We start from the raw sequence: 57,671 nt of genomic DNA, 5'->3' as shown, positions 1-57,671 counted from the left end.
TGCGGCCAGTAGCCCCAGGCCAGCGAGGCATAGCCGATAGCCTGCAGCGGAGCGCTCAGTTCACGCGGCGCCTGCAGTAAAAACGCGCACCAGCGATAGTCCCAGGCCAGATACCATTGGGCGACAATAGCCGGCACATTCACCGCCATCCCGGCTAGCACCAGCAGCGCGCCGGTGCGCCGATAGTGACGCTGGCTGAACTGCCCTTTCAGCCAGCCGCTGCGCATCAGCGCCGCGCCTATCAGCATCATCCCCGCCAGCTGCCAGCCATACTGCGCGCCGAGCGCCAACAGATTGTCCGACAGCATATCCGCCCGGTTGCTGACCGCCTCCATGCCGCCGTGCAGCTTCCAGTACTGCTCATACTGCAGATTGGCCGCGTCCGGTACCCAGGAGCGATTCGCGGCCGTCCCCGAGATAATCCCCAGCAGGACCAGCACCGCAATACCGGTGAGGTAGAGCACCACCCCGGTGTTAAACAGCGATTTAACATGCTGCGCCTCGCGCACCATGCGCCAGCTCACCAGCCCCACCAGGGCGTAGGCCAGCAGAATATCGCCATCCCAGAAGAAGAGACCGTGAATGAAACCAAGCAACGCCAGCAGGGTCAACCGCGACTGGATCCAGCGTTTGCCGCGGGGGAGCAGGAGCTGCAGACCGGCGCCAAACAGCAGCGCGAACAGGGTAAGAAACTTCACCTGCGCCAGCAGGTCAAGGATCGCCCAGGTCCAGGCGTCGCTGAGGGTCGCGCTTCCTGACCAGGCCGGATTGAGGTAAGCGGCCTTCGGCAAGCCGAAGGCGCTGATATTGAGAAGCAGGATACCGAGGATGGCGACGCCGCGGACAAAGTCCAGCGTGACATTTCTCTCCATGTACCCTGCTCCGTTTTAGTTGTGGTGACGTACTGCGCGCAGGAATTCCTGGCGGGTATTCTGGCTGGATTTGAACAGGCCACCGAGGGAGGTGGTGGTAGTGGCGCTGGTCGCGTCGCGGATGCCGCGCGCTTTCACGCAGTAATGCACCGCGTCAATGGATACCGCCACGTTGCTGGTGCCGAGCAGCGTCTGCAGCGCGATCAGGATCTGCTGCGTGAGACGCTCCTGGACCTGCGGGCGCTGGGCGAAGAACTGCACGATGCGGTTGATTTTCGACAGGCCGATCACCGAATCTTTCGGGATATAGGCTACCGTCGCTTTACCATCGATGGTGACAAAGTGGTGTTCGCAGGTGCTGGTCAGGGTGATATCGCGCACGGTGACCATTTCATCGACCTTCATTTTGTTTTCAATGACGGTGATTTTCGGGAAACGGGAGTAATCCAGTCCGGAGAAGATCTCATCGACATACATTTTGGCGATGCGATGCGGGGTCTCCATCAGACTGTCATCACTCAGATCCAGATTCAGCAGTTGCATAATCTCGGTCATATGACCGGTAATCAAACGCTTGCGTGTTTCGTTATCAATTTCTTGTACTGGCGCACGCATCGGCGTCTCCAGCCCACGAGCGACCAGCGCTTCATGAACGAGGACGGCTTCTTTACTCAGTGATGACATTTGGGTTTCTCCTGCAGGTGTGGCGCTCTTTGCTTTTTCTGGGGGCAAAGTTTGTATTCATTGTGCGTGAGGTGGCGCACAGAATCCAGTAGCCGTAACGATAATTATTGAAATTGGCGCTGCCTTTTATTAAGGCGCGAAGCCACGCCTCAGGCGCGACGCCAAATCCCTATCGCCGAATCCGGAATGATCCAACCGCTGTACGCATCCATAAGCGCCATCGCTACACCGGCATGTTGGCTATAAGTTGCATTAATGATGCAGTAAGTTCTCAAAAGGAGAAAGTGAAAGTTGCTCACCGGCTAATGAAATATCTGTATTATGAACGTTTACGCGCACATCCCTTCCGAGGAGCCTTGCATGGAACTGCTTGAAGAGCATCGCTGTTTTGACGGCCGGCAACAACGCTGGCGTCATCACTCCCCTGTCCTGAACTGCGCCATGACGTTCAGCATTTTTTTACCGCCTGAGCGCGAAACGCCGCCGCCGGTGCTGTACTGGCTGTCCGGGCTGACCTGTAACGATGAAAACTTTACCACCAAGGCGGGCGCTCAGCGCATTGCCGCCGCGCTGGGCATCGCGCTGGTGATGCCGGATACCAGCCCGCGCGGTGACGAGGTGGCCAACGATGACGGTTACGATCTGGGGCAAGGCGCTGGCTTCTACCTGAACGCCACCGAGGCGCCGTGGTCGGCGCACTACCGGATGTACGATTACCTGCGCGACGAACTGCCCGCGCTTATCCGCAGCGAGTTTACCGTCGGCGAACGCTGCGCCATCAGCGGCCACTCGATGGGCGGTCACGGCGCGCTTATCATGGCGCTCACCAATCCCGGCCGCTACGCCAGCGTCTCCGCCTTCGCGCCAATCGTCAATCCCTCCCAGGTGCCGTGGGGCAAGAAAGCGTTTACCGCCTATCTCGGCGCCGATGAATCGACATGGCGCGCCTGGGACAGCTGCGCCCTGATGCAGGCCAGCCAGCCGGCGGACGCGGTGCCGACGCTTATCGATCAGGGCGATAACGATCCGTTCCTCGCCGGACAGCTGCAGCCCGCGGTGCTGGCGGAGGTCGCGCGGCAGAAGGCCTGGCCGTTAACGCTGCGCATCCAGCCCGGTTACGATCATAGCTACTACTTTATTGCCTCGTTTATCGAAGACCATCTGCGTTTCCACGCGCAGCATCTCTTTAACTAAACGCAACCTGCGCCGCGACTCCACGTCGCGGCGCAGGCCATCGTTAAGCGCCAACGATCAGAAGCGATAATCCACGGCCATAAAGTAGCGACGGCCCTCTTCGGTATAGCTGTAGTCGTCCCGGTTGAGATCTTTATCGCCCACGTTCTGCACCCCGGAGCGCAGTTTCACGTTTTTGGTGACCTGCCACGCCGCGCCGACGTCAAACAGGGTATAGCCGCCCGGCGTTTTGCCGGTGGCGCTCACCGCGCGCTGCTGGCCGGTATAGTTGGCCGTCACGTAGAAGGACCAGTCGTCCAGCGGTTTCCAGTCAAGCGTGCCGTTGGCGGTATGGAACGGCAGCGTCTGCAGCGGTTTGTCGCCGCCGTTGCTCAGATCGCGACCATCGTTGTAGGTGTAGTTCACCGTCAGCTTCCACTCATCGCCGAACGGGATCTTCACCTCGGTCTCCACCCCTTTGATGCGCGCTTTGTTGACGTTGAAATAGCGGAAGATCGGCACGCGCTTACCGTTGACGGTTTTCCAGCCGACAAAGTTCGGGTAGCCCGGCGCTTCGCTGGCGCTGGAGGTGCGCAGAACATCAATCATATCGTCGACATTGTTCTGGAAGGTGGTGATGCTGCCTTCAACATCCTGCAGCCAGCCCTCTTCCCCACGATAGTAGAGACCAAGCTCGAAGCTTTCGCTGGTTTCCGGCTTCAGATCCGGGTTACCGATGATGCTGCACGAGCCGCGGCAGGAGTTGGTGGTCCAGTCGGGGTTAAGCTGCAGCAGCGACGGGGCTTTAAACGCCGTCGCCCAGCCGCCTTTGACGGTGACGGTATCGGTGGCGTTATACACCAGATAGGCGCGCGGGCTCCAGTGATCGCCATAGGTCTGATGGTCGTCCATACGAATGCCGGTGGTCAGCGCCAGCGGCTCGATGATGCGCCATTCGTCTTCAATAAACAGGGCGTACTGGCTGGCGGAGGTCGACTGGCCGCCGCTGCTCAGGTTGACCGGATCTTTCAGCTTGTCGTGGCGCCATTCGCCGCCGAAGGTCACCAGCTGGTTAATCATGTCCAGCGGCAGGACATACTTGCCGTCGATGGCATTGCTTTCCGAGGTGATGGTGCCGTTCTGCCCCGGATTTTTGTTATCCACCTTTTCGCCGTAAAACTTGAGCTCGCTGTTGCCCATCTCCCAACGGCCGTTATGGCTCAGGGAGTAGTTCTCACGCTCAAGGCGGTTGCGGTCAAGGGAATCGGAGTCGCGATCCTGGCGGTCAAAGCCATAGCCCGCGGTGAAATCGTGGTTGTCGTTCGGCGTCCAGGCGAATTCAACATTGCCATCGCGGCTGGTGAAGCCCTCGATGCGCGGCGTTTCGCCGGTGGCATTGCTGGAAGACTGCGGATCGTCCTTGGCGCGCTTCGCCAGGCTGCCGTAGGCCTTCATCCCGAGCACGCCGTCGATCAGCGGGCCGCTGGTGAAGAACTGGCCGTTCCAGGTATCGCCGCGGTCACGGTGTTCCTGAATGGTGGTATCGGCGCTCAGCGTCCCGGTCCATTTCTGGCCGATTTTTTTGGTAATAATGTTGACCACGCCGCCGAGCGCATCGGAGCCGTACAGGGAGGACATCGGGCCGCGCACCACCTCGATACGTTCGATGGCATCCACCGGGATCCAGTTCAGGTCGAAGTCATTGTGGCGGAAGACGGCGTTCCGGGAGTTGACGCGTTTCCCGTCGACAAGGATCAGGGTATAGCTGCTGCTCAGACCGCGAATGCTGACGCCCTTGCGGTTATCCCCTTCGTTGGTGAGCTGGACCCCGGGCACATCGCGCAGTACGTCTTTCAGGTTCTGCACCGGCTTGCGCTGCAAATCCTGCTGGGTGATGACGCTGATGCTCGCCGGCGCGTCTTTGACGCTCTGTTCAGTGGCCGAGGCGGTCACCACCAGCGTTTCTTCATTCACATCGGCCAGGGCCGGAAACGCCAACGATACGACGGACGCAGACAATCCCGCCCGGATAAAAGGGTTTAACCTGAACATTCCAAATCTCCATGAGGTGTACAACCAAACAAACAAAAAGGTGCTGCTCACACGCGCTGGCGGCCTGCCGCTCTGTCGGCGGTAGACTCGCGCTGTTTTCTCGTCGATGTGGCTGGTCGCCCGATGTCAGTCTGTACACATGGCAGAGACGGGGGGAGTGGCTTCATCCGTAATGGTCGGAAATGATAAAGATAATGATTTCTATTATCAATCTAATTATGAGGAATTGTGTCAGGCTGTAACCGTGTGGACATAAAAAAAGCCCTCTTTTCAGAGGGCTTTTATCGCACAATAGCGAAGATTAACGCTTAAAGCGGTCCGGGAAGGTCATTTCGCTATAGCGAACAAAGCGGGTGCCTTTCGCCAGTTTGTACCCAAACCAGATGACGAGGAACAGCGGAATACCGATGTAGGTCGCCGCCACGCCGCCCCAGTCAATGGTGTCCTTGAGGAACGCTTCGTAGTTCTGTCCGAGGGTGATGATCAGGCACAGCACGAAGGCGAAGATCGGCCCCAGCGGGAAGAACCCGGAACGATACGGCAGATTATTAATATCGTTACCCTGCAGGACGAAGCCACGACGGAAACGATAGTGGCTGATGGCAATCCCCAGCCAGGCGATAAAGCCCGTCATCCCCGAGGTGTTCAGCAGCCAGAGGTATACCGTCTGGTTACCGAACATCGAAGTCAGGAAGCACAGCGCCGCGATAACGGTGGTCGCGTACAGGGCGTTGCGCGGTACGCCGCCACGCGACAGCTTCGAGAAAATGCGCGGCGCTTTGCCGTCGCAGGCCAGGGTATACAGCATACGCGTAGAAGCGTACATCCCCGAGTTACCCGCCGACAGAACGGCCGTCAGGATAACGGCGTTCATGATCGCCGCCGCCGACAGCAGACCGGCGTGCTGGAAGACCAGCGTGAACGGGCTGACGGAGATATCTTTAACGTCGTTGCGCAGCAGGCTCGGATCGGTATACGGAATGATCAGGCTGATAATCAGGATCGCGAAGACGTAGAACAGCAGGATACGCCAGAAGACCTGGCGCACCGCGCGCGGAATGTTCTTTTCCGGGTTCTCAGACTCACCGGCGGCAATACCGATAAGCTCGGTGCCCTGGAAGGAGAAGCCGACAATCATCGCCACGCCGATCATCGCCGAGAAGCCGCCGGCAAACGGCGCATCCGCGATCCCCCAGTTGCTCCAGCCGGCAGGCTGCGCCCCTTTGAAGATGCCGACAATCATCATCACGCCGACGATGATAAAGATAATGACGGTGGCCACTTTGATCAGCGAGAACCAGTATTCCGCCTCGCCAAAGCCGCGCACCGAGATCCAGTTCAGCAGGAACATAATGCCGAGGAACAAGGCGCTCCAGATCCAGCCTGGGGTGTCAGGGAACCAGTAGCTCATCACCAGCTGCGAGGCCACGAGGTCAACGGCGATCGTTACCGCCCAGTTGTACCAGTAGTTCCAGCCCAGCGCGAAGCCGAAGCCCTCTTCAACATAATTCTGCCCGTAGGTGGCGAAGGAACCGGACACCGGCATAAACGCCGCCAGTTCGCCCAGGCTGGTCATCAGGAAATAGACCATCAGACCGATCAGAATATAAGACAGCAGCGCCCCGCCGGGACCTGCTTGCGAAATCGTTGCGCCAGAGGCAACAAAAAGACCCGTACCGATGGAACCGCCGATGGCGATCATGGTCAAGTGGCGCGCCTTTAGTTCACGACGTAGCGTGGGCGCTTCTGTGGTTTTAGTTTCCGAAACCATGTGATAATGCTATCCATCCAAAAAATGAGGCGCGATTGTAGCAGACGATCGGGGTTCCATCCGGTACAAATGCAAAGTTATAAGAGAGCTTCATGATCGACCGCAAATTATTAGTAAAGCACTAACCTGCGGAATTGCCAGCAAATTCCCCCCCTCTATCAGGCGATAAAGCCGGATCGCTACACCTGGCAATACTGCAGAAAACGTTGTAATGCTTTGGAAATATGCTTCTGCCGGTGGTGGATCCGCCACAGCGTGCGCGTCAGCCGGGGCAGCGGCACTTTCAGCTCCGCCAGCGTGCCGGAGGCCAGCTGTTCGGCAATCACCCGCCGCGATAAGCAGCTGATCCCCAGCCCATGGCGCACCGCGTGTTTGATCGCCTCCGAGTTGCCCAGCTCCATCCCCAGGTGAAACGCCGGCAGATGCGACAGCAGAACGTAATCGACAATCTCCCGGGTGCCAGACCCATGCTCGCGCAGGATCCACGGCGCCTCGGCCAGTTGCTGCAGGGTCACCTCCCCCGCCAGCAGCGGCGAGTCAGGCGCGGCAAACACCACCAGCTCATCTTCCAGCCACGGCTCGGCGATAATATCGGCGGCATGGCACGGCCCCTCGATCAGACCGAAATCCACCCGCAGGTCGGCAACGGCGTTGATCACGTCCAGGCTGTTGCCCACGCTCAGCTCAACCGGCAGATCCGGGAAGTCATGGCGATAGCGGGCAATGATCTCCGGCATAATATAGTTGCCGATGGTGCTGCTGGCGTAGACCCGAATCGCCCCGTTGTCGCCGCGAAACAGCTGCTCGATCTCCAGGGCCCGCTCCAGCAACGCCAGGGCGCGCGGATAGAGCAGCCGTCCATGCTCATTGACCACCAGCCGCTTGCCGACGCGGTCGAACAGCTGTACGCCAAGCTGCCCTTCCAGATCGGTCAGCGCGGCGCTGACCGCCGATTGCGAAAGCGCCAGCATCTGTGACGCCTGAGTGGTCGACCCACTCTTATGGACTTCGGCGAACACTTCCAGCTGCCGCAGCGTAATATGCATAACCCACCCGTTTAGTAATCCAGTCTGAATAACCTTCCTTACTATGGTGACACAAATCGAGGCGGCTGACGGAAGGAAAATCCCCTTACGTCACAAAATCATCGTCTTGCTGACAAGAGCAGCTCGCTTGCGCGCCTCACTCCCCTGCCCCGTTGTCCCCGGCGAAGCGGCCATTAACCACTTATTACGATTGATTATAAACATATAATCAATTTTATATTTAATCCCGCGCGGCGTAACCTTTAGGCAGACAAAGGAGAAGGTTATGACAGCACTCACTTTACCCACCAAACATCGTTCCCTGTGGCATTTTGTCCCAGGCCTGGCGCTGACCGCCGCCCTGACCGGCGCCGCCCTGTGGGCCGGTAGCTTCCCGGCCATCGCCGGGGCGGGCTTCAGCGCTCTGACCCTCGCTATTCTGTTCGGGATGGTCGTCGGTAACACGGTCTATCCGAAAATCTGGCAGCCCTGCGACGGCGGGGTGATCTTCGCCAAACAGTATCTGCTGCGCCTGGGGATCATCCTCTACGGCTTCCGCCTGACGTTCGCCCAGATTGCCGACGTCGGCGTGAGCGGTATTTTGATTGACGTTCTGACGCTCTCCAGCACCTTTTTCATCGCCTGCTTCCTGGGCCAGAAAGTGTTTGGGCTCGATAAGCACACCAGCTGGCTGATCGGCGCCGGCAGCAGCATCTGCGGCGCGGCGGCAGTGCTCGCCAGCGAACCGGTGGTCAAAGCCGAAGCCAGTAAAGTGACCGTCGCCGTCGCCACGGTGGTGATCTTCGGTACCATCGCCATCTTCCTCTACCCGGCGATGTACCCGCTGCTGGCGCACTGGTTTACCCCGGAGACCTACGGGATCTATATGGGTTCCACCATGCATGAAGTGGCGCAGGTCGTCGCCGCCGGTCATGCGGTCAGCCCGGATGCGGAGAACGCCGCGGTTATCGCTAAAATGCTACGCGTGATGATGCTGGCCCCGTTCCTGCTGTTCCTGGCGGCGCGTGTTAAACAGCTGACCCCGGCGGGTAACGGCGAGAAAAGCAAAATCACCATTCCGTGGTTTGCCATTATGTTCATCCTGGTGGCGGTGTTTAACTCCTTCCATCTGCTGCCGAAAGCGGTCGTGGAGATGCTGGTGACGCTGGATACCGTCCTGCTGGCGATGGCGATGGCCGCTCTTGGGGTGACCACTCACGTCAGCGCGCTGAAAAAAGCCGGGGCGAAACCGCTGCTGATGGCGCTGATGCTGTTCGTCTGGTTGATTGTCGGCGGCGGGGCCATTAACGTCGCCATCCACAGCCTGATGGCATAAAGCACTACATCTTTCTCCAGTTAAGCCGCTATCATTACCCACCCCCCCAGCGGCTTTAACTGGAGTTTTTTTATGAAATACGTAGGAGCGCACGTGAGCGCCTCAGGTGGACTGGCCAATGCCGCCATTCGCGCCGCCGAAATCGAAGCAACCGCCTTCGCCCTCTTCACCAAAAATCAGCGCCAGTGGCGCGCCGCGCCGCTCAGCGACCAGACCATCGCCGAATTCAAAGCCGCCTGTGAAAAGTATCACTTTGGCCCCGGACAGATCCTGCCGCACGACAGCTACCTGATTAACCTCGGCCACCCGGTGGAAGAGGCGCTGGAAAAATCCCGTGACGCCTTCATCGATGAGATGACCCGCTGTCAGCAGCTGGGGCTGACGCTGCTCAACTTCCACCCCGGCAGCCATCTGCAGCAGATCCCGGAGGAAGAGTGTCTGGCGCGCATCGCCGAATCGATCAATATCGCGCTGGCGAAGACCGAAGGCGTCACCGCGGTGATCGAAAATACCGCCGGCCAGGGCAGCAACCTCGGCTTTAAGTTCGAGCACCTCGCGGCCATCATCGACGGCGTGGAAGATAAAACCCGCGTCGGCGTCTGCATCGATACCTGCCACGCGTTCGCCGCCGGCTATGACCTGCGCAGCGCCGAAGCCTGCGAGAAGACCTTTGCCGACTTCGACCGTATCGTCGGCTTTCAGTATCTGCGCGGCATGCATCTCAACGATGCCAAGAGCGCCTTCGGCAGCCGGGTCGACCGTCACCATAGTCTGGGGGAAGGCAACATCGGCCACGATTGCTTCAGCTGGATCATGCAGGACAACCGCTTCGACGGCATTCCGCTGATTCTGGAAACCATCAACCCGGATATCTGGGCGGAAGAGATTGCCTGGCTGCGGGCGCAGCAGATCGCCGAAGTGGCGTAAATAGAGACATAAAAAAAGGGCCGAACAGTCGGCCCTTTTTTATTGCGGAGAGATTATGCCGCTTTTTCGACTTCCGCTACCTGCGCTTCCGGGCGTTTCAGCACCGCGTAGGAGAGGCCCGCCACCAGCGTCCCGGCAACAATCGCCAGCAGGTAGCCCAGCACTGGCGTAATCGCCCCCGGGATCAGCAGAACAAACAGCCCGCCGTGCGGCGCCATCAGTTTCGCGCCAATCGCCATCGAGATAGCGCCGGTTACCGCGCCGCCGACGATACAGCAAGGCAGCACGCGCATCGGGTCACGGGCGGCAAAAGGAATCGCCCCTTCAGAGATAAAGCACAGGCCGAGAACCAGCGCGGCTTTACCCCCTTCCCGCTGCCCGTTGTCGAACTTATTGCGGGCAACCAGCGTTGCGATACCCATCGCCAGCGGAGGCACCATACCGGCCGCCATGATCGCCGCCATCGGCGCGTAGGTCTGGGTACTCAGCAGGCCAACGCCGAAGGCATAGGCCGCTTTGTTCACCGGGCCGCCCATGTCGGTACACATCATCGCGCCGAGGATCGCGCCCAGCAGAACCGCGTTGGCGGTGCCCATGGTTTGCAGCCAGTGGGTCAGCCAGGCGAGGATACCGGCGACCGGTTTACCAATCAGGTAGATCATCGCCAGGCCTACGATCAGGCTGGAGACCAGCGGAATGATCAGAATCGGCTTCAGCGCTTCCATACTCTGCGGCAGTTTCAGCTTAGTGCTGATGGCTTTCGCCACGTAACCGGCAAGGAAACCGGCAATGATCCCGCCGATAAAGCCGGAGCCGCCGCTGACCGCCAGCATACCGCCGATAAGACCCGGGGTCAGACCCGGACGGTCGGCAATGGAGAAGGCGATAAAGCCCGCCAGCACCGGCACCATCAGCGCGAAGGCCGAGCCGCCGCCGATTTGCATCAGCGCCGCCGCGAGGGTGTCTTTCACTTCAAACGCTTTGATCCCGAAGGCAAAGGAGAGCGCGATACACAGGCCGCCCGCCACCACCATCGGCAGCATGTAGGAGACGCCGGTCAGCAGGTGGCGGTAGGCGCCCGCCGACTCTTTTTTACCTTCGCCAGCAGCCTGAGGTTTACCGGAAGGCTGGTACGGTTTGGCTTCAGCCACCGCTTTGTCCAGCTCCTGGGCGGTTTTCTTCAGCGCCAGACCGGTGGTGGTGCGATACATCGGCTTGCCAGCGAATTTCGCCAGGTCGACTTCGATATCGGCGGCGACGATCACCAGATCCGCCTCGGCCACCTCTTCCGGGGTGATAGCATTGCCCGCGCCCACGGAGCCGCGGGTTTCCACTTTCACCCACCAGCCGCGTTTTTTCGCTTCGGTTTCAATGGCTTCTGCCGCCATAAAGGTATGAGCAACGCCGGTCGGACAGGCGGTGACCGCGACAATACGTTTCGGTCCGCCGGTGGCCGCCGGGACTGCCGCGGCGGCAGGCGCCGCGTACGGCGTCGCGTGGCCTTTGGCTTCGCTGAGGAACAGCTCCGGGTGCGCCACGGCGCGATTAATATCGCCGAGGAAAACCTGTTTGCCGTTCAGCGCGCTGTCAGTGGGCAGCGCCGACCCGAGAACAATCACCAGTTCGGCGTCGTTCGGATTATCAATCAGTTCAAGGTGCGCTTTTGGCGCTGCGGCACCCAGCAGGGTTTTCGCCATATAGGCGCGCGCCTGTCCGAGTCCGGCATCAATAATCAGCAGCGTTTTCATTATGCCTCTCCTGCTGTCAATTAAAGGGTTGTAAGTCGACGCGCGCCATCATCGCGGCCAACTGGGTACGGTCGGTGATCCCGACGTTGCTCTGGCTGACGGCCAGGGCAGCGACGGCGGTCGCCAGGCGCAGGGTATGCTCGCTGGATTCACGCATCAGCAGGCCGTAAATCAGGCCGCCGACCATCGAATCGCCGGCGCCAACGGTGCTGACCACTTCGACTGAAGGCGGTTTGGCAATCCACTCGCCGGAGGCGTTCACCCACAGCGCGCCCTCTTCGCCCAGGGAAATCACCACGTGGGCGATCCCCTGCTCGCGCAGCGCATGGGCGGCGTCGATAACGTCTTTCATCTCCGGCAGCTTACGGCCAGCCCAGATCTCCAGCTCGCGACGGTTCGGTTTCACCAGCCACGGCGCCGCTTTCAGTCCGGCAACCAGCGCTTCGCGGCTGCTGTCGAAAATGATGCACGGGCACTGGCTGCGCAGACGGGTCATCCAGTCGGTAAAGGCTTCCGGGCTGACGCCGGACGGCAGGCTGCCGCTGACGCAGACCATATCGAACTGCCCCAGCCAGCTCAGGGAGTCGTTGACGAAGCGTTCCCAGTCGCCTGGGGTCACTTCAAAGCCGGAGAAGTTGAAATCGGTCACTTCGCCATCTTTTTCCGTCAGCTTAACGTTGATGCGGGTCCGGCCCTGCACCACCTGGAAACGGTTGGCGATCCCCAGCTCGCTGAACAGCTGCTGAAAGCCATCCTGGTTGTCTTTCCCCAGGAAGCCGCCGACGGTGACGTCAATGCCAAGATCTTTCAGCACTTTCGCCACGTTGATGCCTTTGCCGGCGGCGTGCAGGCCGGTGGTACGCACCAGGTTCACTTCACCGCGCTCGATCTCCGGGGTGAAGCCCACCAGATCGTACGCCGGGTTTAAAGTAATGGTTGCTACACGTCTGCTCATTTATGCGCCCTCCCCAAGGCCTGCGGCGATCGCTTCGCCAATCGCATCCAGCGCTTGTTGCGCATCCTCACCCTGCGCGGTAAAGCGCAGACGGTGACCTTTTTTCACACCCAGCGCCACGACCTTCATCAGGCTGCGGCCGTTGGCCGGCTTGCCGGAACCGTCGAGGTTAGTGACGGTGACGTCGCTGGAAAATTGTTTAATGGTGTTGACCAGCATGGTGCCCGGACGGGCGTGCAGGCCGTGCTCATTGCGCACCACGAATTCGGCGCTCAGCACATCTTCGGCAATCGCGTCGTCGCTGGTCAGCAGCGCCAGCACGGTGGCGGCGTCGGCTTTCAGCAGATGGTCAGCTTTCTTGTCCAGCAGCAGCTTGCTCAGGCGGTTCAGCACCGCGGTTGGCTGATCGTCGGTCATCGCCACCGTGACCAGCAGGGAAACCGGCTGGTCGTCGCGGGTGAAGGCGGTGGCGGCGCGGCTGACCGCCACGGCGCTGCGCAGATTGCCTTCGGCGCTGTCGTTCAGCCAGATGCCCTGACCGAGGTTCAGCGGCGTATCGTTAATGACGTGGCTAACGAAAGCGGAATCCACAGCGCCTGCTTCTTTCAGACGCGCGGCGTTCAGCGCCTGCAGGGTCAGCAGATCGCTGGCCGCGACGTCGAGACTCAGGGTCTCGTTGTCCAGCTTCAGCGCTTCGCTCTGCTTCTCCCCCATCAGCAGCGCACGCAGCTCTTCCGCGGTGGTGGCGGACTGCAGCTGGGCGGCGACCGCGTCATCGCTCAGCACATGGGTCAGCTGACGCAGCAGGCCGAGGTGTTCATCTGAGCTGGCAGCAATCCCGATCGCCACATAGGCGGTCTGCCCTTCGCCCCAGGTGACGCCCTGCGGGAACTGAAACACCTGAACGCCGGTCTTCAGCACCTGGTCACGCGTATCCGTCGTGCCGTGCGGGATCGCGATCCCGTTGCCGAGGAAGGTGGAGGTCTGCTGCTCGCGCGCCAGCATGCCGTTCACGTAGCCATCGGCCACGTTGCCGGCGCTGACCAGCGCGGCGGCGACCTGCCGGATGGCCTCTTCTTTATTACCGGCCTGCTGGCCGGGATGAATATCCTGCACAGATAACTGGAACATGGTTCTCCTCTCCTGCTGAATTGAATCGTTTCAGCTAACTTGAGAAAAAAGGCGCCATCTGACGGTGAACGATATGCCGAATGACGCTGAAACGTTTCAAGAATTCTGTACCTTTCTTGCTCAACGCGCAAGGTACGTCAGCGACTTGATTGCAGAACTTAGAGGTACTGCACACTTTTGCTGAAGCCCTGGCGCCTGGCCGCGGTAAACGTCAGCTTTTTGCTGAACCCTCTATTTTGAAACGCCTTTTTAATAATTCGTGCCATACTACTGTTTATTTTCAGCCAGCAGGCGTAAACTCCGCGCCGTCTCCTGAAACTACAGAAAACCAAACACATGGAAAACCGAAGCGCCGCCCTTCCCCGACGCGGGTTCGATGTCACCTCTTCCGCCTTCCTGATCGTCGCCTTTCTGACGGGCATTGCCGGGGCGTTGCAAACGCCGACCCTGAGCCTGTTTCTGACCAATGAAGTGCATGTCCGCCCGGCGATGGTGGGTTTCTTTTTTACCGGCAGCGCCGTCATCGGCATTCTGGTCAGCCAGTTCCTCGCCGGACGTTCTGACCGTCAGGGCGATCGCAAGCAGCTGATTGTCGTCTGCTGCCTGCTGGGGGTGCTGGCCTGCGTGCTGTTTGCCTGGAACCGGAACTATTTCATTTTGCTGTTCATCGGCGTATTCCTTAGCAGCTTTGGTTCGACCGCCAACCCGCAGATGTTCGCCCTCGCGCGCGAGCATGCCGACAAAACCGGCCGCGAAGCGGTGATGTTCAGCTCCATTTTGCGCGCCCAGGTCTCCCTGGCCTGGGTGATTGGTCCCCCGCTGGCCTATGCCCTGGCGATGGGGTTTGGCTTTACCGCGATGTACCTCAGCGCCGCGGCGGCGTTTATCGTCTGCGGGATCATGGTCTGGCTGTTCTTGCCCAGCATGCGCAAAGCCAAGGCAGTGGCGACTGGCCGGCTGGAAGCCCCGCGCACGCACCGCCGCGATGCGCTGCTGCTGTTCAGCATCTGCACGCTGATGTGGGGCACCAACAGCCTGTACATCATTAATATGCCGCTGTTTATCATTAACGAGCTGCATCTGCCGGAGAAGCTGGCCGGCCTGATGATGGGGACCGCCGCCGGGCTGGAAATTCCCACCATGCTGATTGCCGGTTACTACGCCCGGCGCTTCGGTAAACGCTTTCTGATGCGCCTTTCCGCGGTGGCTGGGGTGCTGTTTTATGTGGGCATGCTGACGGTGCATACGCCGGCGCTGCTGCTGGCGATGCAGGTGCTGAACGCCATCTATATCGGGATCCTCGCCGGGATTGGCATGCTTTATTTCCAGGATTTGATGCCCGGGCAGGCGGGCGCGGCCACCACCCTCTACACCAATACTACCCGCGTCGGCTGGATCATCGCCGGCTCACTGGCGGGCGTGGTGGCAGAGATCTGGAGCTATCATGCGGTGTTCTGGATAGCGCTGGTTATGGGGATCGCCACGCAGGCCTGCCTGTGGCGGATCAGAGACGTATAGATAAGGTTGCCCGGCCGGAGCCGGGCAGTGGAGATTAGTGATCCAGATAGAGATAATGCAGCCAGCTGGTCATGCGCAGCAGAACCTTGCGCATAATCGACACATGGGCAAAATAATCGGTATATACCGCCGCCTGGGCGCTGACCCCGTCCGGTAAATGTTCCACTTCCGGATGGGGATCGAGGTCGATCAGCACGTAAATGCCCTCTTTCCCCGCCCCGGCGTTCAGCCCCTGCAGAGCGCCGCTGGCCTGATAGCTGCCGTCCGGGACGGTCGGCAACACGCGCGATACCTTACCGCTGTAGACGCTGCCCGGCAGACCGTTAAACACCACCTCCGCGCTGTCCCCGGCCGTCAGACGCAGGACCGAGTTCTGACGGAATACCGCCACCACCTGGCGCTTTTGCTGGGGAATAAACACCAGCACCGGCTTGAAGGGCAGACGCACCGCGGTCATCCCCGGCCGCGCCAGAAGCTGGGTGACGTAGCCGTCGCTCGGCGCGCGAATCACGGTTTGCGCCAGATTATACTCCGCCTCAAGGATCTGCGATTTCAGGCTGGCAATATTGGCATCCAGCCCGTGGTAGCGGCCGGATACCTGCTCTCTGGCGTTTTGTAATTGCGCTTTCGCCGCCTGCAGGACCGCCGCCTGGATCTGCACCTGCTGCCTCGCGTGAGTCACATCCTGTTCCGAAAAAGGATTCACCGGCATGGCCGCCCCCTGAGCATAGCGCTGGTCGTCGCGGGTGACCCGGTCGTACTCCGCCTGCGCCTGCTGTACTCTGGCACGGGCATCGTCAATGGTCGCCTGCTTCGCCCGCAGCGTGGCCTCTTCGGCCGCCAGATCGGCTTTCAGCTTGTTCAGCCGCGCGCGGTAGCGGGTATCGTCGATGCGGAACAGCAGTTCGCCCTTCTTCATTAACACATTGGTTTTACTGGTAACCTCCACCACCTCGCCTGATACCTGGGGCACCATCGGAATGGAGACGACAATTTTTTGCGCTCGCATCGTATAGGGGTGGTTATAGTTCATCGTTAATATTAACGCGCCAACGACCACTATTCCGCCTAATATCGCTGTCGGGATTGTCCATTTATTTACTGGAATGCGAAATATCTTAAACACGCCCCAGGCAATGGCGACATAGCAAAGGATAATTAACAGATCCATATTATTTCTCGCTATTCTCCGCCGACGCCTGCTGGCTGTTTTTTAACGCCGCTTCAAGTAACGCAATGCGTTTTTCCAGCTCCGCTCGCTGCTGATGTCCCTCGGACTGCGAAGCCATCCCCCAGCCACGATCGGGCCGGTACAGCGTGGCCCAGATCCACAGGAAAGGCCAGATAGCATGCAGGGTAAACAGGCTTATCCAGCCCGCCACATGAATCGCGTCCTGATGGGGGTGCTGGCGTTTTTGCGCGATGTGATAGGGAATATCGTGGATAATAATTACTCCATAAAACAGTATGAGAAAAACCAGTATTAATACAAACAAAGCAAAATAATTAAGCAGCATGGTGCATATACACTCAGTAAGCCAGCGGGAAGATCGTTATTTTTAATGACATCGAGAACCACAAAAGAAGCAATAAAACGCACAGGTTTCCTTAAATAACCGACTGTTCACGGCAAAGGCCATCATACGTTCAGCAGATCAATAAATCACATGGCAATTCCGCTAAACTGGTATATCATTTTTGATATACCATCAATATCAGGCAGCGATAAGATGTTGAAAGACTTTAAAATGGATGAGCTGAGGATCCTCTGCGCCATCGCCGAAACCGCCAGCGTAAGCCGGGCAGCACAGCGCCTGAATATGCCCCAGTCTAACGTCTCACGGACGCTGACCAGCGTGGAGCGGAAAGTCGGCCTGGCCATTTTTCTGCGCACCGCCAGGGAACTGGTGCGTACCGAGTTCGGCGAGCAGTTTATCCACGCCAGCAGCGCCGTTCTTGAGCAGCATGAGCAGCTTATCAACCTCGCCGACCGTTATAAAAACACGCTGCAGGGCGTCGTCACCCTTGGGGCGCCCATCGGCATCCACCAGTTTCTCGGGCGCTATATTCTGCCGGCGCTAAGAAAAACGCTGCCGGAGCTGCAGATCAATCTGGTCACCCGCAACGCCAGCGAGCGGGAACAAAAATACGGCGCCATTTTCAATAGCGACTGCGATCTGCTGATAAGCCCCTTTAAGCCACAGAATGAAAACCTTATCGCCCGCCCCTTCACCCGCTTTCGCACCGGCGTCTTCGCCTCCCCGGATTATCTGGCGCAACACCCTATCGCCGAGCCGGAGGCGCTGGTGGATCATGAGTGCATCACCCTGCGCATGCTGGGCGGCAGCGACAATATCTGGACCTTCAAAAGCAAAAACGGCAAACCGCTCAATCTCACGGTAAAGGGGGGATTCGTGTGCGATAACACGCTGCCGGCGGTGGAGCTGGCGAAGCTGGGAATGGGGATCGTTTATGCGCCCTACTATTCACTCGCCACCGAGCTGGCGGCAGGACAGCTGGTTCCCTGTCTGAAGAAGGAGCGCTGCATCGATCTGCAGGCCTGGCTTATCTACCAGCGACGGGACATTCTTCCGCTACGCGTCCAGGCGCTGCTGGACGGCCTCAGCGTCCATATCAAAAACCTGTCTCATTTGCTGCTTTAAGCTCAGGGCGCGGTGGCCAGCTCAAGCTCCAGCAGCCAGGTGATGGCGTCATCACGATGAGTGAAGCACATCTCCGGCGAGGGCTGCAGGCTGGCGCACACCTTCGGACGCAGTGGGGAGCCGAAAATCAGGCACAGATTGTGCTCGGAGAGCTGAATACAGCGGGTATTGGCCGGCTTGCCCTGCGGCATGCCGGGGATCGGCGAGGATATAGAGGGGGCGATGCAACATGCGCCACAATCAGTACGACATTCCACAACCCAACTCCCAAACGCTCATTTTGCGCCACAGCCTAAACGTTTTGCCAGAAGATAGCAAAACTCGCGAATTCCACTTGCCTGAACGCCCGGGCGCGAGTAGTTTTACGCGATATTTTTGACTCGTTAAGTGACAGGATTACTGCAATGCCAAGAGCGAATGAAATTAAAAAAGGTATGGTGCTGAATTACAACGGCAAGCTGCTGATTGTGAAAAATATCGATATTCAGTCACCCAGCGCCCGCGGTGCTGCGACACTGTATAAAATGCGCTTCTCCGATGTGCGTACCGGCCTGAAAGTAGAAGAGCGCTTCAAAGGCGACGATATCGTCGATACCGTGACCCTGACCCGCCGTTTCGTTGACTTCTCCTATGTCGATGGCAACGAATACGTGTTCATGGATAAAGAAGACTACACCCCTTACACCTTCACGAAAGAGCAGATCGAAGAAGAGCTGCAGTTTATTCCGGAAGGCGGCATGCCGGATATGCAGGTGTTGACCTGGGACGGCCAGCTTCTGGCGCTTGAGCTGCCGCAGACCGTGGACCTGGAAATTATCGAAACCGCGCCGGGTATTAAAGGGGCATCCGCCAGCTCCCGCACCAAGCCCGCCACCATGAGCACCGGCCTGGTGATTCAGGTGCCGGAATACCTGACCACAGGTGAGAAAATCCGCATTCATATCGAAGAGTGCCGCTATATGGGCCGCGCGGATTAATTTTCCGTGACGAGTTGACCAGAAAAAAGGACAGCCGCTGGCTGTCCTTTTTGTTATCCCCGTTGCCGCGATTACAGCAGCTCAGGGTATTTGGTCATCTTCAGCGCCAGCTCCACGCCGCGCACTTCCGCCATCCCCTTGAGACGGCCAATCGCCGAATAGCCTGGGTTGGTTTTCTTGCGCAGATCGTCCAGCATCTGATGACCATGATCCGGACGGAACGGGATCGGGCGCAAATCGCCGGCCTGTTTACGCCGCTGCTCTTCACGCAGAATCGCATCCACCACCGCCACCATATTGACGTCGCCGCTAAGGTGCGCCGCCTCGTGGAAGGTTTTCGGGTTCGCCTCGCGGCAGGTGGCGCGCAGATGGGTAAAGTGGATGCGATCGCCAAAGGTTTCCACCATCTTCACCAGATCGTTATCGGCGCGGACGCCATAGGATCCGGTGCACATGGTAAAGCCGTTATTGATGCTGTCCACTGTCTCTTTCAGCCACTGCATATCTTCGATGGTCGACACGATACGCGGCAGGCCCAGGATCGGCCGCGGCGGATCGTCCGGATGCACTGCCAGTCGGATCCCCACCTCTTCGCACACCGGTACGATGGCCCGCAGGAAATAGGCCATATTTTCGCGCAGCTGCGCTTTATCGATGTGGTCATATTCCGCCAGGCGCGCGCGGAACTGGTCGAGGGTGTAGCCCTCTTCCGCCCCCGGCAGGCCGGCGATGATATTGCGGGTCAGTTTCTCAATGTCCGCTTCGCTCATCGCCTTGTAATACGCCTCGGCCTGGCGCTGCTCTTCTTCGCTGTAATCCGCTTCCGCCCCCGGGCGTTTGAGGATATGCAGTTCAAAGGCGGCGAAGGCGATCTGATCGAAACGCAGCGCCCGGGAGCCGTCCGGCAGCTCATATTCCAGATCGGTGCGCGTCCAGTCGAGGATCGGCATAAAGTTGTAGCATACGGTATCGATGCCGCAGGCCGCGAGGTTGCGGATGCTCTGCTGATAGTTGGCAATCCAGGTCGCATACTGTCCGCTGTGGGTTTTAATATCCTCGTGCACCGGAATGCTTTCGACCACCGACCAGGTCAGCCCTTTCGCCGCTAACAGCGCCTGACGCTCTTTAATCTCGTCGACCGGCCAGACCTGACCGTTTGCAATATGGTGCAGCGCAGTGACGACCCCGGTCGCCCCCGCCTGTCGTACATCATCAAGCGATACCGGATCGTTCGGCCCATACCACCGCCAGGTTTGCTCCATCGCTATGCCCTCACAAAAGTTGTTATACCAATAATGGCGACAATCATGACGACTACCATACATGTTTCTCGTCAGGCTGCAAACAGTGCTGGCACATTGATTGATCCAGCTCACAGTCAGCGGATAATTTCGGCTTACCAATTTAATTTCCTGTCATATAACTTTAGACTGGCAATGTTAATAAGCAGTTAAACAGGTGTGTAAAGAATGACAACAATTGCAACCGCTACGCTACCGGAAAACGTGCAACGTCCTCAGTACGATCGCAGCCAGCTCCGCTCGCGTATTGTCCATTTCGGCTTTGGCGCGTTTCATCGCGCGCACCAGGCGCTGCTGACCGATCGCGTGCTGAATAACATCGGCGGCGACTGGGGGATCTGCGAAATCAGTCTGTTCAGCGGCGATACGCTGATGAGCCAGCTTCGCGAACAGGACCACCTGTTTACCGTACTGGAAAAAGGCGCCGACGGTAATCAGCCCATTGTTATCGGCGCGGTGCACGAATGCCTGAACGCCAGGCTCGATTCGCTGGCGGCGATTATCGAGAAATTTTGCGAGCCGCAGGTAGCGATTGTCTCGCTGACCATCACGGAAAAAGGCTATTGCATCGATCCGGCGACCGGCAAGCTGGATCCGACGCATCCGCGTATCGTTCACGATCTGGAAAATCCGACGCTGCCGCAGTCGGCTCCCGGTATTTTAGTTGAAGCGCTGGCCCGCCGCCGGGAACGGGGCCTGTCGCCCTTTACCGTGCTCTCCTGCGATAACATTCCCGACAACGGCCACGTGGTGAAAAATGCCGTCCTCGGCATGGCGGAAAAACGCAGTCCGGCGCTGGCGAGCTGGATCGCCGACAACGTCAGCTTCCCGGGCACCATGGTGGATCGCATTGTTCCCGCCGCCACCGCGGAGTCGCTGGCGGAAATCGCCGCCGTGCTGGGGGTGGAAGATCCCTGCGCCATCAGCTGCGAACCCTTCATTCAGTGGGTGGTCGAAGACCACTTTGTCGCCGGGCGCCCCGCCTGGGAGACGGCGGGCGTGCAGATGACCGACGACGTGCTGCCCTGGGAGCAGATGAAGCTGCGGATGCTCAACGGCAGCCACTCTTTCCTCGCCTGGCTTGGCTATCTGGCAGGTCATGCGCACGTCAGCGACTGCATGCAGGATGAGGTCTTCCGCTGCGCCGCCCGCCAGCTGATGCTTGACGAACAGGCCCCGACGCTGACCATTACCGGCGTCGATCTGGCGGCCTATGCCGACAGCCTGATCGCGCGCTTCAGCAACCCGGCGCTCAAACACCGTACCTGGCAAATCGCCATGGACGGCAGCCAGAAGCTGCCCCAGCGTATGCTCGACGGTATTCGCGTGCATCTTGAGCGCGGCAGCCGCTGGCCGCTGCTGGCCCTCGGCGTAGCCGGCTGGATGCGCTACGTCAGCGGTACGGACGATGCCGGTCAGGCCATCGACGTCCGCGATCCGCTGGTGGACAAGATCCAGCAGCGGGTGGCGCAGAGCGATGAGCAGCAGCGCGTTGACGCCCTGCTGGGTCTGGAGGAAATATTTGGCCGCGACCTGCCGCGCAACGCGCAGTTTGTCGCCGGGATCCGCGCCGCCTGGCAGCAGCTGGCGATGCACGGCGCCCGCGAGGCGGTTGCCCGCGCGCTCAATTCTTAACAATATTTGCGCTTATGCGGACAGAATTTCCTTCTGTCCGCCTCAGGACTTCTCTTTTCCCTCTTTTTTCGTCAGGATAGACGTAACTGTTACAACATTACATTTATCCTGGAGAAAAGAGTGACCAGAACCAATTTGATCACCGGCTTTCTCGGCAGCGGTAAGACGACCTCGATTCTTCATCTGCTGGCGCAGAAGCCTGCGGATGAAAAATGGGCCGTACTGGTTAACGAGTTTGGCGAAGTCGGGATAGACGGCGCCCTGCTGGCCGACAGCGGCGCCCTGCTCAAGGAGATCCCCGGCGGCTGCATGTGCTGTGTCAATGGCCTGCCGATGCAGGTCGGGCTGAATACCCTGCTGCGCCAGGGGAAACCCGATCGTCTGTTGATTGAGCCCACCGGACTTGGCCATCCAAAGCAGATCCTCGATATCCTCACCGCGGCGGTGTATGAACCCTGGATCGATCTGCGCGCGACCCTGTGCATCCTCGATCCGCGTCAGCTACTGGACGAGAAAGCGGTCAACAACGACAACTTTCGCGACCAGCTGGCGGCGGCGGATATCATCGTGGCCAATAAAAGCGATCGGGAAACGCCCGAAAGCGCTCAGGCGTTTGTCGACTGGTGGCAACGCTGGGGCGGCGATCGCCGCCAGGTGTCGGCGACCCAGGGTAATATCGACCTGGCCCTGCTTGATGAACCGCGGCGCAATACCGCCCCGCTGCCGGCGAGCGCGGAGCACGCCCACCGCCATCCCCCCACAGCCGGTCTCGCCGCCCTTAGTCTGGCGGAACACCAGCGCTGGCGCCGCCACCTTAACAGCGGCCAGGGCTATCAGGCCTGCGGCTGGATCTTCGACGCGGAAACGGTCTTTGACACCATCGCCCTGCTGGAGTGGGCCCGGCTGGCGCCGGTGGCGCGCGTCAAAGGTGTGCTGCGCATTGCCGAAGGGGCGGTGCGGATCAACCGCCAGGGCGAGGATCTGCATATCGAGACCCTTAGCGTCGCCCCGCCCGATAGCCGCATCGAGCTTATCTCCGCCCATGAAGCCGACTGGAACGCGCTCCAGACCTCATTGTTGAGGCTTCGTTTAAGTTAAGGCGGCTAAGGTTGCCGCCGACTGTCACAAAATCGCAATGGCTATGATGAAAAACCGAATTCCTTTAATCCTGCTGCTTAACATCGCGGGTGTGGCGCTATTTTGCTCCTGGTATCTGCCAGCCAACCACGGCGCGTGGGCGCCGGTAGACGCCGCGATCTTCCATTTCTTTAACCATGGCGTCAGCGTCAGCCGCGCTTACGCCTGGCTGCTGGCGATCATCAACAATCGCGCCTTCGACGCCTGCTCGCTGCTGGCGATGGGTTGCCTGATGCTCAGCTACTGGCTCAAGGCGCCGGCGGCAGGCCGTCGTCAGATCGCCATTATGGGCGTGGTGATGCTGCTGGCGGCGGTGATCATCAACCAGCTGGCGCAGCACCTGATGCCGGTTCAGCGCGCCAGTCCGTCGCTGTTTTTCAGCGATGTCACCCGCGTCAGCGACGTCGTTAACTTCCCCACTAAGGATGCTTCCAAGGACAGCTTCCCCGGCGATCATGGGATGATGCTGCTGATCTTCGCGAGCTTTATGTGGCGCTATTTTGGCCGCCGCGCGCTGGCCGTGGCGCTGGTGATATTTGTGGTCTTTGCTTTCCCGCGGGTGATGATTGGCGCCCACTGGTTCAGCGATATTGCCGTCGGCTCTCTGACCGCCGTGCTGATTGGCGCGCCCTGGGTATTGATGACGCCGCTGAGCGATAAACTGATCGCCTTTTTCGATCGCTACTTACCCGGCGGAATATCGGCCAAATAAAGCCGCGGGCCGCCGCCAGGGGCATTATCTATAAGGGGACCTTTTGGGTCCCTTTTTTCAATTGTCCTTTTTTTCAACATCACGTTCATCTTCTTGTCACATTAATCCCGTGACAAATGAAGGAATTGTCTGTTTTTTGCCCGTAATTGCCGCAATTTTGGCCTTTCCCGATGATTCACTTTTTGTCACCAAAATACTTATAAGAAATCGCGCAAAACCGCTCGCCATGCGGCGTTTGATAGGGTAATCTCGTTCTCGTTTTGCCTTTTCCGCAACATTAATTCAGGCCCTGAATAAAATTGTGCGTGACTGCACAAATTTAAGCTTAAGGAATTGTCTCATTGCGGATGGGTATTTAGGCTCTAACACGTTTGGCATTTTTTATAACGACATTGTCGTTAAGGACAACAAGGGAAAATAAACAGCATGGTCAAATCTCAGCCGATTTTGAGATACATCTTGCGGGTAGCCCCCGCGATTGCAGTAGCGGTTCTGCTTTCCGCGTGTAGTTCAACAAGTACCGCCAGGAATATGCATTCTGAGACGCATGCTGTGGGTAGTGGCGATTTATCATCACTGCAAGCCTCTCAGGATGAATTTGAAACGATGGTCCGTAACCTGGACGTGAAGTCCCGTTTAATGGATCAGTATGCCAGCTGGAAAGGCGTGCGTTACCGCCTCGGCGGCAGCACTCGCAAAGGTATCGACTGCTCGGCGTTCGTGCAGCGCACCTTCCGCGAACAATTTGGTCTGGAACTGCCGCGTTCAACTTCTGAACAGCAGGAAACCGGAAAATCGATTTCCCGTACCCAGCTGCGTACTGGCGATCTGGTTCTGTTCCGCGCCGGCTCTACCGGCCGCCATGTCGGGATCTACCTCGGCAACAACCAGTTTGTTCACGCCTCTACCAGCAGCGGAGTGACCATCTCCAGCATGGATGAGCCATACTGGAAAAAGCGCTACAACGAAGCGCGTCGAGTCCTGAGCCGCTCGTAAACTGTCCTCTACCGCCGCCGGTTATCCCTTGGCTGGAAGCGGGATAAAAAACACTGCCCCGGCAGTGTTTTTTTTTGCCACCTGATTCTGAACGACGCAAAATAAGCTATGTCTTTTAAGTGGGAATGAGAAAAACGACGACTGACAACCCGTTGCTGCGCATCAATAACACGGAAAGACTATAGCTATGCTGACTCGCTACTTTTCGCCCCAGCGTAAAACCTGGCTAACCAGCCTGTGCGTGGGCATTATCGTCGCGCTACTGGCTGGCAGCATTCAATTTATGGTGATTTACCATAACCGGGCGGAGCGTTTCGACGCCATTATCAACAATGTTAATACCTATCTGAAGCGCTATTTTCACGACCTGCGCCAGACCATTGACGGCCTGCAGCCGCTGGTGGACCAGCCCTGCGAGAATATTGACTCCGGGCTTACCTCCCATGCCGCGTTCAGCCCCAACGTCCGCGCTTTCCTGCTGGTCAAAAACGGCGTGGCCTTTTGCTCCTCGGCAACCGGCGCCATGAATACTCCCCTCACCCAGCTGATCCCGGCCATTGATATCCGCAAACCCCTTGATATGGCGATTTTGCCAGGCACGCCGATGATGCCGAAGAGCGCGGCGCTGGCGCTATGGGTAGGCAAACCCGGTGATGAAAACAGCGGCATTTTCGTGTCGATTAACGCCAATCTCACGCCGTATATCCTCTATTCCGCACGGCAGAATGATTTCAGCGGTATTGCGCTGGTCATCGGCCACACCGCTATCTCCACCTTCAGTAACCGGCTGGTGGATCCGCAAACGCTGCATAACGTGCCGATCCGCGAAGTGCAGATCGACGGTTTCCCCCTCAAGGTCTACCTGTATGCCAACAGCTGGCTGGCGGAAAATACGCAGTTTGCTCTGCTGCTCGGGGTGGTGTGCGGCCTGCTGGCGGGGCTGCTCTGCTATTACGTGCTGTCGATCAAATCCGATCCGCGAAAATCCATCCTGCTGGGGATCAAAAACAACCAGTTCTACGTCGTCTATCAGCCGGTGGTGAATGCCCAGACTCTGCGTATCAGCGGCGTGGAGGTCCTGATGCGCTGGCGCCATCCGGTGGTGGGCGAAATTCCGCCTGACGTCTTTATTAACCTCGCGGAAACCCAGCAGATGATCGTGCCGCTGACCGATCACCTGCTGGCGCTGATCGCCCGCGACGCGCCGGCGCTGAAGCGTATTCTGCCGCACGGCGTCAAGCTGGGGCTCAATATTTCCCCCGCCCATCTTCAGGCCGACAGCTTCCGCGACGATATGCTGCGCTTCGCCGCCGCGCTGCCCGCCAGCCATTTTCACGTGGTGCTGGAGGTCACAGAGCGGGCGATGATTGACAAAGAAAAATCGGTCGCTAACTTCGCCTGGCTCCACCAGCACGGTTTTGAAATCGCGATCGATGATTTTGGCACCGGGCATAGCGCGTTGATCTATCTCGAACGCTATAACTTCGATTATCTGAAGATCGATCGCGGCTTTGTGCAGGCGATCGGCACCGAAACCGTCACCTCGCCAGTGCTGGATGCGGTGCTGACCCTCAGCCGTCGGCTGAAATTGATGACCGTTGCCGAAGGGGTGGAGACCCAGGAGCAGGCGGAGTGGCTCCGCGCTCAGGGAGTGCATTTCCTGCAGGGGTACTGGATCAGCCGGCCGCTGTCGCTGGCGGCGCTGGTGGCCGCGCACGATGAACCCGCGAATTATTTCACAACGCGCTAAGTCTCACTTATGATGCGGGAACAGAAGTCGGCCACGGGGGCCGGCTATGACAGGGTATTCTGCCGCCTATGTATGCGCGACTTTTTCTGCTTCTGCTTGCTCTGTTTAGCCTGAGCGCTAAAGCGCAATCCATTCAGGAAAGCGTCGCCTTCGCGATTATCGGCGAACCCAAATACGCCGCCGGTTTCAGCCATTTTGATTATGTTAATCCACAGGCGCCGAAAGGCGGCACCCTCACCCTGGCGGCGATTGGCACCTTTGACAACTTCAACCGCTACGCGCTGCGCGGCAATCCCGCGGTACGCACTGAGGCGCTCTACGATCCCCTGTTCACCACCTCGGATGATGAGCCCGGCAGCTACTATCCGTTGATTGCCGAACGGGCGCGCTACGCCGGGGACTATTCATGGATGGAGATCGCCCTCAACCCGCGCGCCCGTTTTCACGACGGCACGCCGATCACCGCCCGCGATGTCGCTTTTACCTTCAATAAGTTTATGACCGAAGGGGTGCCGCAGTTCCGCCTCTTTTATAAAGGCACCACCGTGAAGGCCATCGCGCCGTTGACCGTGCGTATCGACCTCGGCCAGCCCGGTAAAGAGAACATGCTGAGCCTGCTGAGCCTGCCGGTGATGCCCGAGGCGTTCTGGCGTCATCACAAACTCAGCGACCCGCTGTCAAAGCCGCCGCTGGCCAGCGGGCCCTACCGCATCAGCGCCTGGCGGATGGGACAGTATATTACCTATTCCCGGGTCGCCGACTACTGGGCGGCCGACCTGCCGGTCAACCGCGGTCGCTGGAACTTCGATACGCTGCGCTATGACTATTATCTTGACGACAACGTCGCTTTCGAAGCCTTTAAAGCCGGGGCCGTCGACCGCCGGGAAGAGACGGTCGCCAAAAACTGGGCCACCCGCTACGTCGGCCGCAACTTCAGCCGCGGCTACATCATTAAAGAGGAGTATGCCAACACCTCGGCGCAGGATACCCAGTGGCTGGCGTTCAATATTCAGCGCCCGGTATTCGCCGATCGCCGGGTGCGGGAGGCCATTACCCTGGCGTTTGATTTTGAATGGATGAACAAGGCGCTGTTTTACAGCGCGTATCAGCGCGCCAACAGCTATTTCCAGAACACCGAATATGCCGCCCGCAGCCTGCCCGACGCGGCCGAGCTGGCCCTGCTGACGCCGATGAAAAACGAACTGCCCCCCGAGCTCTTCAGCCAGGTGTACCAGCCGCCGGTCTCCCGCGGCGATGGCTTCGACCGCGCCAACTTACTCCAAGCCGACGCCCTGCTTAACGCGGCGGGCTGGACGGTGAAGAACCAGCGCCGGGTTAACGCCGCCACCGGCAAGCCGCTGCGCTTTGAACTGCTGATGCCGGCCGGAAGCAATGACCGCTGGGTGCTGCCGTTTCAGCACAACCTGCAGCGCCTGGGGATCGTCATGGATATTCGTCAGGTGGATAACTCGCAGTACAGCAACCGCCGCCGCAGCCGCGATTACGACATGATGCCGAGCCTGTGGCGCGCCATGCCCTGGCCGGGGACTGACCTGCAAATCTCCTGGGCGTCGGACTATATTCACTCCAGCTACAACGCGCCGGGGGTGCAAAGTCCGGTGGTGGATAAACTGATTGCGCAGATCCTGCAGTGGCAGGGTAATAAGCAGAAGCTGATCCCGCTTGGCCGGGCGCTGGACCGCGTCCTCACCTGGAACCACTACATGTTGCCGATGTGGTATATGGCGCAGGACCGCACCGCGTGGTGGAATAAATTCTCGTTCCCCCAAACCCGCCCCATTTATTCGTCCGGCCTTGATACCTGGTGGTATGACGCGAACAAAGCGGCCACCCTCCCCGCGGACAGACGCTAAGGACATATACCATGGGCAGCTACCTGATCCGACGTTTGCTGTTAGTGATCCCCACCCTGTGGGCCATCATTACCATTAACTTTTTTATTGTACAGATCGCTCCCGGCGGCCCGGTCGACCAGGCCATCGCCGCCATCGAATTTGGTCAGCACGGCGGAATGCCAGGCGCCGGCGACGGCGGGATGGGCGCCAGCCATGCCCGCACCGGCGCCGGCAATATCAGCGAGGGTCACTATCGCGGGGGGCGCGGCCTCGATCCGGAAGTCATCGCCGAGATCACCCACCGCTACGGCTTCGACAAACCGCTGCACGAACGCTACCTGAAGATGCTGGGCGATTATCTGCGCTTTGATTTTGGCGACAGCCTGTTTCGCAGCGCCTCCGTGCTGCAGCTGATTAAAGACAGCCTGCCGGTCTCGGTGAGCCTCGGGCTGTGGAGCACGCTGATCATCTATCTGGTCTCCATTCCGCTGGGCATCCGCAAAGCCGTCAGCAACGGCAGCCGCTTTGACATCTGGAGCAGTACGCTGATTATCATTGGCTATGCGATCCCCGCCTTTCTGTTCGCCATTCTGCTGATCGTGATTTTCGCCGGCGGCAGCTATTTCGACCTCTTCCCGCTGCGCGGTCTGGTCTCGCCAAACTTCGACACCCTCCCGTGGTATGAAAAGATCCTCGACTATCTGTGGCACATCACCCTGCCGGTGCTGGCGACGGTGATCGGCGGCTTTGCCGCCCTGACCATGCTGACCAAAAACAGCTTCCTTGACGAGATCCGCAAACAGTATGTGGTCACCGCCCGCGCCAAAGGCGTCGGTGAGAAACAGATCCTTTGGGGACACGTGTTCCGCAACGCCATGCTGCTGGTGATCGCCGGTTTCCCGGCCACCTTTATCAGTATGTTCTTTACCGGCTCGCTGCTGATCGAAGTGATGTTCTCCCTGAATGGTCTGGGGCTGCTGGGCTATGAAGCGACGGTCTCCCGCGACTATCCGGTGATGTTCGGCACGCTCTATATTTTCACCCTGATCGGCCTGCTGCTGAATATCGTCAGCGATATCAGCTATACGCTGGTCGACCCGCGTATTGATTTTGAGGGCCGCTAATGTCGTTCTTCAGTCCCGTTAATCAGGCCCGCTGGGCGCGCTTTCGCCACAACCGCCGCGGTTACTGGTCGCTGTGGCTGTTTTTAATCCTCTTCCTCTGCAGCCTGGGGGCTGAGCTGCTGGCCAACGATCGGCCGCTGCTGGTGCAGTACCGGGGCCAGCTGTACGTCCCGGTGTTAAAAAACTATACCGAGCAGACCTTCGGCGGCGCATTCGCCACCGCCGCCGACTATCAGGATCCCTGGCTGCAGCAGCAGCTGGCCAGCCACGGCTGGGCGCTTTGGCCGCCGGTGCGCTTCGGCGCGACGACGATCAATTTTGCCAGCACGGTTCCTTTTCCATCGCCGCCCTCGGCCAGCAACTGGCTCGGCACCGACGCCAACGGCGGCGATGTGCTGGCGCGGATCCTTTATGGGACGCGCATCTCGGTACTGTTCGGTCTGCTGCTGACGCTGGTCTCCAGCGTGCTGGGGGTGCTGGCCGGTGCGATACAAGGTTATTACGGCGGTAAAATCGACCTCTGGGGGCAGCGTTTTATCGAAGTCTGGTCCGGTATGCCGACGCTGTTTCTGATCATCCTGCTCTCCAGCGTCGTGCAGCCGGGCTTCTGGTGGCTGCTGGCGATCACCGTCCTGTTTGGCTGGATGACGCTGGTGGGCGTGGTGCGCGCTGAATTTCTTCGCACCCGCAACTACGACTACATCCGGGCGGCGCAGGCGTTAGGGGTCAGCGACCGGCAGATCATCCTGCGGCATATGCTGCCCAACGCGATGGTGGCGACCCTCACCTTCCTGCCTTTTATTCTCTGCAGCTCTATTACCACCCTGACGTCGCTGGATTTTCTCGGCTTCGGCCTGCCGCTCGGCTCGCCCTCCCTCGGCGAGCTGCTCCTGCAGGGCAAAAACAACCTGCAGGCGCCCTGGCTGGGCATTGCCGCGTTTCTCTCTGTCGCCGTGCTGCTGACGCTGCTGATTTTCATCGGTGAAGCGGTGCGCGACGCCTTTGACCCCAGTAAGGCGGTGTAATATGACCCACCCGCTGTTAGCTATCGACAATCTCTCTATCGCCTTTCGCCAGCAGGGGGAGACGCAGACCGTCGTGCATAATCTGTCGCTCGAGGTGGCGGCCGGCGAAACGCTGGCCCTGGTGGGGGAATCCGGCTCCGGTAAGAGCATCTCCGCCCTGTCGGTGCTGCGGCTGCTCCCTACCCCGCCGGCCAGCTACCCCAGCGGCGATATCCGTTTTCATGGCCAGTCGCTGCTGCATGCGGATGAGGCGACCCTGCGCGGCGTGCGCGGCAACCGGATCGCGATGATCTTTCAGGAGCCGATGGTGTCGCTCAATCCCCTCCATACCCTGGAAAAACAGCTCTACGAGGTGCTGTCGTTACACCGGGGAATGCGCAAAGAGGCGGCGCGCGGGGAGATCCTCGACTGCCTGGAGCGCGTCGGGATCCGTCAGGCGCCGCGGCGGCTGGCGGACTATCCGCACCAGCTCTCGGGCGGCGAGCGCCAGCGGGTGATGATCGCCATGGCGCTGCTGACGCGCCCGGAGCTGTTGATTGCCGACGAGCCGACCACCGCCCTCGATGTGTCAGTGCAGGCGCAAATTCTGCAGCTGCTGCGCGAGCTAAAGCGGGAGCTGAACATGGGGTTGCTGTTTATCACCCATAACCTGAGCATCGTCCGCCAGCTGGCTGACCGGGTGGCGGTGATGCAGAACGGCCGCTGCGTGGAGCACAATCACTGTCGGGCGCTGTTTAGCGCGCCGGCCCATCCTTACACCCAACGCCTGCTGGATAGCGAACCGGACGGCGAGCCGGTGCCGCTGGCCGCCGATGCCCCGGTGCTGCTGCAGGCGGAGGCGTTACAGGTGGTATTCCCCATTCGTCGGGGGATCCTGCGTCGGGTGGTCGATCACCATCGGGTGGTCAATGATCTCCATTTCCAGCTACGGGCCGGCGAGGCGCTGGGTCTGGTGGGAGAATCGGGTTCCGGCAAAAGCACGACCGGTCTGGCGCTGCTGCGCCTGATCCCCTCCGAGGGCAAGATAACCTTTGCCGGCCAGCCGATTCAGGGACGCGGTCGCCGACAGCTGCTGCCGCTGCGCCGACAGATGCAGGTGGTTTTTCAGGATCCGAACTCGTCGCTCAATCCGCGCCTGACGGCGCAGCAGATCATTGAGGAGGGCCTGCGTGTCCACCAGCCGACGCTGACGGCGGCTGAACGCGAACAGGCGGTGATCCTTGCCATGCAGGAGGTCGGCCTCGACCCGGCCAGCCGCCAGCGCTACCCGGCGGCTTTCTCCGGCGGCCAGCGCCAGCGTATCGCCATCGCCAGAGCGTTAATCGTCAAGCCGCAGCTGATCGTCCTCGACGAGCCGACTTCCTCGCTGGATAAAACCGTTCAGGCGCAGATCCTGAATCTGCTGAAAGCATTACAGCTGAAGCATCAGCTGGCCTATATTTTTATCAGCCATGATTTAGGTGTGGTGCGCGCGCTGTGTCACCAGGTGATGGTGCTGCGGCAGGGAGTGGTGGTCGAACAGGGCGAGTGCCAGTCCGTCTTCAGCGCGCCCCGGCATAAGTATACCCGCCAGCTGCTGGCGCTAAGCTGACGGTCAGAAAGGGTTATTGCCGGAGAAGGGCTCGGCGATCGCCACGCCAAAGTTTTTCAGACGACAGGTGGCGGCAAACTCATCCTGCAGATTAACGAACAGGCAGGGCTCGCCTTCGCACTCCAGAACGGAACAGTCGACTTCGATGTCGCTTAACGCCTGGCTGAGCTTATGCATCACCGGCCAGGCTTTTTCACCGTCCGGACTCAGCAACTTCAGGGCGACGAGACTGTTTTCGTTCTGCGCGCCGTTTTGCGGAATCGGTTCAACTCTGGAACCCGCAAAACCGGCCAGCCAGCGATAGCTCTGCGGCAGACGGTGTACGATAGAGAGTTGTTGTGTATTCACGTGGTTTCCCCGGAAGCAAAAGGCTTCACAATAAATTTACATCAATATTAACACACTGTTGACAAATAGTCCTGCTCAGACGCAGAAAACGTTTACAGCCGCGGCGGCCCAGGGTTAAGCGCTTATATTCCAGCGTGTTATTTTTTCACCCGGCAAGCCGATTGGCGCTATATGTACCCGTTTCTGTGATCCAAAACAACTTTTTTATCGCAACAATGCGACTTTTTACACTAATTGATTTTACATAAAGGAAACAAATCGCAGAACCCTGAAGCCCATTGCGGTTGACGTGCATCAAGAAAGGGGCGATTTCGCCCCTGAAAATGTGACCTAGCGTGCGATTTTTCGCCGGCGGGAAGCGTAAAGGGAGAAGAAAATAGAGCTGGTGGCGCAGAAGGCGATGGAGATTAACATCGGCCAGGCGGTGGTAAAGGTGGCCATCGACAGCAGCGCGCCGATAATCGCCCCGATACCAAAGCGGAAAGTCCCCGCCAGCGACGAAGCGGTGCCCGCCATATGCGGAAACTCATCGAGGATCACCGCCATCGCGTTCGACGACACCATCGATACGCAGCCAACGAAGGCCGCCACGCCGATGACCAGCGACCAGAAGCCGACGTCGAGCAGCGCGCAAACCACCATCCACACCGCCATGGCAAACTGGATCCACAGCCCGGCGCGGAACATGCGCAACGCCCCTACCCGCCGCACAAACCGGCTGTTGAACATGGTCATCAGGAACAGAAAGACAATGTTCAGCGCAAAATAGTAGCCAAAGTGCTGAGGCGCGACGTGGTTAATATTGATATAGACGAAAGGCCCGGCGCTAAGGAAAGAGAACATGCCCGCGAAGCTAAACCCGCTCGCCAGCATATAGCTCAGGACCCGCTTATGGCGGAACAGGGTGGCAAAGTTACCCATCGTGGTGCGCAGGTGGAACGGCTGACGCCTTTCAGCCGGCAGCGTTTCGCGGATAAACAGGCCGATCATCAGCGACGCCAGCAGGGCCGCCAGGGCGAGGATCCAGAAGATGGCATGCCAGCTGAACCAGACCAGCACCGCCCCGCCGACCATCGGCGCCACCAGCGGCGCAATGGTCGTCACCAGCATGACAAACGACATCATCCGCGAAAACTCATCTTTCGGATAGATATCGCGCATCAGGGCGTTGATCACCACGCTGGCCGCCGCAGCCGCCAGACCATGGAAGAAGCGCATGGCGATCAGCATCTCAATGGTCTGCGACAGGGCGCAGGCCACCGCCGCCGCGGCGAAGACCAGCGTTCCGCCGAGGATCACCGGCTTGCGGCCGAGGCTGTCGGCCATCGGACCGTACAGCAGCTGCCCCAGCGCAAAGCCGAGGATATAGGTGCTGAGGGTCATCTGCGCGCTGCCGTCCGGCACGTGGTACTGGGCAGCGATCACCGGCAGGGCCGGGAGATACATATCGATCGACAGCGGCATCAGCATGGCCAGCAGGCCAAGGATAAAGACAATCCCCAGAGACGAATTTTGCTTCAGCGTCACGTTTTGCTCCGTGGCTGCGGGGCGCCCACGCTGGCGATTTCCGCTTCCGTCAGCGGACGATATTCACCCGGCGCCAGAGACTCATCCAGCAGGATGTCGCCGATGCGTTCCCGATGCAGGCCAACCACGTGGTTGCCCACGGCGGCGAACATGCGTTTCACCTGATGGTAGCGGCCTTCGCTAATGGTGAGGCGCACTTCGGTCGGAGTGATAACTTCCAGCACCGCCGGTTTGGTGAGATCTTTTTCGTTATGCAGTTGGACGCCTTTGGCAAACAGCTCCGCGGTCCCTTCCGCCAGCGGGCTTTCCAGCGCCACCAGATAGGTTTTTTCACAGTGGTGTCGCGGCGAGGTAATGCGGTGCGACCATTGGCCGTCATCGGTCATCAGCACCAGTCCGGTGGTGTCGATATCCAGCCGACCGGCGGCATGCAGCTTATGCGCCACCGGCTCGTCGAGGAAATAGAGGATAGTCGGATGATCGGGATCGTCGGTGGAACAGACGTACCCCTGCGGCTTGTTGAGCATAAAATAGCGCGGGCCGTTCTGCTGGGTCAGCGTGTTCCCGTCATACTCCACCTCGTGCTCCGGCTGAAGCTTAAAGGAAGCATCTTTTACAATGTCGCCGTCCACGGTAACGCGGCTGCCGCGGATTTCACGCCCGGCAATAGCCCGGCTGACGCCAAGCTGCTGAGCGATAAACTTATCAAGTCGCATGAGATTTTTTTAGCCTGTCAAAGTGCTGGAGCGGGCAAATCGCCCGAAAAAGAAGAAATTCACTGGCTAGTATAACGGGCTCTTAACACCACTCAAGGGAAAAGATTCATGGCATACTATTCGCGAGTTAATTAGCCCCGTGAATTCATGACTTTTACATTACGTCCCTACCAACAAGAAGCCGTCGATGCCACCCTCGCCTGGTTTCGTCGCCATACCGAGCCGGCGGCGATTGTCCTGCCCACCGGCGCGGGCAAAAGCCTGGTGATCGCCGAGCTTGCCCGACTGGCCCGCGGCCGCGTGCTGGTGCTGGCCCACGTCAAAGAGCTGGTGGCGCAGAATCATGCTAAATACTGCGCCCTTGGCCTCGAGGCGGATATCTTTGCCGCCGGACTGCAGCGTAAAGAGAGCCACGGCAAAGTGGTGTTCGGCAGCGTGCAGTCGGTGGCGCGCAATCTGGCGCAATTTCGCAGCGAGATTTCGCTGCTGATCGTCGATGAATGCCACCGCATCAGCGATGATGACGACAGCCAGTATCAGCAAATCATCAGCCACCTGCGGCAGGTCAACCCGCAGCTCCGGCTGCTCGGCCTGACGGCGACCCCGTTCCGCCTCGGCAAGGGGTGGATCTATCAGTTCCACTACCACGGGATGGTGCGTGGCGATGAAAAAGCGCTGTTCCGCGACTGCATCTATGAGCTGCCGCTGCGCTATATGATTAAGCACGGCTACCTGACGCCGCCGGAACGCCTCGATATGCCGGTGGTACAGTACGATTTCAGCCGCCTGCAGGCGCAAAGCAACGGCCTGTTCAGCGAGGCCGATCTTAATCACGAACTTAAAAAACAGCAGCGGATTACACCGCATATCGTCAGCCAGATCGTGGAGTTCGCCGCAAGCCGCAAAGGGGTGATGATCTTCGCCGCCACCGTGGAGCACGCCCGGGAAGTGACCGGCCTGCTGCCGGCAGGCCAGGCGGCGCTGATCACCGGGGAAACCCCGGGTCCGGAGCGAGATCGCATCATCGAGGCGTTTAAAGCGCAGGCGTATCGCTATCTGGTGAACGTCGCGGTGCTGACCACCGGCTTCGACGCCCCGCACGTCGACCTGATCGCCATCCTCCGCCCCACCGAGTCGGTGAGTCTTTACCAACAGATCGTTGGCCGCGGCCTGCGCCTGGCGCCGGGAAAAACCGACTGCCTGATCCTCGACTACGCCGGCAACCCGCACGACCTGTATGCCCCGGAAGTGGGGACGCCGAAGGGCAAAAGCGACAACGTGCCGGTGCAGGTCTTCTGCCCGGCCTGCGGCTTCGCCAACACCTTCTGGGGCAAAACCACCGCCGACGGCACCTTGATTGAGCATTTTGGCCGCCGCTGCCAGGGGTGGTTCGAAGATGACGACGGCCACCGCGAACAGTGCGACTTCCGCTTTCGCTTCAAAAACTGCCCGCAGTGCAACGCGGAAAACGATATCGCCGCCCGTCGCTGCCGGGAGTGCGACACCATTCTGGTTGACCCGGACGACATGCTGAAGGCGGCGCTGAAGCTGAAGGACGCGCTGGTGCTGCGCTGCAGCGGCATGGCCCTGCAGCACGGTAGCGACGAGAAAGGCCCGTGGCTGAAAATCACCTACTACGATGAGGACGGCGCCGACGTCAGTGAGCGCTTCCGTCTGCAAACGCCCGCCCAGCGTACCGCCTTTGAGCAGTTGTTTATCCGTCCGCATACCCGCACGCCGGGGATGCCGCTGCGCTGGATAACGCCGGCGGATATCGTGGCCCAGCAGGCGCTGCTGCGCCATCCGGACTTTGTCGTCGCCCGCATGAAAGGCCTGTACTGGCAGGTGCGGGAAAAAGTGTTCGATTATCAGGGGCGTTTTCGCCGCGCCAACGAGCTGCGTTAATCACCCGAAAGCTGAGGTTTTGATTGCCCGTGTGTCGTTTGGCGGCTATAATGCCGCCCGCTTTTGCATTCGCAAAGCAGATAATCCGCCTGTTGCTGGGTCGCCTGTAGCAGGCTTTATATATAGAGAGACATCAATGTTTACTATCAACGCAGAAGTACGTAAAGAGCAGGGTAAGGGTGCGAGCCGCCGCCTGCGCGCAGCTAACAAGTTCCCGGCAATCATCTACGGTGGCGAAGCTGCTCCGGTTGCTATCGAACTGGACCACGACAAAGTTTGGAACATGCAGGATAAAGCTGAGTTTTACGGCGAAGTTCTGACCGTCGTTGTTGATGGCAAAGAAGAAAAAGTCAAAGTTCAGGCTGTTCAGCGCCACGCGTTCAAGCCGAAACTGACTCACATCGACTTCGTTCGCGCGTAATCGCCGATAGCAAGTTGTATGGCAAGCGCCCCGGGGTCTTCGGCTCCGGGGCGTTTTGTTATCCGCGCCGCCAAAGCGCCGGCGCCTCGTCCACGATGTCGCTCAGCAGCCGGTGCTTATTCATTCCGGGCAGCCAGAGCATCACCATGGTGACGTTCAGCCCCTGACTGCCGACCTCCGTCGCGATTTCACCGACTCCCCGCCACTCGCCTGGCCGCAAATGGTCCGGTAAAAACCCCCAGCCCCTCCCCTGCTCCATCGCATGGCGCAGCAGGGTAATTTCGTTCATATACAGCGTATGGCCGGAGATCTGCAGCCGGCGGGCAATCTGATCGTCGCTGCGCCGGTGCATCACCAGCTGCGGCGTCAACGACAGATTGAGCAGCGTCAGCGGCCGCGCGGCATCCCGGAACAGGCGGTCCGCCGCGTAGAAACGCAGATCCACGGTGCCGAGCGCCCGCCACTCCATTTCGCTGCCCAGCGTGCGGTTGTTGGCCTGGCACATCGCCATATCCGCCACGCCATCGCTCAGCGCCTGCTCGGCTTCGCGCCGCGAGGCACTCCAGCAGCTTAACCGGATCTGCCGCCGGGCCAGCGTATCGGCCAGCGCGCAGAGAAAATCACGTGGGATAAAGGGATCGTACACCAGACGCAGCGCCTGCCCGGCGGTTTGCGGCAGCGTTTGCGCAAAAGACTCGAAAGCCTGCGCCTGACGCAACAGCAGATGCGCCTGACGAAAAAGCTGCTCCCCTTCGGCGGTTAAGGTCAGGGTACGCCCTTCCCGGCTGAACAGCCGATAGCCCAGCGCATCTTCCAGATAGTCCAGCAGATCGCGCAGCGTGGTTCGGTCTTTACCTAACCGAATGGCCGCCCGCGACAGGCTGCCGGTCTCGGCGATGGTGGCGAATGCTTCAATCTGCGCGAAAGAATACTGCAGGGTTTTCATCCTTCTCTCCCTTGCGGGGGAAAATCCCCCCTTTGCTGATTTTAGCCGCCGCGCGCCGATTTATATACTGCGATGCGAATCTATGGCAAACGAGGAAAGGATGATGATAAGAAAACCACTGGCCCTGGCGTTAATCCTGGCGGCGCTGCCGGCCGCGGCAATGGCACAACGCTGCGGCGACCTGACGCTGGATGTCTGCCCAACGCCTTACGACCAAACGCTACCCGCCGCCAAAGATATGCTCAGCTGGGATCAGACGTCACGCGTGATTGGCTTTCGAAATGACTATCGCAACTATGCCGGCGATGTTTTCCGCCACGGCGCCTCGGCGCCGCTGGAACGCGCTGAAAAACAATTGACCGATGCCCGCTATACCCTCAACGGCCACACCTGGACCCTGCAGGATTACCTGAAGCGCGAGAACGTCAGCGGTATGCTGGTGCTGAAAGACGGCAAAGTCGCCTGGAAATATCTTGGCGACGGCAACACCGATACCACCCTGTGGACCTCACGCTCGGTGGGAAAATCGGTGGTCTCGACGCTGGTGGGCATCGCCATTCAGCAGGGTAAGATCCACTCCCTCGATGATCTGATTACCGTTTATGAACCCGAACTGAAAGGCACCGCCTGGGACGGCGTGACTCTGAAGCAGTTGATGCAGCACACCAGCGGTGTGGAATGGAATGAAGACTACACCGACCCGCAGTCGCACTTCGCCCGCCTGACCCAGTGCGAGGCGCAGCCCGGGGCCTATGCCTGCGTGCGCAAGATCGTCACCGGCCTGGCGCGCAAACATCCGGCGGGCGAGCAGTGGTCCTACTCTTCCGGGGGCGCCTGGCTGCTGGGCGATATCCTGGAGCGCGCCACCGGCATGTCGCTGGCCGCCTGGCTTGAGCAGTCGCTGTGGCGGCCCGCCGGGATGGCCCACGACGGCGTATGGCATGCTTATCAGCAAGGGAAGCACGATGTCGGCGCCCACGGCTTTAACGCCACCCTTGAAGACTGGGGCCGCTTCGGCGAATTCGTCGCCCGCGATGGTCGGTTAAGTAACGGCAAACAGCTGGTGCCGGCGGGCTGGTTCGATCAGGCCGCAAGCTGGACCACTGCGCTAAACTCGGTCTCGGCGGCGCATCCGCAAGGTATCTACGGCTATCAGTGGTGGAATAACGCCATTCCGGCGAATGCGCAAAACGTCCAGCCGACGCCGCAGGAAGGGCTGAAAGACTCGCTGTGGGCGCTGGGGATCTACGGCCAGGTGATCATGGTGAACCGCGCGGAACACCTGGTGATCGTCCAGTGGTCGACCTGGCCGCAGGCGGAACCCTCCTTTAACGCCCAGCCGCTGGAAGCGGCGCTGATGTACAGCGCCATTGCCCGCGAGCTGCGTTAACCCTCCCTCCTCCTTGCCGCTCAGCCGGCGAGGAGCGTGTCGGCATTCAGCGCCAGGTGCTGTAGCAGGATAATGGTTTTGGCATCCATGATCTCGCCATCGCGAATGGCCTGCAGCGCCCGCGCCAGCGGCCACTCCAGCACTTCAATGTCCTCACCTTCCGCCGCCAGCCCGCCGCCGTCTCCCTGCCGGTCATCGGCCTGATATTCGGCGATAAAAAAGTAGAGCTTTTCGGTGACAGATCCGGGGCTCATAAAGACGGTGAAGAGGGGCTCGATGCGCGTCACCCGAAAGCCGGTCTCCTCTTCCGCTTCGGCAACGATCCTCGCCTCCGGCGAGGCGTTATCCAACAGCCCGGCCGCCGCTTCAATGAGATATCCGTCGTGACCGTGAGTAAACACCGGAAAACGGAACTGACGGGTCAGGACCACCGTCCGCTTTTCCCGGTTGTAGAGTAAAATGACCGCGCCGTTGCCGCGATCGTAGGCCTCGCGGCTCTGCTCCTGCCAGCGTCCGTCCCGGCGCTGCAGTTCAAAGGTATATTTTTTCAGCGTGTACCAGTTATCAGAGAGCAGCGTCTCGCGAACGTGTCGGACGTGCGGTGCGTGAGTTTGCATGTTATATCCCCTTTCAGATGACAGCAGGCACCATAACATGCATAATCGTGCATAAACAAGATCAAACGTGAAGGAAAAATCATGCTCGCCAGTCAACGAAAACAGCAAATCCTGCAGATCCTTGCGGAGGAAAAACAGGTAATGTCCGGGGAGCTGAGCCAACGGTTTAACGTCTCTGAGGACTCCATTCGCCGCGATCTGCGCGAGCTGGCGGCGGAAGGAAAACTGCAGCGGGTCCACGGCGGGGCGCTGCCCGTCTCTGCCGCCATCGCCCCTATTGAAACACGCAAAAGCGTGCAAATCGCCTCCAAACAGGCGGTAGCGCGCGCTGCCGCCGCCCTGATCCAGCCTGGACAGGTGGTGATTGTCGATGGCGGCACCACCACCGCGGCGATGATCGGCTTATTACCCGCCGACCTCAGCTGCACGGTGGTCACTCACAGCCCCGGCATCGCCGTGGCGCTGGTCGATCACCCGCGAATCGAGGTGATCCTGCTCGGCGGCAAAGTGTTTAAGCATTCGGTTGTCGCCGTCGGCCCTGAAACGCTGGAAGCAATGGCGCGGATCAACGCCGATGTGTTCTTTATGGGGGTGACCGGCGTCCACCCGCGAGCGGGTTTTACCACCGGTGATTATGAAGAGGCAGGCATCAAGCGCGCGCTGGCGGCCAGGGCCGCGGAAACCGTGGTGATGGCCTCCCGGGAAAAGCTCAACGCCGCGTCGGCCTTTGCCATCGGCGAGCTGAACCTCGCCAGTACGCTTATCGTCGATGGGGAGCCCGACGCCGCGCTGCGCCAGCGGCTGGTGCAGAGCGGCGTGGAGATCGTCCCCGTTCAGCGGTCGCGCTGACGGGGCGTGGCGCTTAGTTGCCGCCGGACGTCCGGCGCTGCAGCTGGTCGCGCAGGTTCGGCGGGGTGCCCTTAATGGTCAGGGTATCGGTGGCGGGATCCCAGAATACGCGTTCGCCCAGCAGCATCGCGTCGAAGTTAATGGTCAAACCGCCGCCGCTGCCGGCAAACTTGGTCAGCTGACGTAAGGTGCTGCGATCCGCCGGGAAGCTCTCTTCCAGCTCGTAGCCCTGCTCGGCGGTGAATTCCTGGAAGCTCTTTTCGCTGACGCCGGCAAGCTCTTTGGACAGCGACTCCAGCTCAATCTCTTCCCCGGCCTGCAGCTGTTCATTGCAGTAAGCATAGACCTGCTGACGCACATTCTGTCGCTCGGATTTATCAAGCTGCGCGTCGGCGGCAAAGTCATCCACCGCCTGCAGCAGGCCGCGGTTCTGCGCTTTGGCGTTGAGACCTTCGCTGGCGCCGAGGAAATCCATGAAAAAATCGGCCACTTTGCGCCCCACCCGCCCTTTCAGGAAGGTCAGGTAGCGGGTCGACTCCGGGTTGGTTTCCCACTCGGTCAGATCAATGCGCGCGACGATATCGGCATGGTTAATATCCAGATAATGGGTCGAGCGGATATCCAGCTCTTCGTTGACGCGCATGCTGCTCAGGTTATTGAGCACCGCCACCAGCAGATACTCGACCGCCAGGTAACGATACTGACAGAAGAGGACAATGCCCCCTTCGGCGAACGGGTATTTCGCCAGCTCATCGCGCAGGCGGCCGGTCGCCGCGCGGCTGAACGCCAGAAACTCCTCTTCCCCCTGACGCTGCAGGCGCAGCGCCTGCGCCAGTTCGCTCTCTTCATTGAACAAGCCATAGGCTTTGCTTTTGGCGCTATAAACCCGGTGCAGTTCAGCCATCATCTCGACGACCGTCGCGTTCGGCTCCAGCAGTGACTCGCGCAGCACCAGCTCCAGATTTTGTTCATCACGTTTGATTAACTGATGCAGGGCAATCTGGTCGATATCCAGACTCATGTTAAACTCTCCTTTTAGACCGGGCGGTATTCAACCACCGCCGGGTTGCCGACGCAACTGGCGCCACACATTTCGACGTCATGACTGACGATCGGTGCGCTTTTGCGCCGCGGCGAAAAAATGCGGAAAAAAAGCTGCTGCTACGGTAATATGTTGCCCTTTCATGAACAAACAGATTTTGAGTTTATGCCGCAAATTTCCCGCTATAGCGATCAACAGGTCGAACAGTTGCTCAGCGAGCTGACGAACGTCCTGGAATCACACAAAGCCCCGGTTGACCTTTCACTGATGGTGTTAGGCAATATGGTGACCAACCTGATCAACAGTAGCGTCGCGCCGGCGCAGCGTCAGGCCATCGCCCGTTCTTTCGCGCAGGCTTTGCAATCTTCGATTAACGACGATCCAGCGCATTAAGGATAACAGCAACAGTATATGGTGACTCTACGTCAGCCCTACCGAGAAAAAGTCTCCCAGATGGTTAGCTGGGGGCACTGGTTCGCCCTGTTCAACATGTTGTTGGCCATGGTGCTCGGCAGCCGCTACCTTTTTGTCGCCGACTGGCCGACGACGCTTGCCGGACGACTCTTTTCGTACGTCAGTCTCGTCGGGCACTTCAGCTTCCTGGTGTTTACCAGCTATGTGCTGATCCTCTTTCCGTTGACCTTTATCGTGGTCTCGCAGCGCCTGATGCGCTTCCTGTCGGTGATCCTTGCCACCGCCGGGATGACGCTGCTGCTGATAGACAGCGAGGTCTTTACCCGCTTTCATCTTCATTTAAACCCGGTGGTCTGGGAGCTGGTCATCAACCCTGACCAGAATGAGATGGCGCGCGACTGGCAGCTGATGTTTATCAGCGTCCCGGTCATCTTTTTGATTGAAATGCTCTTCGCCACCTGGAGCTGGCAAAAGCTGCGCAGCCTGACGCGTCGCCGCCATTATGCCCGCCCGGTCGCCTGGTTCTTCTTTTTGTCGTTCATCAGCAGCCACCTGGTCTATATCTGGGCGGATGCCAATTTTTATCGCCCGATCACCATGCAGCGAGCGAATCTACCGCTTTCTTATCCGATGACCGCCCGTCGTTTCCTTGAGAAACATGGCCTGCTCGACGCCCAGGATTATCAGCGTCGCCTGGTGGAGCAAGGGGCGCCGGAGGCGGTATCGGTCCAGTATCCGCTCAGTAACCTGCGCTACCGCGACCTCGGCGCGGGCTATAACGTGCTACTGATCACCGTCGACAACCTGAACTACTCGCGGTTTGAAAAAACGATGCCGGCGCTGGCGGCGTTTGCCAAAGAAAACGTGAATTTTACCCAGCATATGAGCTCGGGCAATACCGCCGACAGCGGCCTGTTTGGCCTGTTCTACGGCATTTCGCCAGGCTATATGGACGGTGTCCTCTCGGCGCGTATTCCCGCGGCGCTGATCACCGCCCTCAACCAGCAGGGCTACCAGCTGGGCCTGTTCTCTTCCGATGGGTTTAGCAGCCCGCTGTATCGCCAGGCGCTGCTCTCCGACTTCTCGCTGCCGAGCGCGAAGACCCAGAGCGACGAGCAGACCGCCAATCAGTGGATCGGCTGGCTGGACCGTTACGCGCAGGATGAGAATCGCTGGTTCTCGTGGGTCTCGCTCAATGGCACCACCCTCGACGATACGCAGCAGCAGGGCTTTGTCCGCCGTTATAGCAAGGCGGCAGGCGACGTTGATGCCCAGATCGATCGGGTGCTGACCGCGCTGCGCGAAGCCGGCAAGCTCGATAATACGGTGGTCATTATCACCGGCGGCCACGGCAAGCCGCTTAACGTCAAACACGACCCGTTCGACTGGTCGCGCGAGCAGCTGCAGGTGCCGCTGGTTATTCACTGGCCGGGCACGCCGGCCCAGGAAATTGCCACCCTGACCGATAACAAAGATGTGATGACCACGCTGATGCAGCGCCTGCTTCACGTGTCGACGCCGGCCAATGAGTATTCGCAGGGGGAAGATCTGTTCAGCGCCGCGCGGCGTCGGAACTGGGTCACCGCGGCCAACGGCGATACGCTGGCCATTACCACCCCGGCTATCACCGTGGTCCTCAACCATAACGGCACCTATACCACCTGGAGCCGCGACGGTGAGAAAATCAAAGATCAGAAACCGCAGCTCAGCCTGTTGCTGCAGGTCCTGACCGATGAAAAACGCTTTATCGCTAACTGATTGATTAATTATGAATCAATCGCGCGCGACCCGCTTGCATTCGCCTGGGGAACGGGTAATATTGTTCCCCACGCGTCGGCACGTAGCGCAGCCTGGTAGCGCACCGTCATGGGGTGTCGGGGGTCGGAGGTTCAAATCCTCTCGTGCCGACCAAAAATCCCTGAGAAACCAGCCTTTTAAGGCTGGTTTTTTTATGCCCCTCTTTTACGCTTGTTCCCCTCAGCTCGTTGAATTTGTGCCCTTTCCGCGCCACAGCGTATAGAGTACGACTATCCTGATGGTAAATTACGTCGTAGCATCTATTATTCGACCGTATGACTCATAAGCAGGAGCGGATGACATGAGAGTTAATGGACTTACCAAAGGATTTTTCATCCTTATCGTCTTCATTGTAACCCTGGCCTTTTTTGATGTTCTCTCACCCTATTATTCCGCCATCCTCTGGGCCGCCATCCTCGCGGTGATTTTCAATCCGGTCAAAAACAAGATGCGCACCCGCCTCGGCGAACGTAACGGCCTTGCGGCGCTGATGACTATCGTCATTATCTGCCTTATCGTGTTTACGCCGCTGGCGATTATCCTGTCGTCACTGGCCTACGAGCTGAACGTGGTGTACAGCAAACTGCAGCATAACGATACCCAGTTCCCGACGGTGGTCGCCAGCCTGATCGCCCACCTCCCCGGCTGGGCCAGAAGCTTCCTCGCCGAACATAACCTGGATAGCGCGCAGCAGATCCAGCAGCAGCTCTCCGATGTCGCCCTGAAAGGCGGCCAGTATCTGGCCGGCAGCGCGTTTCTGATTGGTAAAGGCACCTTTGGCTTTACCGTCAGCTTCGGCATCATGCTGTACCTACTGTTTTTCCTGCTGAAGGATGGACCTTACCTGGTGCTGTTGATCCTCGAATCTCTGCCGTTATCCAGCTACGTGAAGCAGCACCTGTTCGCTAAGTTCGCCGCAGTGGCCCGCGCCACGGTAAAAGGCACCGTCGCCGTGGCACTGGCGCAGGGGGCGCTGGGCGGCTTTGCCTTCTGGATCGCCGGTCTGGACGGCAGCATTCTCTGGGGCGCGCTGATGGCGTTCCTGTCGCTTATCCCGGCGGTAGGCTCGGCCATTATCTGGGTGCCGGCGGCGATTTACCTGTTTGCCACCGGCCAGCTGTGGCAGGGCGCCTTTATCGTCGGCTTCTTTGTCATTGTGATTGGCCTGGTGGACAACATTCTGCGTCCGCTGCTGGTGGGCAAGGATACCAGGATGCCGGACTATCTGATCCTCATCGCCACCCTCGGCGGCATGGAGATCTACGGTATTAACGGCTTTGTTATCGGCCCGCTGATCGCCGCCTTGTTTATCGCCTGCTGGAATTTGCTGTCGGGGCGGGAACACGCTGGCAACACTGATGAAATCGATGAAGAATTTATTGAGGAAGCGAAAAATAGCCGTAATGAATAATTTCACCGGCAGGCCTCTGGCGGCCTGCCAGCGCCCCTGTTGCGCTCTGCGCGGCCGACGTCTTACCAGTAGATAACACTATTCATTTTGCAAAAATTGGTAAATAAATCTTAACATTTAGCAAAGTGATGATAGGCTATCTCTGTCAGGAACGAAAATAAAGGATGATCAACCGTGAAAAAAATCACTACGCTAGCCGTTTCTCTGCTGACCGCCGCCTGCATGTCCGCCGGCGCCCTGGCCGCAGACCAGCCGCTGGAAAAAGTCGCGCCGTTCCCGAAAGCGGAAAAAGGCATGAAGCGTCAGGTTATTCAGCTGCCGCAGCAGCAGGATGAATCGGCGCTGAAGGTTGAGCTGATGATCGGCCAGACGCTGGAAATCGACTGCAACCACCATCGTCTCGGCGGGGAGCTGGAAAGCAAAACCCTGGAAGGCTGGGGTTATGACTACTATGTTTTTGATAAGCTGAGCGGCCCGGTATCCACCATGATGGCCTGCCCGGACGGCAAGAAAACGAAGAAATTTGTGACTGCCGGCCTCGGCGATGACGCCATGCTGCGCTACAACAGCAAGCTGCCGATCGTCGTCTACACGCCGACCAATGTCGATGTGAAATATCGCATCTGGCGCGCGGAGGAGACTATCGGTAACGCCGAGGTCCGCTAAGGCGCGCCATTAAAACGGCAATATAAAAACGGCAGCCCGCAGGCTGCCGTTTTTGTCAGAGCGCAATATCCGCTATCGGCTTGCCGCCGCTCAGCGGCTTCAGCTCCGCCTGCGGGGCTTCATCCATCGCCGCGGCTGGCTCATATTTCAGCTCCAGCACTTCACTGGTCCACGCCAGCGCTTTCTCAATCTCCGCCGGGTTGCCATCAAGGCGAATACCGTAGGTCGGGATGATCGCCTTCAGCCTGGCCTGCCATTCCGGCGAATTAACTTTGTCCTTAAACACTTTTTCCATCAGCTGCAGCATGATAGGCGCCGCGGTGGAGGCGCCTGGCGATGCGCCGAGCAGCGCCGCGACGGTGCCTTCGTCATCGCTGACCACTTCGGTGCCCAGGCGGAGTACCCCGCCCTTCTTCGCATCGCGCTTGATGATCTGCACGCGCTGACCGGCCTGCCACAACCGCCAGTCCTCTTTCCGCGCTTCCGGATAGTATTCGCACAGCGCGGCCAGACGATCTTTATCTTTCTGCATCACCTGGCTAATCAGATATTTCACCAGATCGAAGTTGTCCAGGCCGACGTTGAGCATCGGCAGGATATTCGAGGTATTGGTCGAGGCCAGCAGATCCCACAGCGAACCGTTCTTCAGGAAGCGGGTCGAGAAGGTCGCGAACGGCCCGAACAGCACCACGCGTTTACCGTCGATAATACGGGTATCGATATGCGGCACCGACATCGGCGGCGCGCCCACTTCGGCCTGGCCGTAAACCTTCGCCAGATGGTGGTTTACCACCTCCGGATTTTCGCAGACCAGGAACTGGCCGCCGACCGGGAAGCCCGCATACTCTTTGGCCTGCGGAATGCCGGTTTCCTGCAGCAGGGTCAGCGCCGCGCCGCCGGCGCCGATAAAGATAAATTTGGCTTTAATAACCCGCTTCTGACGACGGTTGTCGGCATCCGCGAGGGTGACCGTCCAGCTCTTGTCGGCGTTGCGCTTGAAGCGACGTACCACGGTGCCCAACTGGAGGGAGAAATTATCATGCTTTTGCAGGCTGGCGATCAGCTGGCGGGTGATTTCGCCATAGTTGACGTCGGTTCCCACTTCCGTACGGGTGGCGGCCACTTTTTGCAGCGGGTCGCGACCTTCCATCACCAGCGGCGCCCAGGCTTTGATCTGCTGATGGTCTTCAGAGTAACGAATGCCGCGGAACAGTTCGCTCTGCTGCAGCGCCGCATAGCGCGCGCGCAGGAAGTTGACGTTATCTTCGCCCCACACAAAGCTCATGTGCGGCACGCTGTTAATGAATGATTTTGGTTTGTTCAGGACGCCGCGCGTCACCTGATGCGCCCAGAACTGACGCGAGATGTGGAAGGCTTCGTTGATGTCGACCGCTTTGTCGATATTGATGCCGTTGGCGGTCTGCGGCGTGTAGTTCAGCTCCATCAGCGCCGCGTGGCCGGTCCCCGCATTGTTCCACCCGTTTGAGCTCTCTTCCGCCACGCTGGACATCTGCTCAACCATGGTAATAGACCAGTCTGGCTCAAGCTCCTGCAGCCAGGTTCCCAGTGTGGCGCTCATAATGCCGCCGCCAATCAACAATACATCCGTCTCTTGCTCATGGCGGGTGTTGGTCCGAGTGCTGTTGGGACCAACCGCCTGTGAGCGTGGTACGGCCATCTTTTTATTCATCGGATTTGAGCCTTACTTTACTCGCTGTTTTTATTTAGCGCAGGTGATACGATTCTCACCCCTCACGTTACCACCGAAGCTCAAAAATTTAAATATTGTTTAAATTTTAAGTTCTGTTTTGAGATCCGTTATAAAAATGTTTAATAAATGTATACAGCAAATCACTTTTTGTACTGGTGCTCTGGTAGATTCCGCGCTATCATCCCTGGTTTTGTGACAGACCGCACGGAAGCTGGGTCTGACACCGCTCCTCCTTTTTTTATAAGCTGCGAACTTTTTTTATGCCTCCAGTTTCTGACTCCGCCGCTTCCGGCAACCTGCGCACCATCCTCCGTTCTCCGTCGCTGCTGACGCGCGAAGCCCTGGCCGGCGTGCTCACCGCCCTGGCGTTAATCCCGGAAGTGATTTCGTTTTCTGTCATCGCCGGCGTTGACCCACAGGTGAGCCTGATTGCTTCCGTGGTGCTCTGTCTGGCGATGTCGCTACTCGGCGGACGCCCGGCGATGGTCACCGCGGCCGCGGGCTCAGTAGCGCTGGTCATTGGCCCGATGGTGCATCAGCACGGCGTGGGTTACATTCTGCCAGCCGTCATTCTGGCGGGTATTATTCAAATTTTGTTTGGTCTGTGCGGCATGGCGCGCCTGATGCGCTTTATCCCCCCGGCGGTGATGACCGGGTTCGTCAACGCCCTCGGGATCCTGATTTTCTTTGCCCAGGTGCCGCACTTCTGGAGCCGCCAGCCGCTCATCGTCGGCCTGTTTGTCCTGACGCTGCTTATCGTCCTGTGGGCGCCGCGCTTTATTAAGGCTATCCCGGCGCCGCTGATCGCCATCGTCGCGCTCACTCTCTATACCGTCACCACCGGCCAGCTGCTGCCGACCGTCGGCGATGAAGGCTCGATGAGCGGCGGCCTGCCGGGATTCACCGCCCTGACCGTTCCCCTCAATCTTGCCACGCTGCAGATTATCTGGCCGTGCGCCCTCAGCATCGCCTTTGTCGGCCTGATGGAGTCTTTGCTGACGGCTAAGCTGGTGGATGACCTGACCCATACGCCGTCGAATAAATCGCGGGAGAGCGCCGGGCTGGGTATCGCCAACATCCTCGCCGGCTGTTATGGCGGTATCGCGGGCTGCGCGATGATCGGCCAGACCATCGTTAACGTGGAAATGGGCAAAGCCCGCAGCCGTCTCTCTACGGCGATCGCCGGTCTGGTGCTGCTCCTGCTGGTGACAGCGCTCAGCCAGGTGATGGCGAAGATCCCGATGGCGGTCCTGGCCGGGGTGATGGTGATCGTGGCGGTGAAGACCTTTAGCTGGCACAGCATTCGCCCGGGCGAGCTGGCGCGCAATCCGTGGCCGGAAACGCTGGTGATGCTGGTGACCGTCGCCGCGACGGTGGGAACCAGCAATCTGGCGATTGGCGTGCTGGCGGGGATCGTCGCGATGGCGATCATCCCCCGCCGCCTGCGGGCAAAAGCGCAGGCTACATCAGAAACAGCGTCGCCAGCCCCAGAAAAATAAAGAAGCCGCCGGTGTCGGTGATAGCGGTGATCATCACGCTGGAGCCGACCGCCGGGTCGCGCCCCAGCTTCACCATGACCATCGGGATGATGACGCCCATCATCGCCGCCATCAGCAGGTTGAGCATCATGGCCAGCGTCATCACTCCGCCAAGCTGCGGATCGTCATACAGCCACCAGGTGATGCCCCCCATGATCCCGCCCCACACCAGGCCATTAATCAGCGCAACGCCCATTTCACGCAGGATCAGGAAGGTAAAGCTGCCGGGCTGGATCTGCTGCAGCGCCATCGCCCGGACGATCATGGTGATCGTCTGGTTGCCGGTATTGCCGCCGATCCCGGCGACGATCGGCATCAGCGAGGCCAGCGCCACCAGCTGAGAAATGGTGTGTTCGAAGCCGTCGATGACCCTGGAAGCGATAAACGCCGTACACAGGTTGACCGCCAGCCACGCCCAGCGAGTTTTTACCGCCTTGCTGACCGGGGCGAAGACATCTTCTTCATCGCTCAGACCGCCCATCCGCCGCAGATCGTTGTCGGTCTCTTCATAGACCACATCGACGATCTCATCGATGGTCAGACGGCCGATCAGCTTACCATCGGCATCGATAACGGCGGCGCTGAGCAAGTCATCACGTTCGAAGGTGCGCGCCACCTTCTCCGCCTCTTCGTGCGGCTGAAAGGTGACCGGATCGCCCTCCATCACCTCCCCCACCCGCTTCTGCGCATCGTTGAGCAGAATGGTCTGCAGCTCCAGCTCGCCGAGCAGCAGCTTATTGCGGGTGGTGACAAACAGTTTGTCGGTGTTCTCCGGCATTTTACCGAGACGCCGCAAATAGCGCTGGACCGCCGCCAGGGTGGCCTCCGGCCGCACCGTAATGACCTCAAACTCCATGATCGACCCGACGCTGTTGTCGGCGTAGCGCATGATCTGGCGAATACGGGCGCGCTTCTCGGCCGGCAGGGTCGCCAGCAACCGTCCGGTCAGGTTGCGCGGCAGATGCTGCAGCAGGTAAACCTGTTCATCGATATCCAGCGGCTGCATCGCCTGCAGCAGCTCGTGGTCGCTCATCTTATCGATGAGGTCGCCCCAGACGTTTTCTGAGGCTTCCAGCAGCACTTCGCCGCGTTTATCGTCGGGCACCTGGCACCACAGCGCGGTGCGGGCGTCATAGGGGAGCGCTTCCAGCGCATCGGCGAGATCCGGCGGCGGCAGATGCGAGACCAGGATTTCCACTTCGGCCAGGTCATCGGCGAGCGTACCTTCATCGTAACGTTCTGCCAGCGTCAGTTTGCCCAGCAGCGCAGAGGTCACCGCTTTATCGGTGCTCAACAGCCAAATCAGACGGGCGCGCTCTTCGTCACGCAAGCGGGCGCTTTTTTTATGCAAAACGGACATCGGTCGGGCAATCCTTTTGAGAATAGTGAGCCGGCCTGCGGGCCGGAAGCCTTAAGCATAGCGCGAGGAGGGGGAAATAATAACCGTCAGCAATGTAGACGCTGAAAATTTCAGCGGCGCCCGGGCTTTCCCCGGGCGCGCAGCGTGAATCAGGCCGTGCGGGCCACCGCATCGCGGGAGGCCTGCGCCCGCTCTTCGCCGGTGAGCTCTGACAGCTGCCCGGCACGCATCTCCAGCAGGCGATCGGCGTGCTGGAAGTAGTGATCGTCATGGCTGATGGCGAACACGGTTTTCCCCATCTGCTTCATCAACGGCAGCAGGACCTGATAGAACTCGCGGCGGAAATGCGGATCCTGATCCGCCGCCCATTCATCCAGCAGAATGATATCCCGGGACTCGGCCAGCGCCAGCAGGAGCGCCACGCGCTTCTTCTGCCCTTTCGACAGCCGCAGGTCGCCGATCTTACCGTTTTCCAGCTGCAGCTTGTGGGCCATTTGCAGACGCTCCAGCCACGTTGCCACCAGCGCCGGATCGGCCTCCTCGCCCTGCGGCCCGAGCAGACGGTCGAACAGCCAGACGTCGGTAAACACGGCGGAGAACAGTTTGCGGTACGCCTCCGGTTTATCCGCCGCCAGCGGCTGGCCGTCCACCAGAATCTGACCGGAAACCGGCTGATACAGGCCGGTCAGGAGCATCGCCAGGGTTGACTTGCCGCTGCCGTTGCCGCCGATCAGAAACACCAGTTCGCCGCGTTTTAGCGTCAGATTAAGCGGCCCTACCGCAAAGCGATGCTCCGGATAATGGAAAGTGACATCGCGCAGCTCCAGCGTCTGCCAGTCAGCCTGCGGCTGCGGCCGGGGGAAATCGGCCCGGTAAGGGGCGAGGGAGAACTGGCGCAGCTTGTTGAACGCCACCTGGGCGCTCAGCAGCGTGGGCAGCGCACCGACGGCGGAGAGCAGCGGCGTGCGCAAAAACAGCAGCGTCAGGGAGTAGGTCGCCGCCACGGCGGTATCCGCCCAGCCGAGGCTGTTGGCCATCCAGAACACCAGCCCGATGGCGCCAAGCATCATAATATTCGACCAGTTGACCGCGCTGAGATGGAAGGTATCGGCGCGAACGATGTGGTGCCGGTACTCACGGGCGTCCGGGAGGTAGAGCTGATTAAACACATACTCCGCGCGCTCGCGGTTGAGGGTCAGCTCTTTGCGCCCTTCCAGCACCGTCTGGTAGTCGTGATAGAGCTTATCTTCCGTTTCGCGCAGGCTGGCCATATGTCTGTAGACCCGCGATACCAGCACAAAACCGCCCCAAATGGTGAGCGCCATCCACAGGGCCGTCACCAGCATCATTTTTCCTGACAGCCAGGCCAGATAAGCGGCGGAGCCGAAGGTGAGAATGATCCCCTGCACCAGCTCAGGGAGGCGTACAAAGGCGATGGTAATATTGCGGATATCGCTGGTCAGCCCGGCAAGCAGCGACGCGCTGCCGATCTTCTCCACCTGTTCAATCTGGGTATCGAGGATGCGTTTCACAAACTCGCCGCGCAGGCGATAAACAAAATGATGGCCGAGGGTGGTCAACGCCAGCTGCGAGCCCAGGGTCACCGCCATCAACAGCCCCAGCAGGCCAAGAAATTCCGGCAGCACCCGCAGCGAGGTATCGACAGTGGCGATCAGGCGCAGGTTAATAAAGGCGATTAAGCCGATACCCAGCGCGGCGCTGAGCAGGCTGAGGGCAATAACGCCCAGAAACGGCCAGCGATACTGGCGCCAGACGAGAGAAAGAAGTTCCATAACAGGCTATCCGGAAAAGCAAAACAGCCAGCAGTTTAAACGGCTCGCCGGTGACATCAAGAATAATTCTTATTTTAATCGCCGGGACGGCCCGCCTGCCGAAAGGTGAGGTTATATCGACAGTCTCCGGTCTCGGGATGATGGCCCGCTTTCAGCGGCTGAACGCCATGATAAAACAGGCGCGACTCCCCGCCCCAGACCACCACATCGCCATGCTCCAGCAGCAGCCGCTGCAGCGGGTCGCTGCGCTGCAACCCGCCAAACTGAAAGATGGCCGGCACCCCCAGCGAGACCGAGACGATCGGCGCCCGCAGATCCTGTTCATCTTTATCCTGATGCAACGACAGCTTTGCGCCGGGCTGGTAGCGGTTAATCAGACAGGCGTCGGGGGAAAAGCCCGGGTAGCCGCCGGCCGCGGCTGCCGCCAGCGCCAGTTCACGGAATACGGCCGGCATCGGCGGCCAGGCGTGATGAGTTACCGGGTCGACCGGGGCGTAGAGGTAGCCGTGGCGATCGGTGGTCCAGCCCAGCCGGCCGCAGTTGGTCATCGCCACCGACATGGTGTACCCGCCCGGCGTGACCATCTGGCGAAACGGCGACTGACGGGCGACGTCGGCAATCGCCTGCAGCAGCCCCGGAGCGCGCTCGCGGGCAAAGCGCCGAAGGACCACCGCGCCGGGGGCCAGTGGCTCCTGCCACGGTGGGGTATCGCTAAACAGATCGAGCATTACTCCTCCTCTCGTTGCGCCTCGCGCGCCAGCAGCTGCGCTTTTCGCGCGGTTCCCCAGCGATAACCGGACAGCGCGCCATTCTCACGCACCACCCGATGGCAGGGAACGATCACCGCCAGCGAATTCGCCGCGCAGGCGCCGGCCACGGCTCTTACCGCCCGCGGCTGGCCAATATGCTCCGCCACCTGGCGGTAGCTGCGGGTCTCACCCGCCGGGATCTGCCGCAGCGCCTGCCAGACCTGCAGCTGGAACGCGGTGCCCTGCAGATCCAGCGGCAGCGACACCGGCCGCCGGCTGTCGTCGAGGTGGGCGAAAATCTCCGCCATCTGACGACGAAACTCAGGGTCGCCCTGGCGCAGCTCGGCGCGGGGAAAGCGCTGGCGCAGATCGTCGAGCAATGCAGCATCGTTATCACCCGGCAGCACGGCGCAGACGCCGCGTTCGCTTTGCGCCACCAGGCAGCGGCCCAGCGCGCAGTCGCCCGTCGTCCAGGTCACCACGGCGGCGGCGCCGCCGCGGCGAAACTGGCTGGCGGTCATCCCTAAGGCGGCATCGGCCTGGCGATAATAGCTGCTGCTGTCGGGGAAGCCGGCCGCCAGCGCGGCGCGGGTCACCGGCTTCCCCTGCTCCAGCGCCTCGCGCAGGCGTCGCGCGCGCCACGCCTGCTGCCAGGCTTTGGGGGTCATACCGGTCACGGATTTGAATAAACGGTGGAAATGAAACGGGCTGACCGCCAGCTCGCGCGCCAGCGCCTCGAGGGTCAGGGGCGCCTCCTGCTCCAGCAAGCGACATGCCTGCGCCACTTTATCGATCCTTTGCTGCTGCGGGCAGGCTTTATCCGGCTGGCAGCGTTTGCAGGGGCGGAATCCCGCCGCCACGGCAGCAGCGACGTCAGCAAAAAAGCTCACGTTTTCCCGCCGCGCGCGCCGCGAGCGGCAGGAGGGACGGCAGCAGATGCCGGTGGTCAGTACCGCAAAGACGAACTGACCATCGGCCCGGGTATCACGCTCGCAGACCGCCTGCCAGCGGCGGTCATCGGTATCGGCAACTATCGGTTTCATCACGGGTCTCCTGCTGTAAGTGTATCCTCAGTCTGCGGTAAAGCCCGCCGCAAAAAACCCGCAATCTTGCTTTTTAATTTTTTTCGCCGACGAGGAAGGTACGGAACTGCGGCGACATCCAGGTTTTAAAGCCCTCCCCCTCTTTGACGATCATGTAGACTGCCAGCCCTTGCTCGCGCACCACCTGCTGCGCTTTTTCCGGCCCCAGCACCATCAGCCCGGTATCCCAGCCGTCCGCCTCCAGCGCCGTTGGCGCAATAACGGTCACCGAGACCAGCTTATGGGTTATCGGCTGCCCGGTCTGCGGGTCGATGACGTGAGAGATACGTTTCCCGTCGAGTTCATAGTAGTTGCGATAGCTGCCGGAGGTGCTGATGCCGTGGCCATTGATGTCGACAATCGCCTGAACGGCGTTTTCCCGGTCGGTCGGTTTCTGGATCGCCACCCGCCAGGGCTTGCCTTCGCCATTCATCCCGCGGCTGACCAGCGCCCCGCCCACCGACACCAGATAGCGGGAGATCCCCTCCTGCTCCATCAAGCGCGCAAGGTGGTCGGCAGCATAGCCTTCCCCCACGGTGGAGAGGTCGACAAACAGATCGGGAATATCTTTTTGCAGGAACTGCCTGCCGCTCTGATTGATAACCTGCAGATGCTGCAGGCCGGTGCGCGCTTTCGCCGCGGCGATCGCCTGCGCATCCGGGGTGGCGACCGGCTGTTTATCCGGGCCAAAGCCCCACAGATTGACCAGCGGCCCCACGGTGATGTCCATCGCGCCGTCCGTTTTGGCGCCAATCCGCAGCGACAGGGTCACGATGTCCGCCATCGCTTCGCTCACCGGCCAGGGCCGGGTATCCGCCGCGTGGTTGAAACGCATCAGCGCCGAGTCGTTTTTCCAGGTCGACAGCAGGCGATCGTCGGCGTCCAGCTGGGCCTGAACCTTGGCGCGCAGCGCCTGGGCCTTTGCCTCATCCACGCCGATAACGCTGACCCGCCAGAAGGTGCCCATTGTTTTACCATCCAGTACGGTGGCCGTTGAGGCGGGTGTCGCGGGAGTGGTGGCTGAATCGCAGCCAGAGAACAGTACGCAGGCGCCCAACAGCGCGGCGCGAAAGAAAGTCATATCCATTAATCGAGGCTCCTCTTACCAGGGCGACAAGAGTATACCAGCGAGGTTAAACCAGACATAAAAAAAGGCGCCAGAGGCGCCTTTTTGTTATACAGCTTGCAACTTAGAACTGGTAAACCAGGCCCAGGGCAACCACGTCGTCGGTAGAGATACCGGCGTTGCGGGTGAAGCTGTTGTCGTCCAGCAGGTTGATTTTGTAGTCAACATAGGTGGACATGTTTTTGTTGAAGTAGTAGGTCGCGCCAACGTCAACATATTTCAGGATGTCCTGGTCGCCGTAGCCTTCCAGATCCTTACCTTTAGACTGCAGGTAAGCCACGGACGGACGCAGACCGAAGTCGAACTGGTACTGAGCAACCACTTCGAAGTTCTGCGCTTTGTTAGCAAAGCCCAGAGAACCAGCGCGGGTCGCGTTGTAGGTCTGGGTGTACTGAGTGGCCAGGTAGATGTTGTTCGCGTCGTATTTCAGACCGCCGGTGTAGGTTTCAGCGTTGTCGCCACGACCCAGTTCCAGTTGGGTATTCTGATCGCCATTACGTTTGGAGTGAGAGTACGCGAAACCAGCGCTGATGCCATCAAAGATGTCATAGGTCAGAGAGGTACCGTAACCGTCGCCGTTCTGTTTCAGAGCGCCACGACCGTTGTTGGTCGGAGAAGTACCTTCGCCGCTGACGCTGCCGTTTTTACCCTGGTACTGCAGTGCAAAGTTCAGGCCGTCAACCAGACCGAAGAAGTCAGAGTTACGGTAGGTTGCAACGCCGTTAGCACGGGACTGCAGGAAGTTGTCAGAACCGTAGGTGTCGCCGCCGAATTCCGGCAGAACGTCGGTCCAGGACGTTACGTCGTATACTACGCCGTAGTTACGACCGTAGTCGAAAGAGCCCGCGTCGCCAAATTTCAGACCGGCGAATGCCAGACGAGTCCAGGCCTGATCGCTGGAGCTTTCAGTGTTGTTCGCCTGAACGTTGTATTCCCACTGGCCGTAACCGGTCAGCTGGTCGTTGATCTGAGTTTCGCCTTTCACGCCTACACGCATGTAGGTCTGGTCGCCGTCGACGCTCTTGTCGTCAGAGAAGTAGTGCAGACCGTCAATTTTACCGTACAGGTCTAATTTGTTGCCGTCTTTGTTATAAATTTCAGCCGCATTTGCTGCGCCTGCTACCAGCAGAGCCGGTACCAGGAGGGACAGTACTTTAACTTTCATGTTATTAACCCTCTGTTTGTTATATGCCTTTTATTATGCCACTGCTTACTGATTACCCTTCTAATCAGTCGGCTATTTCATTGTGCTGCAAAATGCAGAATAATCCAACAAGAATATGATACTAAAACTTCTAAGATGTTTCAAAGTTCCCACAAGATGTTTCAATTTGTAAATGCAGCGGAACTTTTTTTCACCCCAAAATGGCCATGGAAATACGCACTAATAATCAAAAAAATTATTTAGCCATTCAAAATCAATATGATATACAAAACCAAGCCTATAGCACTGAATGGTAAAACAAAATGATCATTGGTGACTAAAATAAGAGTCGCTATCATCATTAACTTTATTTATTACCGTCATTCAGTTCTGAATGTCTGTTTACCCCTATTTCAACCGGATGCCTCGCATCCGGTTTTTTTTACCCTTCTTTACACAACTTTAATTTATCTGTGCTACAGCCAATGATTCCCTAACGACTATTAATCAATCAATTAGGCCGCCTTTCGTGCTTATTCCGCCAATGTCTTGTTATTTCGTGCGATTCTTCGCTTTTGTTTCTGCCAATATCGTCAGCTGTCAGCCTTGCGGACGCGGTTTCATTTACGCTTCGTTTCTAAGATAATTCCTGGGCGGTATCGCGCCGCTGGCGCCAATCTGTAGTATGGATTTACGCCATTAGCCTTTATACTGCCTGCAGCATCTGCTTTGTTGCCAGTTACTCTGGCGCTACATCCTGTTTACAAACAATGATGAGTCGTTCAGCCACAAGATGACCCCGAAAAAATTCTCTCTGATCCCCGGCAACATCAGCCGCTTCTTCATTTTGATGGTTATTGTCCTGCTGGCGACGATGGGGGTGATGATTCAAAGCGCCGTCAATGCCTGGCTGAAAGAGAAGAGCTATCAGGTGGTTGATGTCTCCCATGCCCTGCACCAGCGTATTGATACCTGGCGCTATGCCACCTGGCAAATCTACGACAATATCGCCGCCACCTCTTCCAACACCGCCAGCGGCGGCCTGCAGGAGACGCGTTTAAAGCAGGACGTGTACTATCTGGAGAAGCCCCGACGTAAAACCGAAGCCCTGATCTTTGGCTCCCACGACAGCTCGACCCTCGAGATGACGCAAAAAATGT

At 59.1% G+C, this 57,671-nt stretch carries 50 protein-coding genes and 1 tRNA gene (2 of these 51 cut by a window edge); 26 read left to right on the top strand and 25 right to left on the bottom strand.

Annotation, left to right across the window (positions count from 1 at the left end):
- On the bottom strand, window positions 1-872 hold the 5' portion of the coding sequence (gene yeiB, locus ABLV54_RS24795; RefSeq protein ID WP_044524213.1) for a DUF418 domain-containing protein YeiB. 286 nt of this gene lie to the left of the window's left edge; the window shows 872 of its 1,158 coding nt (coding positions 1-872); its start codon is at window positions 870-872; the stop codon falls past the left edge of the window.
- Between the two features lie 15 nt (window positions 873-887).
- Window positions 888-1,556, bottom strand: coding sequence for a GTP cyclohydrolase I FolE (gene folE / locus ABLV54_RS24790; RefSeq protein ID WP_023290444.1), 669 nt, complete (start codon window positions 1,554-1,556; stop codon window positions 888-890).
- Window positions 1,557-1,916: 360 nt separating this feature from the next.
- Between folE and fghA the strand changes: the two genes are divergently transcribed.
- Complete coding sequence (gene fghA / locus ABLV54_RS24785) at window positions 1,917-2,750, top strand: S-formylglutathione hydrolase (RefSeq protein WP_072413739.1); 834 nt, start codon at window positions 1,917-1,919, stop codon at window positions 2,748-2,750.
- Between the two features lie 57 nt (window positions 2,751-2,807).
- Here the strand turns inward: fghA and cirA are convergent, their stop codons facing one another.
- The 3 genes from cirA to yieE form a co-directional block, all read right to left on the bottom strand.
- Window positions 2,808-4,781, bottom strand: coding sequence for a catecholate siderophore receptor CirA (gene cirA / locus ABLV54_RS24780; protein WP_023290446.1), 1,974 nt, complete (start codon window positions 4,779-4,781; stop codon window positions 2,808-2,810).
- Window positions 4,782-5,082: 301 nt separating this feature from the next.
- Window positions 5,083-6,552 carry an amino acid permease gene (locus ABLV54_RS24775; protein ID WP_023290447.1) on the bottom strand — a complete coding sequence of 490 codons (1,470 nt, stop codon included), beginning with the start codon at window positions 6,550-6,552 and terminating at the stop codon, window positions 5,083-5,085.
- Window positions 6,553-6,731: 179 nt separating this feature from the next.
- Window positions 6,732-7,598 (bottom strand): DNA-binding transcriptional regulator YeiE, encoded by an 867-nt coding sequence (gene yieE / locus ABLV54_RS24770; RefSeq protein ID WP_004201638.1) that lies wholly within the window; start codon window positions 7,596-7,598, stop codon window positions 6,732-6,734.
- A gap of 265 nt (window positions 7,599-7,863) precedes the next feature.
- Here yieE and ABLV54_RS24765 point away from each other — a divergent pair, with 265 nt between their 5' ends.
- Window positions 7,864-8,913, top strand: coding sequence for a YeiH family protein (locus ABLV54_RS24765; RefSeq protein WP_044524219.1), 1,050 nt, complete (start codon window positions 7,864-7,866; stop codon window positions 8,911-8,913).
- A 72-nt stretch (window positions 8,914-8,985) separates the two neighbouring features.
- Window positions 8,986-9,840, top strand: coding sequence for a deoxyribonuclease IV (gene nfo / locus ABLV54_RS24760; protein ID WP_023290450.1), 855 nt, complete (start codon window positions 8,986-8,988; stop codon window positions 9,838-9,840).
- 53 nt (window positions 9,841-9,893) lie between these two features.
- Here the strand turns inward: nfo and fruA are convergent, their stop codons facing one another.
- The 3 genes from fruA to fruB are packed head-to-tail and all read right to left on the bottom strand — an operon-like array spanning window position 9,894 to window position 13,674.
- Window positions 9,894-11,588 (bottom strand): PTS fructose transporter subunit IIBC, encoded by a 1,695-nt coding sequence (gene fruA, locus ABLV54_RS24755; RefSeq protein ID WP_248861006.1) that lies wholly within the window; start codon window positions 11,586-11,588, stop codon window positions 9,894-9,896.
- A 16-nt stretch (window positions 11,589-11,604) separates the two neighbouring features.
- On the bottom strand, window positions 11,605-12,543 hold the full coding sequence (fruK, locus tag ABLV54_RS24750) for a 1-phosphofructokinase (RefSeq protein WP_002912941.1): 939 nt from the start codon (window positions 12,541-12,543) through the stop codon (window positions 11,605-11,607).
- Window positions 12,544-13,674 (bottom strand): fused PTS fructose transporter subunit IIA/HPr protein, encoded by a 1,131-nt coding sequence (gene fruB, locus ABLV54_RS24745; protein ID WP_023290452.1) that lies wholly within the window; start codon window positions 13,672-13,674, stop codon window positions 12,544-12,546.
- Window positions 13,675-14,010: 336 nt separating this feature from the next.
- On the opposite strand from fruB, the gene setB reads away from it, so the two are divergent.
- Window positions 14,011-15,192, top strand: coding sequence for a sugar efflux transporter SetB (gene setB / locus ABLV54_RS24740; RefSeq protein WP_032453530.1), 1,182 nt, complete (start codon window positions 14,011-14,013; stop codon window positions 15,190-15,192).
- 34 nt (window positions 15,193-15,226) lie between these two features.
- Here the strand turns inward: setB and ABLV54_RS24735 are convergent, their stop codons facing one another.
- Both ABLV54_RS24735 and ABLV54_RS24730 read right to left on the bottom strand, forming a co-directional pair.
- A complete protein-coding gene (locus tag ABLV54_RS24735; RefSeq protein WP_050533192.1) occupies window positions 15,227-16,363 on the bottom strand; it encodes an HlyD family secretion protein in 1,137 nt (378 codons plus the stop codon).
- A gap of 1 nt (window position 16,364) precedes the next feature.
- Window positions 16,365-16,709 (bottom strand): DUF3302 domain-containing protein, encoded by a 345-nt coding sequence (locus ABLV54_RS24730; RefSeq protein WP_032453532.1) that lies wholly within the window; start codon window positions 16,707-16,709, stop codon window positions 16,365-16,367.
- 213 nt (window positions 16,710-16,922) lie between these two features.
- On the opposite strand from ABLV54_RS24730, the gene ABLV54_RS24725 reads away from it, so the two are divergent.
- Complete coding sequence (locus tag ABLV54_RS24725) at window positions 16,923-17,855, top strand: LysR family transcriptional regulator (RefSeq protein WP_032453533.1); 933 nt, start codon at window positions 16,923-16,925, stop codon at window positions 17,853-17,855.
- Between the two features lie 2 nt (window positions 17,856-17,857).
- Here the strand turns inward: ABLV54_RS24725 and ABLV54_RS24720 are convergent, their stop codons facing one another.
- Entirely contained in the window at window positions 17,858-18,112 is a 255-nt protein-coding gene (locus ABLV54_RS24720; RefSeq protein ID WP_023290454.1) for a YkgJ family cysteine cluster protein, read from the bottom strand.
- 147 nt (window positions 18,113-18,259) lie between these two features.
- Here ABLV54_RS24720 and yeiP point away from each other — a divergent pair, with 147 nt between their 5' ends.
- Entirely contained in the window at window positions 18,260-18,832 is a 573-nt protein-coding gene (gene yeiP / locus ABLV54_RS24715; protein WP_002912951.1) for an elongation factor P-like protein YeiP, read from the top strand.
- Window positions 18,833-18,903: 71 nt separating this feature from the next.
- Here the strand turns inward: yeiP and uxuA are convergent, their stop codons facing one another.
- The gene (gene uxuA, locus ABLV54_RS24710) at window positions 18,904-20,094 is read right to left on the bottom strand and encodes a mannonate dehydratase (protein ID WP_023290455.1); all 1,191 of its coding nucleotides are present in this window, start codon (window positions 20,092-20,094) and stop codon (window positions 18,904-18,906) included.
- Between the two features lie 207 nt (window positions 20,095-20,301).
- On the opposite strand from uxuA, the gene ABLV54_RS24705 reads away from it, so the two are divergent.
- The 9 genes from ABLV54_RS24705 to yejF all read left to right on the top strand — a co-directional run bounded on the left by ABLV54_RS24705 (window position 20,302) and on the right by yejF (window position 31,959).
- Window positions 20,302-21,768, top strand: a complete 1,467-nt coding sequence (locus tag ABLV54_RS24705) for a fructuronate reductase (RefSeq protein ID WP_226563598.1) — start codon at window positions 20,302-20,304, stop codon at window positions 21,766-21,768.
- Between the two features lie 120 nt (window positions 21,769-21,888).
- Window positions 21,889-22,866, top strand: coding sequence for a GTP-binding protein (locus ABLV54_RS24700; protein WP_023290457.1), 978 nt, complete (start codon window positions 21,889-21,891; stop codon window positions 22,864-22,866).
- Window positions 22,867-22,903: 37 nt separating this feature from the next.
- Window positions 22,904-23,617 carry a phosphatase PAP2 family protein gene (locus tag ABLV54_RS24695; protein WP_075206790.1) on the top strand — a complete coding sequence of 238 codons (714 nt, stop codon included), beginning with the start codon at window positions 22,904-22,906 and terminating at the stop codon, window positions 23,615-23,617.
- Between the two features lie 426 nt (window positions 23,618-24,043).
- Entirely contained in the window at window positions 24,044-24,613 is a 570-nt protein-coding gene (mepS, locus tag ABLV54_RS24690; RefSeq protein WP_004201653.1) for a bifunctional murein DD-endopeptidase/murein LD-carboxypeptidase, read from the top strand.
- Between the two features lie 187 nt (window positions 24,614-24,800).
- On the top strand, window positions 24,801-26,363 hold the full coding sequence (locus tag ABLV54_RS24685) for a cyclic di-GMP phosphodiesterase (RefSeq protein WP_050533196.1): 1,563 nt from the start codon (window positions 24,801-24,803) through the stop codon (window positions 26,361-26,363).
- A 68-nt stretch (window positions 26,364-26,431) separates the two neighbouring features.
- Window positions 26,432-28,237 carry an extracellular solute-binding protein gene (locus ABLV54_RS24680; RefSeq protein ID WP_032453536.1) on the top strand — a complete coding sequence of 602 codons (1,806 nt, stop codon included), beginning with the start codon at window positions 26,432-26,434 and terminating at the stop codon, window positions 28,235-28,237.
- 11 nt (window positions 28,238-28,248) lie between these two features.
- Window positions 28,249-29,343 carry a microcin C ABC transporter permease YejB gene (locus ABLV54_RS24675; protein ID WP_004201658.1) on the top strand — a complete coding sequence of 365 codons (1,095 nt, stop codon included), beginning with the start codon at window positions 28,249-28,251 and terminating at the stop codon, window positions 29,341-29,343.
- On the top strand, window positions 29,343-30,368 hold the full coding sequence (locus ABLV54_RS24670; protein WP_226563600.1) for a microcin C ABC transporter permease: 1,026 nt from the start codon (window positions 29,343-29,345) through the stop codon (window positions 30,366-30,368). Before ABLV54_RS24675 ends, ABLV54_RS24670 begins: the two co-directional genes overlap by 1 nt.
- Window position 30,369: 1 nt before the next feature.
- Window positions 30,370-31,959, top strand: a complete 1,590-nt coding sequence (yejF, locus tag ABLV54_RS24665) for a microcin C ABC transporter ATP-binding protein YejF (RefSeq protein WP_226563601.1) — start codon at window positions 30,370-30,372, stop codon at window positions 31,957-31,959.
- Between the two features lie 3 nt (window positions 31,960-31,962).
- On the opposite strand, the gene ABLV54_RS24660 is transcribed toward yejF, so the two are convergent.
- The 3 genes from ABLV54_RS24660 to rsuA form a co-directional block, all read right to left on the bottom strand.
- Complete coding sequence (locus ABLV54_RS24660) at window positions 31,963-32,307, bottom strand: YejG family protein (RefSeq protein ID WP_002912974.1); 345 nt, start codon at window positions 32,305-32,307, stop codon at window positions 31,963-31,965.
- A gap of 330 nt (window positions 32,308-32,637) precedes the next feature.
- Window positions 32,638-33,834: a Bcr/CflA family multidrug efflux MFS transporter gene (locus ABLV54_RS24655; protein WP_023290465.1), complete on the bottom strand. Its 1,197-nt coding sequence runs from the start codon at window positions 33,832-33,834 to the stop codon at window positions 32,638-32,640.
- Window positions 33,831-34,550, bottom strand: coding sequence for a 16S rRNA pseudouridine(516) synthase RsuA (rsuA, locus tag ABLV54_RS24650; RefSeq protein ID WP_023290466.1), 720 nt, complete (start codon window positions 34,548-34,550; stop codon window positions 33,831-33,833). The genes ABLV54_RS24655 and rsuA overlap by 4 nt, the downstream gene beginning before the upstream one ends.
- A gap of 147 nt (window positions 34,551-34,697) precedes the next feature.
- On the opposite strand from rsuA, the gene ABLV54_RS24645 reads away from it, so the two are divergent.
- Together ABLV54_RS24645 and rplY are read left to right on the top strand one after the other, a co-directional pair.
- The gene (locus ABLV54_RS24645) at window positions 34,698-36,455 is read left to right on the top strand and encodes a DEAD/DEAH box helicase (protein WP_226563603.1); all 1,758 of its coding nucleotides are present in this window, start codon (window positions 34,698-34,700) and stop codon (window positions 36,453-36,455) included.
- Window positions 36,456-36,591: 136 nt separating this feature from the next.
- Window positions 36,592-36,876, top strand: coding sequence for a 50S ribosomal protein L25 (gene rplY, locus ABLV54_RS24640; RefSeq protein ID WP_004201664.1), 285 nt, complete (start codon window positions 36,592-36,594; stop codon window positions 36,874-36,876).
- Window positions 36,877-36,934: 58 nt separating this feature from the next.
- On the opposite strand, the gene ABLV54_RS24635 is transcribed toward rplY, so the two are convergent.
- On the bottom strand, window positions 36,935-37,822 hold the full coding sequence (locus tag ABLV54_RS24635) for a LysR family transcriptional regulator (protein ID WP_050533202.1): 888 nt from the start codon (window positions 37,820-37,822) through the stop codon (window positions 36,935-36,937).
- A gap of 103 nt (window positions 37,823-37,925) precedes the next feature.
- On the opposite strand from ABLV54_RS24635, the gene ABLV54_RS24630 reads away from it, so the two are divergent.
- Complete coding sequence (locus tag ABLV54_RS24630) at window positions 37,926-39,212, top strand: serine hydrolase (protein WP_049013173.1); 1,287 nt, start codon at window positions 37,926-37,928, stop codon at window positions 39,210-39,212.
- Window positions 39,213-39,232: 20 nt separating this feature from the next.
- Here ABLV54_RS24630 and ABLV54_RS24625 read toward each other — a convergent pair whose 3' ends face one another.
- Window positions 39,233-39,829, bottom strand: coding sequence for an NUDIX domain-containing protein (locus tag ABLV54_RS24625; protein WP_032453543.1), 597 nt, complete (start codon window positions 39,827-39,829; stop codon window positions 39,233-39,235).
- Window positions 39,830-39,910: 81 nt separating this feature from the next.
- Here ABLV54_RS24625 and ABLV54_RS24620 point away from each other — a divergent pair, with 81 nt between their 5' ends.
- Complete coding sequence (locus ABLV54_RS24620) at window positions 39,911-40,678, top strand: DeoR/GlpR family DNA-binding transcription regulator (RefSeq protein WP_044524236.1); 768 nt, start codon at window positions 39,911-39,913, stop codon at window positions 40,676-40,678.
- A gap of 13 nt (window positions 40,679-40,691) precedes the next feature.
- Here ABLV54_RS24620 and yejK read toward each other — a convergent pair whose 3' ends face one another.
- Window positions 40,692-41,699, bottom strand: coding sequence for a nucleoid-associated protein YejK (gene yejK, locus ABLV54_RS24615; protein WP_004144267.1), 1,008 nt, complete (start codon window positions 41,697-41,699; stop codon window positions 40,692-40,694).
- A 186-nt stretch (window positions 41,700-41,885) separates the two neighbouring features.
- Between yejK and ABLV54_RS24610 the strand changes: the two genes are divergently transcribed.
- The 5 genes from ABLV54_RS24610 (at window position 41,886) to eco (ending at window position 46,008) form a co-directional block, all read left to right on the top strand.
- Entirely contained in the window at window positions 41,886-42,113 is a 228-nt protein-coding gene (locus ABLV54_RS24610) for a YejL family protein (RefSeq protein ID WP_004195346.1), read from the top strand.
- An 18-nt stretch (window positions 42,114-42,131) separates the two neighbouring features.
- On the top strand, window positions 42,132-43,892 hold the full coding sequence (gene yejM, locus ABLV54_RS24605) for an LPS biosynthesis-modulating metalloenzyme YejM (protein WP_049013176.1): 1,761 nt from the start codon (window positions 42,132-42,134) through the stop codon (window positions 43,890-43,892).
- A 76-nt stretch (window positions 43,893-43,968) separates the two neighbouring features.
- Window positions 43,969-44,045, top strand: a tRNA-Pro gene (locus ABLV54_RS24600).
- A 187-nt stretch (window positions 44,046-44,232) separates the two neighbouring features.
- Window positions 44,233-45,342 carry an AI-2E family transporter gene (locus tag ABLV54_RS24595; RefSeq protein WP_226563605.1) on the top strand — a complete coding sequence of 370 codons (1,110 nt, stop codon included), beginning with the start codon at window positions 44,233-44,235 and terminating at the stop codon, window positions 45,340-45,342.
- 174 nt (window positions 45,343-45,516) lie between these two features.
- The gene (gene eco, locus ABLV54_RS24590) at window positions 45,517-46,008 is read left to right on the top strand and encodes a serine protease inhibitor ecotin (RefSeq protein ID WP_226563607.1); all 492 of its coding nucleotides are present in this window, start codon (window positions 45,517-45,519) and stop codon (window positions 46,006-46,008) included.
- 55 nt (window positions 46,009-46,063) lie between these two features.
- On the opposite strand, the gene mqo is transcribed toward eco, so the two are convergent.
- Window positions 46,064-47,698, bottom strand: a complete 1,635-nt coding sequence (gene mqo, locus ABLV54_RS24585; RefSeq protein WP_032453547.1) for a malate dehydrogenase (quinone) — start codon at window positions 47,696-47,698, stop codon at window positions 46,064-46,066.
- 281 nt (window positions 47,699-47,979) lie between these two features.
- Between mqo and ABLV54_RS24580 the strand changes: the two genes are divergently transcribed.
- Window positions 47,980-49,218 (top strand): SulP family inorganic anion transporter, encoded by a 1,239-nt coding sequence (locus ABLV54_RS24580; RefSeq protein ID WP_023290476.1) that lies wholly within the window; start codon window positions 47,980-47,982, stop codon window positions 49,216-49,218.
- Here ABLV54_RS24580 and mgtE read toward each other — a convergent pair.
- The 6 genes from mgtE to ABLV54_RS24550 all read right to left on the bottom strand — a co-directional run bounded on the left by mgtE (window position 49,181) and on the right by ABLV54_RS24550 (window position 56,532).
- A complete protein-coding gene (gene mgtE / locus ABLV54_RS24575; protein ID WP_023290477.1) occupies window positions 49,181-50,617 on the bottom strand; it encodes a magnesium transporter in 1,437 nt (478 codons plus the stop codon). The two genes, ABLV54_RS24580 and mgtE, sit on opposite strands and share 38 nt — an antisense overlap.
- 149 nt (window positions 50,618-50,766) lie before the next feature.
- Window positions 50,767-52,410, bottom strand: coding sequence for a multidrug ABC transporter permease/ATP-binding protein (locus ABLV54_RS24570; RefSeq protein WP_226563609.1), 1,644 nt, complete (start codon window positions 52,408-52,410; stop codon window positions 50,767-50,769).
- Between the two features lie 74 nt (window positions 52,411-52,484).
- Complete coding sequence (gene alkB / locus ABLV54_RS24565) at window positions 52,485-53,138, bottom strand: DNA oxidative demethylase AlkB (protein WP_226563611.1); 654 nt, start codon at window positions 53,136-53,138, stop codon at window positions 52,485-52,487.
- Window positions 53,138-54,202 (bottom strand): bifunctional DNA-binding transcriptional regulator/O6-methylguanine-DNA methyltransferase Ada, encoded by a 1,065-nt coding sequence (ada, locus tag ABLV54_RS24560; protein ID WP_226563612.1) that lies wholly within the window; start codon window positions 54,200-54,202, stop codon window positions 53,138-53,140. Before ada ends, alkB begins: the two co-directional genes overlap by 1 nt.
- A 73-nt stretch (window positions 54,203-54,275) precedes the next feature.
- On the bottom strand, window positions 54,276-55,328 hold the full coding sequence (gene apbE, locus ABLV54_RS24555) for an FAD:protein FMN transferase ApbE (RefSeq protein WP_023290481.1): 1,053 nt from the start codon (window positions 55,326-55,328) through the stop codon (window positions 54,276-54,278).
- A 103-nt stretch (window positions 55,329-55,431) separates the two neighbouring features.
- Entirely contained in the window at window positions 55,432-56,532 is a 1,101-nt protein-coding gene (locus tag ABLV54_RS24550) for a porin OmpC (RefSeq protein ID WP_032733378.1), read from the bottom strand.
- A gap of 772 nt (window positions 56,533-57,304) precedes the next feature.
- Here ABLV54_RS24550 and rcsD point away from each other — a divergent pair.
- Window positions 57,305-57,671, top strand: partial view of a phosphotransferase RcsD gene (rcsD, locus tag ABLV54_RS24545; RefSeq protein WP_165457838.1) — the 5' end (the start) only. Its footprint extends 2,291 nt past the window's final position; 367 of the gene's 2,658 nt are visible here — the first part of the coding sequence; it begins with the start codon at window positions 57,305-57,307; the stop codon falls past the right edge of the window.

It is taken from the genome of Klebsiella sp. JB_Kp042 (assembly GCF_040065275.1).
GTDB lineage: Bacteria > Pseudomonadota > Gammaproteobacteria > Enterobacterales > Enterobacteriaceae > Klebsiella > Klebsiella quasipneumoniae.
This window is presented reverse-complemented; position numbering and strand designations above follow the sequence as displayed.

Excerpts from the sequence above, each read along its gene's own strand:
- folE (WP_023290444.1), bottom strand. The coding sequence starts at position 1,556 with ATGTCATCACTGAGTAAAGAAGCCGTCCTCGTTCATGAAGCGCTGGTC.
- fghA (WP_072413739.1), top strand. The coding sequence starts at position 1,917 with ATGGAACTGCTTGAAGAGCATCGCTGTTTTGACGGCCGGCAACAACGC.
- cirA (WP_023290446.1), bottom strand. The coding sequence starts at position 4,781 with ATGTTCAGGTTAAACCCTTTTATCCGGGCGGGATTGTCTGCGTCCGTC.
- ABLV54_RS24775 (WP_023290447.1), bottom strand. The coding sequence starts at position 6,552 with ATGGTTTCGGAAACTAAAACCACAGAAGCGCCCACGCTACGTCGTGAA.
- yieE (WP_004201638.1), bottom strand. The coding sequence starts at position 7,598 with ATGCATATTACGCTGCGGCAGCTGGAAGTGTTCGCCGAAGTCCATAAG.
- ABLV54_RS24765 (WP_044524219.1), top strand. The coding sequence starts at position 7,864 with ATGACAGCACTCACTTTACCCACCAAACATCGTTCCCTGTGGCATTTT.
- nfo (WP_023290450.1), top strand. The coding sequence starts at position 8,986 with ATGAAATACGTAGGAGCGCACGTGAGCGCCTCAGGTGGACTGGCCAAT.
- fruA (WP_248861006.1), bottom strand. The coding sequence starts at position 11,588 with ATGAAAACGCTGCTGATTATTGATGCCGGACTCGGACAGGCGCGCGCC.
- fruK (WP_002912941.1), bottom strand. The coding sequence starts at position 12,543 with ATGAGCAGACGTGTAGCAACCATTACTTTAAACCCGGCGTACGATCTG.
- fruB (WP_023290452.1), bottom strand. The coding sequence starts at position 13,674 with ATGTTCCAGTTATCTGTGCAGGATATTCATCCCGGCCAGCAGGCCGGT.
- setB (WP_032453530.1), top strand. The coding sequence starts at position 14,011 with ATGGAAAACCGAAGCGCCGCCCTTCCCCGACGCGGGTTCGATGTCACC.
- ABLV54_RS24735 (WP_050533192.1), bottom strand. The coding sequence starts at position 16,363 with ATGGATCTGTTAATTATCCTTTGCTATGTCGCCATTGCCTGGGGCGTG.
- ABLV54_RS24730 (WP_032453532.1), bottom strand. The coding sequence starts at position 16,709 with ATGCTGCTTAATTATTTTGCTTTGTTTGTATTAATACTGGTTTTTCTC.
- ABLV54_RS24725 (WP_032453533.1), top strand. The coding sequence starts at position 16,923 with ATGTTGAAAGACTTTAAAATGGATGAGCTGAGGATCCTCTGCGCCATC.
- yeiP (WP_002912951.1), top strand. The coding sequence starts at position 18,260 with ATGCCAAGAGCGAATGAAATTAAAAAAGGTATGGTGCTGAATTACAAC.
- uxuA (WP_023290455.1), bottom strand. The coding sequence starts at position 20,094 with ATGGAGCAAACCTGGCGGTGGTATGGGCCGAACGATCCGGTATCGCTT.
- ABLV54_RS24705 (WP_226563598.1), top strand. The coding sequence starts at position 20,302 with ATGACAACAATTGCAACCGCTACGCTACCGGAAAACGTGCAACGTCCT.
- ABLV54_RS24695 (WP_075206790.1), top strand. The coding sequence starts at position 22,904 with ATGGCTATGATGAAAAACCGAATTCCTTTAATCCTGCTGCTTAACATC.
- mepS (WP_004201653.1), top strand. The coding sequence starts at position 24,044 with ATGGTCAAATCTCAGCCGATTTTGAGATACATCTTGCGGGTAGCCCCC.
- ABLV54_RS24685 (WP_050533196.1), top strand. The coding sequence starts at position 24,801 with ATGCTGACTCGCTACTTTTCGCCCCAGCGTAAAACCTGGCTAACCAGC.
- ABLV54_RS24680 (WP_032453536.1), top strand. The coding sequence starts at position 26,432 with ATGTATGCGCGACTTTTTCTGCTTCTGCTTGCTCTGTTTAGCCTGAGC.
- ABLV54_RS24675 (WP_004201658.1), top strand. The coding sequence starts at position 28,249 with ATGGGCAGCTACCTGATCCGACGTTTGCTGTTAGTGATCCCCACCCTG.
- ABLV54_RS24670 (WP_226563600.1), top strand. The coding sequence starts at position 29,343 with ATGTCGTTCTTCAGTCCCGTTAATCAGGCCCGCTGGGCGCGCTTTCGC.
- yejF (WP_226563601.1), top strand. The coding sequence starts at position 30,370 with ATGACCCACCCGCTGTTAGCTATCGACAATCTCTCTATCGCCTTTCGC.
- rsuA (WP_023290466.1), bottom strand. The coding sequence starts at position 34,550 with ATGCGACTTGATAAGTTTATCGCTCAGCAGCTTGGCGTCAGCCGGGCT.
- ABLV54_RS24645 (WP_226563603.1), top strand. The coding sequence starts at position 34,698 with ATGACTTTTACATTACGTCCCTACCAACAAGAAGCCGTCGATGCCACC.
- rplY (WP_004201664.1), top strand. The coding sequence starts at position 36,592 with ATGTTTACTATCAACGCAGAAGTACGTAAAGAGCAGGGTAAGGGTGCG.
- ABLV54_RS24635 (WP_050533202.1), bottom strand. The coding sequence starts at position 37,822 with ATGAAAACCCTGCAGTATTCTTTCGCGCAGATTGAAGCATTCGCCACC.
- ABLV54_RS24630 (WP_049013173.1), top strand. The coding sequence starts at position 37,926 with ATGATAAGAAAACCACTGGCCCTGGCGTTAATCCTGGCGGCGCTGCCG.
- ABLV54_RS24625 (WP_032453543.1), bottom strand. The coding sequence starts at position 39,829 with ATGCAAACTCACGCACCGCACGTCCGACACGTTCGCGAGACGCTGCTC.
- ABLV54_RS24620 (WP_044524236.1), top strand. The coding sequence starts at position 39,911 with ATGCTCGCCAGTCAACGAAAACAGCAAATCCTGCAGATCCTTGCGGAG.
- yejK (WP_004144267.1), bottom strand. The coding sequence starts at position 41,699 with ATGAGTCTGGATATCGACCAGATTGCCCTGCATCAGTTAATCAAACGT.
- ABLV54_RS24610 (WP_004195346.1), top strand. The coding sequence starts at position 41,886 with ATGCCGCAAATTTCCCGCTATAGCGATCAACAGGTCGAACAGTTGCTC.
- yejM (WP_049013176.1), top strand. The coding sequence starts at position 42,132 with ATGGTGACTCTACGTCAGCCCTACCGAGAAAAAGTCTCCCAGATGGTT.
- ABLV54_RS24595 (WP_226563605.1), top strand. The coding sequence starts at position 44,233 with ATGAGAGTTAATGGACTTACCAAAGGATTTTTCATCCTTATCGTCTTC.
- mqo (WP_032453547.1), bottom strand. The coding sequence starts at position 47,698 with ATGAATAAAAAGATGGCCGTACCACGCTCACAGGCGGTTGGTCCCAAC.
- ABLV54_RS24580 (WP_023290476.1), top strand. The coding sequence starts at position 47,980 with ATGCCTCCAGTTTCTGACTCCGCCGCTTCCGGCAACCTGCGCACCATC.
- mgtE (WP_023290477.1), bottom strand. The coding sequence starts at position 50,617 with ATGTCCGTTTTGCATAAAAAAAGCGCCCGCTTGCGTGACGAAGAGCGC.
- ABLV54_RS24570 (WP_226563609.1), bottom strand. The coding sequence starts at position 52,410 with ATGGAACTTCTTTCTCTCGTCTGGCGCCAGTATCGCTGGCCGTTTCTG.
- alkB (WP_226563611.1), bottom strand. The coding sequence starts at position 53,138 with ATGCTCGATCTGTTTAGCGATACCCCACCGTGGCAGGAGCCACTGGCC.
- ada (WP_226563612.1), bottom strand. The coding sequence starts at position 54,202 with ATGAAACCGATAGTTGCCGATACCGATGACCGCCGCTGGCAGGCGGTC.
- apbE (WP_023290481.1), bottom strand. The coding sequence starts at position 55,328 with ATGGATATGACTTTCTTTCGCGCCGCGCTGTTGGGCGCCTGCGTACTG.
- ABLV54_RS24550 (WP_032733378.1), bottom strand. The coding sequence starts at position 56,532 with ATGAAAGTTAAAGTACTGTCCCTCCTGGTACCGGCTCTGCTGGTAGCA.